The sequence below is a fragment of the Rhizobium sp. BK512 genome (genome assembly GCF_014194915.1).
Lineage (GTDB): Bacteria > Pseudomonadota > Alphaproteobacteria > Rhizobiales > Rhizobiaceae > Rhizobium.
Window position 1 is genome coordinate 1 of sequence record NZ_JACIAS010000016.1, and the last position, 53,861, is coordinate 53,861.

The following is a 53,861-nucleotide window of genomic DNA, read 5'->3' on the forward strand; positions in this document are numbered from 1 at the left end:
CCGAGGCTGAAGAACGATACTATGCCATGCTGGACGCACCAGCATTGGCCGCATAACTTAAACCAAACGGTCTCCGGTAAAGCCGGCGCGGTTCAATGCCCGGATAATTCCCCGGTAAAAGCTTATCGATGCGGGACTGCCTGTGGCCGTTGATGATGGCGGTGAGCGTGGCGGTGAAATAGGTGAGCGGATCAACGGCGTCCCGCTTCAGTGCCGCAAGACAGGGGCTCGATCCCTCCTGGTGGAAAAAACGAGGCTTTCTTGTATCGCGAGGAATGGCCGCAGATCCGGCGTCCCCACATGCCCCGTCATGTGGGGTGGGCGTGGCCAGCGGAAGAAAACGAGCTGGCCGTTTGCGGGAAGACGATCGAGCCGAGCTTACGAGGCGGTTTTTGGTCAGACAAGCCGCATCGAGACCGCGGTGGGTTGCTTGGGGAAGGGTCGGACAAGGGCTCTAAGGGCGGGCGTGGATCCGGACGGTGTTTTCGGAACATCCCTGCTATCGCTCCCCGAAGGCCTGTCCTAACGCTGGAGTGATCTACGACATTGGAATTCAGAGCGTGGCGGATGAGATCGGTTGGGTTGAGGGAAGATCCGACCGTTCCGGCGGCTAGGTACGGTTGACTGCCGCCAGCCTGCGGCTCGCCGCCGCTTGCTTGACGATGCCGGCGATCTTTTTCAGGAAGGCCGGGCTGAAGCTGCCAAGCGGCCTGCCCGTTTCGAAGTCGAAAGCCTTGTCGAGCTCGACGCGGTTGTATTCGTCGAGAATGATCCAGCGGGGAAAATCAAGGCCGGCGCGGCGGCATTCGATCTCGCGGATCGGCAGGAACAGGCGACCCTCAGGCGGAACCTGCGAGGTAATGGCGAACAGGAAAACGGCGCCCGGGACGGCGGGTGTTCGCACGACGACGCAGACCGGACGAGCCTTGCGGCCGCTCTCCTCGCCGGCATCCGCCTGTCGCTTCCAGAGGTAATGGAAGCGGACGACGTCGCCTGCATTAAACATGATCGTCCTCAAGCAACGCCTCGAGGCCGGTCATCAGCTCCGCATGGACCGCGTCGGGAGCATCGTCGAGGCCATAGGCCACCGTATGCGAGCCGCCGAGAAGCCTTCGGTACTGTTCCGCCGTCAGGATGACGAGCTTTTCCTTGCCACGCTTGGTGAGCGCCACCGGCTCGATCAAGGCCGCCTCCAGGATCTCTCCCGAGGCCCGGTTCATATCGGAAAAAGAAAACTGTTTCATAGGCACCTCCAGGCGGTTACGTAAATACGTATTCTATGCGGTTCGCGCAAGCCGGCTGCTCGCTGCAACCAGACAGCTATCATCAGTGAGCTAGAAGAGCGGATCGAGGGATGTTCTTAGCACACAGCGCAGCCGGCAAGGGTAAGAAAGTATTCGTCGCCCCTGCGGGAAATCGATCAAGGCGCAGGCGCTCTTTTGTCAGACCTGTCTCATCGATGTGGCCATAAGACCGTTCCCTGCTCATTCCATCCAGCAGCAGAGATCAGCAACGCAATGCGTCCCATAATGGGCTCAGCACCCGTCCCCATTAGAGTTCGCGAATGCATCGTGAGAAAATCGCGATATGCGTGCTATGGCAAGCTATACGATCCTGGCCGTTGCCGGACACGAGAGCGGATGCGCTGGCATGGCTAACGGTGAACACGCCGGATCTCGCAGTCGTCGATCCGAGGGTGAACGACGGCCTGTGCACGGACGTCGTCGAGGCTCTCGCGCAGATGAAAGTTCCCCTCGTGGTGTATTCCGGGGCCGACGTCGACGAGAGTGCGATTGCGGCCGAAGCCTTCTCCGACCGGCTTACCCTTCTCGCGTAGTTTCTTGGCCGGCGCTTCAGCGGCTTCCTTTATCACGAAAAAAGGCGACGGCAGGCCCCACCGCGCATGCACGAGCTGCTTGCGCCCGTCGGCTGTGTTGCGGACGATCGGCCCCATCTGGTCAGGGTTCATCTGATAGGTCGGCATCAGGTTGATGAGGCTCTCGGCATCCTGCGCCCATTTGCGGTCCCAGTCTTTATCTTCCATGCAATACAGATTGCACATCGAGAACCTGCCTCCCAAAAGCTCTGGAAAATTCAGGTTCGCGCTTGGATTTGTCAAGCTAAAGAGCGCTTTTCAAGGCTGCGCTTGACTCATCACGAAATGGGAACATAATAAGAACATCACCGCTTGAAGATGAAGGATGACGGCTATGAGCAATCTGCCGAGCGATACCTCGCGCGAGGTGTACGAAGATCCAACCGGAACATATTGGACGCCACCGGAACCCTTGACGATTGATCAGATTCACCCTGACATTCGATCGGTCCTTGTTACGTCTCTGGGCCGGAGAGGTCCGGCTATGCTGGTCATGGCCGAAGGGCAAGAGAAGTTCGAATTCTACGCTGCCGGAACCGTCGACATGGCGTCTTGTGTTCCCATCGGCGGGTTCACCATCGCAATCGACAGAGAAAACAATCGCGCGTGTGGGACCTGCCATTGCAATGGCGAGCTTGGTTTAACCGAACCGATGAAGTTTGCGTTCAGGGGTGACATCGACCTCGCCTTCGCGGACTTCTATTGCCTTGCCAGGGATGAAGGTTACGTCTGGTAAGCAAGATTTCGTCGGTTATGACGGGAAAGAGTTTGTGGGCCGCATCCAGGTCGACCAAACCACGTCAGGCAAAGAAAACCAGTGGCGCTGGAACGGCGGCTTTGCCTCGTGGATACGCCGGCGCATCATGCCGCAGCAGGGGTGGGAGGCGACGGCTAGAGAGGCATTGCGCAAAGTCGAAGAGCACTACGACAAGCTGAGAGAGATGCACGGCCTATGAAGGCTGCTACTAGACAATCACGCTCTGATCTTGCAACAAGCACCAACCGTTGAACTATCGAGGGTTGCGGCCGCATGGGTATGGGCCCCTCATTAAATGCAGTGCCGGATGCAAATGGTCGGGAATGGAACTTTATGTCCCGATCTGCGTTTCACGCGCGGATCGCGCGGCGAACCTTTCTTGTGATGATCCCTTCTAAGCCCTGGGGTTCGTTTGCGCGGTCCACCAACCAGCATCTTGGAGTGGCTGAACAAATCGCGTCGACCAGAAAACAGTAAGTATATAGCCGATACGGAATAGATTCCTAAACTTGTACTGTCGCTTATTTAGCTAGTAATGATGAATTACCACACCAGCAAGCAATATTACGGTGGAATCAAAATTTTGATCCCACTTGAAATGCGGTAGACGTGTCTCTAGCTCTATTGCGTTCTGGTCAATGGACTAGCAGGAACATCATGCCAATTATTGAATCAGATCGAATATTGTTCGAACGGGTTTGGGCTGCAGGCGCAAAAATGGTGAAAGAAAATCGCATCTCTGCGCTGATTGACGTGGCTATTAATACCCCCACATTAGAACAGTACCAGGACGCTCACGGCCAGCGGATGACCGACATGATCAAGGTCGTTCAGCTCGGGATCGCGCAACTTCGCTGCGGCGCGGGCCTTGCCCAATCCAATGACGCGCAGACGCCTTCCCGCGGTTTCGCCAACAGTCGGAACTAATGTAGTGCTTCATCCCGGCTGCTCAATTAATTTTCAGCCAGTGGCGGATGGCAGATACCGTACCATCACCGATATAGGCAACGATTCCGCCGACTGTCAGGCCGGCGAGCGCGATCAGGCCTGAAATGCCCACGCCGAGTGTTTCATTCGCTTCCACTCTTCAAGCGCCGGCTGGAGGGAGGCATGATTCCTATCAACGGTTTCCTCGAGTGCTTTGATCTCCTCCCGGATCTGGGCGTCTACACCGCCGCTGATGGCAACGGTTGTGTCGAGATGGCCGATCTGTTTGGCTTGACTGTCTAGCCTGGCGTGAATGACCGCTCTGCTTTCGTGAGCGTTGTGCTTCTCCTCCTGAAAATCCTCCCGTATCCGTTTCACCCCCTCCTCAACGCGGCCGAGGGCGCGAAGGATATCGTCATTCGAAGTCATCAGCCGTTTACCCTCTCAATGCCATTCGACCGGACGACGCCGGCATGCGGATAATAAAAAGCCGCCCAAACGGACGGCCGGGAACTTTTGCCATAGATATCGGTTGAAGCGCTGGACCGCGTGGTAATCTGTCTCCAACAGTGTGCCTTCGTGGGCCTCGCCGCGCGGTCCGCTTTCCTGTTGTGCCAACTAGCCCGCTTCGGCGGGCTATTTTTCGCCCCCCGTATGCGGGGGTTCGACCTACTGCCTATGGCGTGCTGAACTCCTGGCTATCAGGAGGGCCAGCTATGCTCAGCTCATTTCATACTGCGGTTCAGATCGATTACGGGCGGTGGGCGGTTACGTTGCCAATTCGGAATTCTTTCCGCGTCTCGGGTCATGTCTAGTGCCGAATTCATCGAGATGATTACGGCCGAGGCCCAACTCGGTGGCGTCGACGTAAATTCATTCGTCGAGAGGGAACAAACCGATCATGTGTAAGTCATTATATTGGGATCGCGTGGCGGCATATCCTGCCCTTCCCTCTGTTAGCCCTGAGGCCGCGTGATCCCACCTAAACCCGATTCGCCCCTCGCCCTCACGGGGCGCCCCGCTAGCTAACCTAGCGGAAGCGGCCCGTGTTGGGGGAATAGTGGACGATGTCGCCCTCCGCTGTGACGATGACATGCGCCGGCGCGTAGCGCTCCAGGATCCGCGTGTCGGCCGCCCGCTTCAATGCATTGGCGGCGTCTCTCGAGGACCCGCTTCTTGCATCGGAAAATATCGTCGACCGATCATGACCCATCAGGCTTGGCAGGCGGGGCATCTGAGATGGAGCCTCGCGCGCCTGGAAAATCCTGAGTTTCTTGTCGATCGGCGTGAAGAGGTCGCCATGAGTGCCGATGCTCTCTGAACTTCCGAGAAAAAGATATCCCCCCGGTATTAGAGAATAATGGAAGGTTGGGACGACCTGCTCTAGACCTTTGGACTGATCGATACCTGGTCCATGTATTCCCGCATCAGGATTGCGAGCGAAAACACTTCTTCGCCCGTAGCGCATCCCGGCACCCAAACGCGGACCGCCTCATTGGCGCCCTTTCCCTCGAAAAGCTTCGGAATGACGATGTCGGCCAGCATCGCGAAGGCGTCGGCGTCTCGGAAAAAATTGGTGACGTTGATCAGGAGGTCCCGGAACAAACTGATGACTTTTATTCGCCACCGATATCGACGAGCCTGCTCTCGCCGTTGCCCGGCAGGCGCGATACCCCGAACATCTTCGTCGGCATCCTTTCTGAGGTGTTCGATGTAAGCGGTCATCGACGTCAGTTGCAGGACCTGCATGCGCCGTCGTACCCGCCGGAAAAATGTCTTCGTCTTGTAGCCGGCAAAGTCATGGCTGGTGTGGCTCGACAGGATAGCACAAATCTGAACCCGCGTCTCGTCGAGGACAGCATCCTCGCGGTTGTGGCTGTCGCGCGTGATACGTTCAAGCGCGTCGAAGGTTTTGGCAAAGGCAACCAGCCTCTTCCCCATCTCCTCGACCGGAAGAGTGATGTCGATCATGCCGCTCGCGATCGCGCTCTGTGGCATATCCGGATATTTCGGGCCTGATCCATCGGCGCCTTGTGCCAGCGTCAAGCCGCCTGCTTCCTTGATTGCTTTAGCGCCCAACGTGCCGTCACCATCGCCGCCCGACAGCACGATGCCGACGGCACATTCTCCCTGTTGCTCGGCAAGCGAAGCAAAAAACAGATCGATTGGCTTACGCTCCCGATGAATTAAATCGAGTTCCTGAACCTTCAGCGACCGGCTGCCGAAGCGCCCAGACCGACGATCGGAAACTTTGAAGCGTCGGTCATGGAAGTCATCCTTTTCGTCAAAAGCAATAGCTAACACCATATTCACCGCACATGGTAGCAGAGAGTAAGCTGAATTTAGTAACCGAACACCCGTGGCAGCGCCTAATCACGCGGGCAAAAGTTGAAGGTCTTGAAGGTGTGCGAACTTTGGGCCCCACGGGACGAACCGATTTCAACTCGTTGCGAGAGTCTCTGGCCATTCCTGCGCGCCATGTAGGAGGCGCAAAATATGAATTATGGTTTCCGTAACGGCATATGCAGGGATGTAAGGCGTACCGTAAATGGCGAGTTCGCGTGTACCGGCAATTCTGCCCACACGGCCCGCTGGCAGGAAAATCGAGCAAGCGACGTGATGCTGCAACTATCCGCTCGTCGATTAAAACGGCGGCGGCAGGATTATCAGCCTCAATGTAAGTGAAGATGGCGTCGCGATCCGATTACGCAAACGCAGACCAAGTAAGCTTCACGGCTTGATCGCACCAGCTTCAAGCCGGGCCACCGCTCGACGCTCGGCAAAATGCGCCTCAACCTCGTTATCGGGCACATCCACCCGAGTATCGTTGAGCGCTTCAAGCACTTTGGTGCGAAACCAAGCGTCATGCGCTTCGCTGCCCGAAAGAGTTCTAGGGGAGCGCTCCCTCGTTAGCAGTCCGGGTAAGTAAGATTCGAACCGCGTCAGATACTGTTAAGCCCATGCTTTCGAGAACAGCGGAAGCACGATCCCGAACTTCGGCATCTATACGGGTTTGCACAAGCGCATTTGGGGCCATCGTCATCTCCAATTCCTGCGGCATGGTAATGCATTGAATGACGAATTCCATAACCCTGTCATGGTTTATAACCGAGCGCTGTCCATCGCTTTGAATGGATTCGAACCGTCGGCCCTGCTTCTCAGAGTCCTACAAACCTCCGACGCCGCTAATTCCGGTCGACGTCGAAGCGTCCCGGCAGTGACGCTTAAGAGCCGGACCTCGTTTCAAGGCGTGACTGAAACAGCGAAGTTCCCATCTCGGACAACTGGTGGTAATAATTGCCACCAATCCTGATGGAGGTTATCAATGCCGAATGTTGAAAAGGTCAGTATTTCGATGACACCCCAACATGCCGAGTTGTTGCGAGATGCGGTGAGCAGTGGGGCTTATGCAAGCGGAAGCGAAGTTGTTCGCGAAGCTATGCGTGATTGGTCGGCCAAATGGATGCAAAAGCGTGCGGATATCACCAAGCTGCGTGCGATGTGGGAGGAAGGCAAAGCTAGTGGTCCTCCTGTCGAAGTGGATTTTGATGCAGTGCTGGATGAAGCACGCCAGGAAATAGCACCTGCCTCTCCTCATGCCGGTTAAGCTTCTGTGGACACCACAGGCGCGCGCCGACGTTAAGAACATCTACATTCATATTGGCAAAGAGCAGCCACGGAGCGCGGAGAAGTACTTCGCCAATTTTCGTCGCAAGGTGGAGTTGCTCATTGAGCACCCGCGGTTAGGCGAGCGTCACCAGGAAGTATTCCGAACAGCCCGGATGTTGGTCGAAGCGCCTTGAAAGGACCTTTGCCCTCGGCAAGGTTTGCGATACCTCGCTCCAAAGCCGAGACGTAGCGGCGTACCTGGGCGGCACTCCATTGCGCACGTGTGTAGCGGATTACCGAACGTAGATCCGATTCCGCCGTCGCGGTAAGAATGTAGGCCGTCAAGCACGACCCTCGGCAATCTCCTCGTCAAGGATCTCACCTACGGTTTTGGTCGACAGTTTTCCGGCGAGCCCCTCATTGACGCGCGTGTTCATCAACGTCTTCAACTCCTCCCAGGCTCGCTCTCCATCTATGTCACCGGGGAAGAGGCGCTCAAGTGCATACTGCTTGATTGTCTTGCCCTGCAAAGCGGCCAGCGCCTTGAGGCTTTGATGTTGTTGGTCCGTTATGTCGATCGTCAATCGGCTCATCTAACGTGCTCCTGGATTGAGAAAACCCACATTAACACATATGTGGGTAGGTGGCCACCGCCGCGATACTCTGATCCGATGCCACTTGGAGGGATCTGCTATTTCGAAGAAGACGCCGATCTGCCCTATCGACCTCTGCTGGAGCAGAACCCCAGAACGGTCACTCGACGTGTGCGTGCAGTTGAAGGGACTCGAACCGCCGACCCCGTGATTGACTAGCTTTCATCGGCACTAAATTTTCCAGATTTGCGCGGCTTCGGCTCATCGTCTTGAATATCGTCGTCTCAAAAGGAGAGATATCTTAACCGGCATTCGCCAATCTAGGCTTATCGAAATTTGTGGACGCAGAGCATAGTCAGGAAACAAACAGCAATCGTTGATTTGGAAGAAACACTTGCATTGAGGGTTCCTTCGCCACTCACAAACCTGTGAATGGAGGAATAGCCATGACTGAACCCGTCTCGACGGTCGCTCACCCGCTGATGAAGAAGCTGGCCGAAAACGGGGACTTTCCGGACAAGTCTGCGATCGTGGTGGCGAACTTGGAGAAGAATTTTGAAGTGACGTTGTCGCTCATGTGAACTTCGCGCTACCCGGCCCATGATAACGCGAACACGGGAGATACCGTTCCAGGAGCCGCCTAGTGTAGAGCTGCTGACGTTGGGGCATTCACGCGGGTCGATCACCGTCCGACGTAGGTTCCAATCAGCATGGTCGAGAGGTCTACGAGCGAACAATGCCCATCTTTGAAGAAGTCGATCAGGCGAAACTCCGGGAATATCTGGGAGAGAAAAAGCTCCAGCCCACCGTCGCCAAGACGTTCCGGCTCGATCAAGCGCCGGATGCTGTCCGCTATCTGATCGAGGGGCGCCCCTTCGGGTGTGTAGTGATGACGGGTTGAGGCAGTCGTCCCGTGTCAGCGAAGCCGGAGCATTGCTCTGCATTGAGAGCTGGCCCGGAACGTCAGTTCGATGTCGGCGCCGATGCCCCAGAATTTCGTCCGGTCACACTCGAGCAGATACTTGCCCGCGGGTAGAAGAAGAGTTGCCGACTGAAATGTTGGAAACTTACGCGGAAGGGGTCAGACCAATCTCGGTTCCGCTGTCGACAACGATCCATAAGGTGCGAACCATGTCGGCGCTCGCCAGCAGGCCCATCCGGATCTCTTCCTGTGACGCCTCTTCGATGGTCGAAACCAGCAAGGTCAGTCGGTTGATGGCGTCGCGATCGGTCCCGTCCACGGGAATCCCGATCGTATCGCGGAGATCGCGGACAGTCATGATCGCACGTGAAAGCAGACGCCCGGTCTCGGTCGGGCTTAGGCGTCGCACGTGGTTGGCCGCACGAATGAGTTCCGAAACGAATGCTGGGACACTGCTCATGGAGACAACGAAGCTGATTCAGTCCGCGAACGCAATCTGCGATACCGACAATCTCGTTCGGCTCAATCGATTACGGCGGTTGTTCCCTGACGCCCGGCGCCGCATCGCGCTGATCCGGGTCCTCCAGATCACTCTTTACGAGGAATGAGTCGGCGTGCTCTCTCGCGGCTTCCCGAAGCGCTGCTAGGTTTGGAACATCATCGCCGCTGAGCTCGTCCATCCCATGGATGATCTCGTGCTCCGCCTGCAGCCAATGCTCATCGTGCCGACCTTCGGGACGCCCCTCCGCCTCCCAGATCTCATTTGCACGATCGCGTATGCGGTCCGTTGATTCCTGCGTCCGATCTTCCCATCCAGCGCCGTCTTCAGAGGAATTTCCCGTCGTGTGTCGTTCGCGGAATTCTCGGGTTGCTTCGCCATCTTCGCGCTCCTTTTGAAGTCGATCGAAAACGTCACAATGCACCCGATGTTCCGGCGGCGGCGTTGCTTTTAAGTTCTCCCTGGGCAGCTTCGTACCAAGGTTATCACTTCCGCAGGTAGCTCTTCTTGCCGTCGTCGGTCATGCAGTACCGACCTCCTCTGGGGCCCGTGCAATATGCCCCGGATCGGCAGGAGCATTCGCCATCCAATGTGGGCGCCATGTCCGATGAGGCGTTCCCCATCAGTCCGACGGCTCCTCCCATGTACGCCGTGCATGAGCGCTTGCTCGCCGAAACGGATCCGTCATTGCAAATAAACGTCTCGCCCTGACAACCCGCGATGCCGCCTTTGCTACCGCTGCACGGCGTGTTGGCTGTCTCAACAACGGTCGCGATCATCGAAAGGAACGCCAGGGCAGCTATAAAAGCTACCCGTCCCCAACCAACCGCCAGGATTGTCTTGATTGTCGGAAAGCCTCTCATCGCGCTGGCAGTCATCCCACCCCACGAGCCGATTGGAATTGCCATCACACACATGCCACGCCATCTGATAGCAGTACTCGTTGCGATGCCCATAACACCAGCCGAAATGATCGAGCGGTGCACCAATCTCCTCACGACGTGCGCAAGATTGTTCGATAGTCGCTGCATCCGAGCCGGCCCGGCACTCGCCGTTTTCGGTTTGCGGTTGACTGATCACTCGATCGGCGAGAGAGCCCCTATCCGTTGCGAGCACACTGCCGCTTTCTGATTCAATTTTTCCCTTTGCCCGATTCGACACCCACGAAAACTCCGACATGCCCGCGGACTCGGATCCCGGCTTGACGCTGTAGATCCTTTCCGGCCAACGCTGCGCGAACGTCGCCTTGTCCTTCAGGACGCCCTCGCGATCGACCACTTTGCCGTAAAAGGTCACCTGATCCTCATATGCATTCCGCATGGTGCTTCACTGCCCATGGACATGCCGACGACTATCGCCGAAGCCCATACCGCGGCGGCGCGCCAGAGCGCCCATTTCCGATTCGATGACACCGTTCCTCGATCACTCACAGCACACTTTCCGCACGTGGGTATTGCCGATAGGCACCATCAATAAGGACATGACCTTTAAGAGCTGTGGAAAATATCCTTGGCTCCTGTTCGGCGTAGACGTCCTTAAGAGTAAGTTCCGGCCGCCCGCGGTGCGAACAAATCAACACCAGGCCTATATGCTTTGGGCAGCAACGATCGGTCCCGCGAAATCGGCGAACACGCGTGCCTTTACATTGCCAGCCTGCCGGTGGCGAACACCGCCCAAAGATCAATCCTCGGAAGTTCAGTCTTCCAGGACGCGCTGCACCCTGCGATCAACCAGTTCCAGCGCATCCAGTCGAAGGCGACCGGGAGGTCCATATGAAACAGGACGGGTGTGCGAACCCGCGGACATGAATTTACGGACGGATAGCGCAGCGGTTCCATCGGCGCCGCATGTTCATTCAGGCATTTTGCAGACGGTGCTCTCCAACCTCCAAGAATAGCTTCAGAGCTTAGCTTGTTCGACGGAGCTAAAACGCAGTGCTCTGCCGTCTGCCGCGACGATTGCATCCATCTCCTCTGCGAGCGCATCGCGATCATCGACACCGCGCAAGAGACGGCCAGCCAGAGTATCGAAACGTCCGGCAGCGATGTCGGCAATCAAGAGTGCAGCCCGTGACGGTTCGATGTTGACACCCTCCTCAAAGAGCTTCTGGATCCCGGGCAGGTAGGTTTTCCCGGCCTCCGACGATAGCTGCAACTCGGTCATCGCAGTGCGAACAAGACCGGGATCGACGGCGAAAGCGCGCACGTCGTTGCCAATGGTAGTGTCGTTCAGACACTCCGTGAAACGCATGATGGCGGATTTGCTGGACGCGTAGCCAGAGCCGTGAGGAAAGCTGTTGCCCGTTCCGCCACCAACGAGGTTTACGATCCGGCCGCTGCCCCGCGCCAACATCATAGGGGCGGCCGTGCGGCAGGTGTTGAATGTGCCACGCAGATTGATCTCGACATCCCGCCACCAAACAAGGGGATCGCAGTCCCAAATAGGACCAAAGCCCTGAAATGAGCCGTGATTGTTGATAAGAATGTCGATCAGGCCCAATTCGCTCGCAACGCGAGCAAACGCACTTTCAACGGCAGCAAGGTCAATCAAGTCCGTCGCAATAGCGATCGCTTCACCGCCCGCTTCCTCAATGAGAGAGGCTGTTTCCTCAATCTCGGTGGTCGTTCGCGCCAACACCGCGACCTTTGCCCCTTCCCTAGCCTGCTGTAGAGCGATCTCTCGACCTATCCCTCTGCCGCCGCCAGTTACGACGGCGACCATGTTTGAAAGGCGGGCCATGCTTCCTCCTACGGTGTTTTAAAAATCAATCTGGATACACAAAATATGTGTGCCTCGGCGGCTGGCAATGACGGCGGCTCGACTTCGATCTCGCGGTAACGGCCAATTTCAATGCATCGTACCAGAACCGCTCGACGACGCGTTGGCGCATGAACTTTGTCGCTTTCCTTTTGGGATAGGACGGAAACCCTTACGCTACGTCTTCTGCGACGCTCAATCGCCGGTCGACCTGGAAGTCCAGTCAGATCCTGCGCCCATGCCAACTCGGAAGAACACCAGATCTGCGAATGGGGCTTCAGCTCCCGACGCTGATTGACAGTTCGCAGTCTGATCCCAATTTGCTTGGCATCTTCATCCTCTACCGTCGCATAGATCGGCGACCCGCAATCGCAATGGAAGAACTGCAGCCGCCGGCGACCATTGTCGGCGGTCTTAACATAAATTGGGCTCACCTGACGTGATATGGAACCGGCTACGTTGTGTGCTGACGGTCACCCTATGGGCGACGCCAGTCAATCTCTGGCAATCGGTACAATGGCAGATCGCGACGTGTTGCGGATCGACCTCGGCTTCATATGTGTTTTTTCCGTATTGGCGTGCGCCATCTTCCGCGACAGTATAAGTCGACTGATGCGGACAAGACCTTACCTGCTGGCCGCGCTCTCGCGGCTCGCAGGCGCACTAGCCGGCCTTGTGCTGATCTCCATCGCCGCCGAAAGGTGTGACGACGCCCTTGGATGGGATCCTGGTGTGCGACAAAACCTCGGATCATGCCTGGGAAGATGGCGGTGGTTTCGAGCGTCAGGACTTCTTCTACACGGCGAAGACGACGTGTGCACTTGTCACCGACGAACAGCGGAATGTTCGTATCCCTTAACTTGGTACGGAACCATCAGCCAGCATCCTGGTTTGTAGTCTGTTCGCACAAAACATCCCGCACGCCCGCGTGGGAGCGAATAGGGTTCTAAGCACCCTCATGAAAACCCTCGCGTGCCCTCGCGGGGGTTTTTCTTCAAATCAAAACGGGGTTGCTCAGCTTCCCAAGCAACCCCGTCAACGAGCGTGTGCTTCCGCTTCACGCCCCTCGGTCCCCGCCGTATGGGCTGAATTCATCAAATTCCGATTAGAGAACAAACCCCAAGCCCCGAAAATATCCGCGTTCCGAGTTTACAGAAGCCGAATCCGGTAAACGCTATGATCGCCCGAGCCCAGCAGTGATCGAGCGCAAACCATCGCGAACGATTTACGACTGGCGGCATTATCTTGCGGTCTTCCAACGCAAGCCTGGTGCCCTGCGCAAGGGCGCACCCTTCCTGGAATTGCCGTCCGCCTTTCGCAAATTGCAGGACCAGATGCCTCGCCGCTCCGGAGGTGATCGGGAGATGGTCGATATCCTTGCTCTCGTCCTTCATCACGACGAGCAGGTCGTCCTGCGCGCTGTGGAGCCGCGGCGCGATCTCCTGCGCGGCCAGCAGCAGCCTGGCATTTTCGCGCCCGCCGCAGGCTAGAACGAAGATCGCGAAGCCGAGAGCTAAAACCCGCTGTTTCCGGGGCCGCAGCCCCTCTCCGATGAGAAGCGTTGCTTGCTGACACCCCTAATTTCAGCAGGAGAAGAGGCCTTTTGTTTCCTGTTGCGGGTCTCTTCTCCACCTCTCTGCCTTCACAAAAAGGCCAGTAGGTCTCAGCTCGCAATCCCCCTCTTGTCGACAGATCGTCCACGACCTATCTCGTCTCACCGGTTTGGACTTGTTCAAATGAGGATGGATGAGCCAGGCTGTGGTGGATATTGTACGTGTACCTATCTTGGCAGGTTTTGATTTCCGCGGGGCTTCTTGCTGTTGAGGCATAAACTGAAGGCATCCGATAGTCTGTGTAACGCTCCGTCAGCGCGGATGCAGCGCGAGGATCAGAAGCAAGCCTACCAATGATCAGCCCTCGCAGGCATCGCGCATCGGCCAGCGTCAGTCGGAAACAGCGCTGGCCGAGAAGCCTCAACTGAGGCTACATCCAACCCACTAGTTTAAAGAGGGCTGCCCACAACAGCAGAGATACCGTCGCACTTAACCCTAGCGGTTGATCTCTTTGTCATTATACAACCAGAATTTGCAACGATAGACCCCCGTGTGATGGAGTCAGCGAGGAGTCTTCCTCTCATACACCGCACCATTTACGTGCAAATCACAATCTGGTACCGCTACTTGAGGTTGAGTTTTAGGGCGCGGGGTTCTATTGAGCATCGGGCAGCCTGTTCGGAGAGAAACGGCAATTTTAGAACATCGACGATCTGATACAGGAGGCGGCCGCCAACAATGGCGAGCTTTCTGGCATCGCGTTCGCAGATGACAGGTTCGTCAAAGAGGCAGAAGCGCTGGGCCTGATGGTCAATGCATGACACTATCCATCTGACGCCTCTTCACGAATGAAAGCGGGATTGTCGCTGATTATTCGCCGACCTTCGGCCACATCCATGGCTCTCCACGCTATTGCTGCTTTCGCTGCAAGGCTCTTCGGAAAAAGCAGCACGAACTCGTGATGGGCCGGCGCGGCGGCGGGCGGGCGCTTGACGATTTAGTCGCGCGTTGCGATTTTGGTTAGACCTGCTTTCACAATCGCGGAAAAGAGAAAACTGCATCGGTAAAGACATGACTTGGACTTCCTTCGAATGTCGGAAGCTACAGAAGCTCAAGTACGACGATCAGAACCAAAGCCTGGAAATCATTTATCGTGAAGGGGACCATGCCCGCGCAGACGGTATTACCCTCCGAAGATACGAGGAACTGATTTCAGCGGCGGTAGAAGATCGAGATATCTATTTTGCCAACCTTATAGAGCCGCATGTCGTATGGCGTCGAGCCGCCGCTCGTCCGCCAAAGATACCTCCCAAATTCATTGCGCTGATGTTGGTCGTGATCTGCTCATGCTGGCTTCTCTTTTGGTTCGCGGACCACCTGCTGTTCGCAGATCGACGAAGATGACGACGGAACGGCGGAACATGTGTCGGCACACGGGTGGTCCGTGCGCGTCAGACGGCTGCCGAACGCGGGCGAGGATCATACCTCGATCTCGTCGATGGCCGCGCTGTCCTGCACGTCTCGCAGTCCTTTCTAGGACGCGTGCCGGAGCTTGTGGTCGTAGGTCCAGGCACGGTTTTGAGCTTATTAGCGGGCGAGCAGTCGATTCACCGAATCTTCGTTCTCTAGCACGTTCGAAGGATTTCCAGCCCCTGCTGAACCGGACGAGGGCGTTCCTGCCGGCGATCGCACATTTTTTGGCGGTCTAGTTGAACCGGACCGGCTTTCGGCAGCATGCCACCAGGAACTCAGAAGCACCGCCCGCCCTGACATGCTTCCGCAAGCGCCCGCGACAACTGCGCCTGACTGAACGGCTTCGAGAGTCGGACGACACCACCCGGAATGCCGACGCCATCCGGAAGCTCCGCGTACCCTGTGGCGAGAATTACTGGAAGTGTCGGGTAACGCGAGTGGAGTTCCTGACAGAGCCGCGCTCCTGTCATATTCGGCATCGCATGGTCCGTGATGACTACGTCCGGCAGGACGCCGGTCTGGAGTGCGGCCAGAGCTTCCTCGCCCGACGATGCCTGCATGGTCTCCATTCCCAAGTCTTCCAAGAGGAGTACCGTATTCATGAGAACGAGCGCGTCATCGTCGACGGCGAGAACGGTCAGAGCCGTGGGAGCGGGGTCCAGTGGCGCTTCCAGCACCGGCGGCGCGGCGACCTCCACTTCGCCCTTGTCGGCAACTGGGAGCCACAGTTCGGCAGTCGTTCCCTCGCCGACGACGGACTTCAGAACCAGTTCGCCGCCGGACTGCGCCATCAGGCCGTGCACCATCGGGAGACCGAGACCGGTTCCTTTCCCGACGCCCTTCGTCGTGAAGAACGGGGTAGCCGCCTTCGCCAGCGTCTCGGCATCCATCCCTTCCCCTTGATCGCGGACGGAAAGACAGACGTATTCGCCGGGCGGCAGCGCCGAGAGGCTACCCGAGGCAACGGTTTCCAGCTCGGCGGCGATCGTGATCTCTCCGCCGCCCGGCATGGCGTCGCGGGCGTTGACCACGAGGTTGAGAAGCGCGCTCTCAAATTGATTGGAGTCGGTACGAATCTTCGGAAGGTCCGCCGCGAAGTTCGTGCTGATCAGGACTTCGGGGCCGATCGTTCTGCGCATGAGCTCAGTCATTCCATGAACGAGGTCGCCGACGTCCACGGAGCCTAGCTGGAGTTCCTGACGTCGCGAGAAGGCAAGCAGCCGTTGGGTGAGCGTGGCTCCGCGCTGGGCGCCCTGAATGGCGTTGTCGATGAGGTCTTTGACGTCCTCCCGAATGGCCCGCTTCCTGGCAATCTGAAGGCTTCCGAGGATGGCTGTCAGGAGGTTGTTGAAATCGTGGGCTAGGCCACCGGTCAACTGACCCACCGCCTCCATTTTCTGCGCCTGGAAGATCGCCTCCTGCGCGGCCCGTTTTTCGCTGATGTCGCGCGTGATCTTAGCAAAGCCGACAAGCTCGCCTTCGGCGTTCCGGATCGGATCGATGATGACATTCGCCCAGAACCAGCTGCCGTCCTTCCTGACACGCCAACCTTCACGTTCGAAGCGTCCCTCCTCTTCGGCTACCCGAAGGGCAAGCTGAGGGAGGCCGTCGTTGCGGTCTTCATCGGTATAAAAGGTGGCGAAGTGCCGACCGACGATTTCCTCTTCGATGTAGCCCTTCAACCGTTCGGCACCGGGGTTCCAGCTTGTGACAAAGCCGGCGGGGTCTAGCATATAGATCGCGTAGTCAGTTATCGCTTCGACCAGCATACGGTAGCGCTGCTCAATCCTGACGTCATGGTCGTTCATGGTGCTTCCCCCCATCCCGAGCTGCAGTACTCGCCGTATTTAGATTAAAGTCCTTGGTATCAAACTCACCCCGGACTAAGGTCTGATAACGCTATCAGTTCGTGGACTTCTCTTCCGTTATCATGCAGTTGTCACAAATCGCAACCTTAAGGATCGATGGCTGTCTTGAGCACGAGACTATCTGAAATCGGCGTCGCCGTAGGCGCACGCGTCAGAGCCCGCTGGAAGCTTCTGGGCATGTCACAGACGACCTTGGCCGAGAAGGTTGGCGTTACATTCCAACAGCTTCGGAAGTACGAGAATGCACCAACCGCATGTGGCGTAGCCTCTATTATTGAACCGCTGGCAGTGTGGCTGTTGCTTTCCTGTCACATGATTTTCATTTTCGTCACAGAGGGGCGGGCGAAAGCTCCACCGCCGCATTGATGTCAAACCGTTTCGACGTAGATTGCCAGTACCGATTACATCGGGTTTTATCAGCGGGGTGTTTCTTCCACGATACGCGCCCGGACTTAGGAGATCAGTTTTCCATGAATATTCGTATGATGTTGCTTGGTTCCGCAGCTGCCCTCGTGGCTGCACCGGCATTCGCAGCAGACGCAATCGTCGCTGCCGAGCCGGAACCGGTTGAGTACGTTCGCGTCTGCGACGCTTACGGCACCGGCTACTTCTACATCCCGGGCACGGAAACCTGCCTGAAGATCGAAGGCTACATTCGTTTCCAGGTTAACGTTGGCCCGAACGCTGGCGGCACCTCTGCCACCAACGATTCGAGCTGGGATGCTGTAACCCGTGGTCAAGTACAGTTCACTGCCAAGAGCGACACCGAATACGGCCCGCTCACCGGCGTTATCGTTCTCCAGGCCAATGCCGACAACGCAACGGACCAGGAAACGATCCTTGACTCCGCTTACCTCGACGTCGCGGGCTTCCGCGCTGGTCTCTTCTACTCCTGGTGGGACGATGGTCTTTCCGGCGAAACGGACGATATCGGTTCTCCGGTTACCCTGCACAACTCGATCCGTTATCAGTACGAAACCGGTTCCTTCTACGCTGGCCTCAGCGTCGACGAACTGGAAGACGGCGTCTTCAAGGCTGACGAAGCTCCGAACAATGTCGGCGTTGCCTTCGGCATCGGCGGCACCGCTGGCGCCTTCAGCTACCAGGTTACCGGCGGCTGGGACTTCGACAACGAAGACGGCGCTATCCGCGCAATGGGTACGGTTGAAGTTGGTCCAGGCACGCTCGGCCTCGCTGGCGTCTACTCCAGCGGCCCGAACTCCTACTACGCGAATGCTGAATGGGCAGTTGCTGCCGAATACGCCATCAAGGCAACCGACAAGCTGAAGATCACGCCTGGTGTTCAGTACTACGGCAACTATTTGGGCTCCATTGGCTCAGATGCTGTGGTTCCGGATGACTTCGACGGTCTCGGCGATGCCTGGAAGGCCGGTCTGACGGTTGACTACCAGATCGTTGACAACTTCTACGCCAAGGCTTCCGTCCAGTACCTGGATCCGGAAGATGGCGACGACGTAACCACCGGTTACTTCCGTCTGCAGCGCTCGTTCTAATCTGAACATTGAAGACCCCAGGATCGCATCCTGGGGTCTTTCATCACAGGCTTCTGCTTTGGTGACCTCCAATTCAGAAGAAGGAGGTCGGTTCGGTTCCCTGCCGGATCGGCCTCACCCATCGATACAGAAGTCCACTCCTGTAGATGGCAATGGCTCGCCCTCATTCGAGGGCGAGCTTTGTTTGTGGCCAACGGAAGGAGATTGGGCGATGTCATCTGGTTCGTGGGTAGAAAAAGTTCGGAAGAACGCTGCCAAATATGGCGAGCTTGTTGCCGGCATCGATCCCTCACCTTCGGAGATTCCGTCTTTTTTTGACCCAGACGACCCTGCATGGATCAGCCGCTTTGCCGATTTTGTTCTGGACACGATCGAGGGACAAATTGGGTTTGTGAAATTTCAGAGCGCCTACTTCGAAGCATGCGGCCTTGCCGGCCTCACCGCCCTTTCGCTCGGCATGAAGCGCGCAAAGGCAGCCGGTATCGGTGTGATCCTCGACGCTAAGCGAGGCGACATCGGAGCCACCGCTGCCGCCTATGCTCGCGCCTACCTGACACCTGTCTCAGAGGGCGGATCTGGCGATTTTGAGGCCGATTGCCTGACCGTAAATCCGCTAATGGGCCCCGATACCCTCGAACCATTTGCCGAATGTGCCATACGTTACGGGAAAGGCCTGTTCGTCCTCTGCCGCACGTCCAATCCCGGTGCCGGATGGCTACAGGATCGAATGACCGGAAACCGGCCGATTTCGGATCATGTTGCCGAACTCATCGGAGGGATCGGTCGGCGGGATGACGAGGCCCTCAGTCCAATCGGCGCAGTCATCGGAGCGACTGTTCCACATGAGGGGCGACGACTGCGAATGCTCATGCCTCATACGATCATTCTCGCACCCGGCTTGGGAGCGCAAGGTGGCGACGCAAGCAGCATCGATGCACTTCGGGGCAAGCAATTGGGCGATCTTTTGGTACCGGTGTCGCGCGGGCTTGCAAGTGTCGTTGACCGCGAAATCTCGCCCGCAGACTACCGCGAACTTATCTTGAACCGGATTACTGGATTTAAGGATGCCATCGCTCATCGTCCCGCCGCCCCTGCGGCGGCGAACTGGTAAGCCCTTTTGTGTCCTGCCTAGCCAGGAAAGGGGAAACCGCAGAGCAGCTATTGGCTTTGGCCCAAATCGCAACCGATCTCGCCAAACGATCATTGCCAAGACAATTTCAAAAAGGGGCACCCGAGCCGGCTCGAGCGATTTCAGCGGCACTGTGACCGTACTCACTAGATCGCGAGGCATGCTGTGATTCAGACGAAAGTCAACTCGCTGGTTCCGACGCAAAGCGTCTACGAGGAAAGGCGGATGGGATGGGTGGGGCTCGACCTATCCGGCGGAGATTCAAGTTTCGCGAGTCCTCGGCCTGTTCCTCAATACGAATTCCGAAAGCAAGGGAACCAGTCTTGGGCCGTCCATGATCTCAAGCTTCATCGAGCAGTCGGGCAGGCATGTTAATCCCGGTCGGCGTGACACTGCAAATTCGTGATTAAGGCTCTATCCGGACCTCCGTTTCGGCATCGAACAGGTTGATGCTCTGCGGATCGACGCCAAACCGGATCTGGTCGCCTCTTCGGCCCTTAAAACGCGGTTCGGCTCTTGCAACGATCGTATGCTTGCCAACCGTCACGGTAACCATCGTGTCTGGACCGGTTGGCTCCGCGACGTCGATCACGCCCTTGATCGCCGCGTCATCATTTCCGACAATCTTGAGTTCTTCCGGCCTTATTCCGAGAAAGCATTCGCGTGAAGAACCCGCTGTTGCTTGCTTCCGAAGCACCCGTGTGAATGACCACCCCCTCGCTTTCGAAGCGGGTGGCCGTACCATCGGCAATCAGTCTACCCGTGATGAAGTTCATCGCTGGTGAACCGATAAAGCCAGCGACGAACATGTCTGCGGGCCGTTCATAGATCGTTCGGGGCTCGGCAAGCTGTTGAACATGCCCGCCCTTCATCACGGCAACCTTGGTGGCCAAGGTCATTGCCTCAACTTGCCGCTGCACAAGCTCCTGGGAAGCCGCCGCGACCGGGTACGCGCCTATGCCAGCGGCCTCGATTTCCACCTGAGCGACGGCGCCTTCTGCGCGCTGTTTTCGCATGCGGCAAGCCTTGGCTATGAGGCGTTCAAGATCAAGGTCGGCCACTCCGACTTCCGGCGCGACATGCGTCGCCTCGATCTCTTGAGGGAGGTCGTTCCAGCTGGGTCGCAGATCATGATTGATCCGAACGAAGCCTGGAATTCCAAGGAAGCGCTCGTCAAGCTCACGGCGATCCGCGATGCCGGTCACGAACTTCTGTGGGTTGAGGATCCAATCCTGCGGCATGACTTCGAGGGCCTTCGCACGCTCCGTCATGCCGTTAACTGGACGCAGATCAACAGCGGCGAATATCTGGACGCTACCGGCAAGCGGCTGCTGATGAAGAATTTTGGCACCGACCTGCTCAATGTCCATGGCCAGGTCACCGACGTCATGCGGATCGGCTGGCTCGCCGCCGAGCTTGGCATTCCGGTCAGTTTGGGGAACACCTTCCTTGAGATTGGCGTTCATATGGCCGTCGCGCTTCCGGAGGTCGAATGGCTGGAATACTCGTTCCAGAATTTCGATCATCTCGTGGAACAGCCGATCGAGATCTCCAAAGGTATCGCCTATGCCCCGGACCGTCCCGGGCATGGTCTCGTGCTAAGCGAAGACGCCCGCAAGGAGTGGTCTCGCCCGCGCCGCCTTGAGCGATCGCAACTGGGACCAGCACCAATCAATCCGCGCCTTCCGGGATAGAGTACAATGCGACTAGTCAGGTTCCTTAGGCGACCATCCCGAACACTTTTGCTAAACAGCCTTGCTCGCGTGAAGGCGCATTATTGTGGCGCAGGCACGTAGTCTGCTGCGCATGCTGCCCATTTCGGCGCACCTATTTCATTTCGTTGAATGAGACCACGCGCTCAACTTGTTTCCATCCGGGTCGCGAAGATATGCCACAAAGGCCCCACTTGGATGCTCCGCAGGTGGACTCTCAATCGCCGTGCCACCGTGGGCGGTACCAGCGGCGTGCCATGCGAGAACATGGTCGCGACTGGCAGCAGCGATACCGATCGTTCCACTATTGGCTGCGGTCGCTGGTTTGCCGTCGATCGGTGTTGTGATCATGAGCGGCCGCCATCACGGATGTCGATCAGGCGGCCTCTGGCATCCATCTTACCGGGCTTGCCTCCCAATGCAGCCAGTCCTTCCGGATATGTAATGGCTTGATGCCGATCGGCACAGAAGTTGTTGAAGAAAGCCCCGTCGACAATGTCACAGTTACCGCAGCGCATCGCCGTAATGGCTTTCCGATCCGACGGTGACTTATAGCACTCGATCCCGAGCCTTGGAGGATCGTATTGCGGATATCCGCAAAAAGCGAATGCAAGCATTGCGAAAGCATCTGCCTTGCCCGTCTCGTCGGGACAACATTAGACGCGGCTTTGACTGCCCTCGCGACGACGGCAGAGTGGTCGAAGCAAGCGGGAGCCTGCACTACGTAGTCTTTATCTGTTCGGAGTACTTCGGATTGGCCATTAAACTGCAAAGGCTCCAACAAGGCCCGGTTATAGGAGGCAACCCTTGGAAGACGCAGAGATCGAACGACGTGCCAAACTACTGTGGAACAAAGAAAACCCTGGGCGGCCCTGGTTTCCGATCGCGCAGCGGGGCGAACTGGGCAGGGATCTCTCCACTGGCCCTACAGAAGACGATCGTGAACGGTATCGTGAACGGGTTCGCAACGGCGAATAAGTCGCCCGACCTGGGCTTTCATGTTCCACACGCATGCCCATGCTGGCCTCAAATATCGTCGGGCGGGCGCTTTGGCGCGTCGACGAGCGCGCAGACATTGGCGGCATCTGCCCCATAGCGACGGACGACCGACGGACTCTTCGGCATCGTGTCCCCTCCCCCAAATCAAATGCTGGGCTGCCCTCACGCCTGAACTTCCGAGCGCCGAATAACTCCCGCTGGATGATGCGGCGACCGGCTCGACCATTGGGTACGTGTGTTGACAAAGCGCCGATCGATCCAATCGTAGAGGAGCATGATCCGCGTTAACGAGGCGGACAGTCTCGTCGATAAACGTCGTCCGCCCCCACTCAAACAGATCGAATCCCGGCTCAGACCCGGTGTCTCTAAGCATGTCGCCGCGATGCATTGGCCGCGTCAGAGCGTCTTGCCTTTCGCGAAATCGTGGGCGAATTTTTTCATGCCGAGGGCCTTTAATAAGTGGGATCTATCTTGCCCTCGGAACATCGCTTGGCATTCAACTCGGAGGCAAAATGGCTATGTGGCTTGCATTGACAACTACAGCGAACACAAATGTCGTTATCAACATCAATCGTGTTGACGGCATCTGGGAGCAAAAAGACGGCTCGTCTCGCCTTGTCGTAAACGGCGAGGATCTTTTTGTGAAGGATGCCTACAAAAAAATCGTCGCGGCCATTCAGACCGCGCAGACGCTTATCCACGCGTAGCGTCACATCTTACCGAGCAATTGACGGCGTGATGATGTTGGCGAGCGTGATCCGATCGAGGTGGGGAGATCTAGCAACATAGGCGTCGGGTCTTGCTGAGGTCGTGTCCATCGTCCGGTAGCTCGATGACGTTCTGGCCCGCAGTAAAGCTCACATCTAGTCTCACCGCCATCCACCGCAAATTGGATCGCGCTGTTTTTACGACGAAGGGTCTTGTCGATCTGACGATCACAATCGCGAAGGCGTTTAACCGCCACGGCGCGCGCTTCCGTCTTCCGGTCGGGGCCAAGCCCCCGATCGCATCAGCAGCTCACCGCGCAGGGCCTACCTTGCCGGTCGCCGCGGGTCTGGCGGTCTGCGCCTCGACCATGGCGAGGTAGGCGCCGGTCAGCATGACGAAGATACCAATGACGTCGGAAACGGTAACCTGTTCGGAAAAGAACAGCGCGCCGAGCACGACGGCAATCACGGGAGAGACGAAGGCGTAGCTGCCCGCACGGGAAGCCCCAATGTCCCGCAACAGCCGCATATATGTCGTATACCCGACCAGCGAGCCAAAGATCACAAGGAAGAACCAAGCCGTCCACGCGCGCGTGCCCCAGTTTCCTGAAACAGCAGCCGCGGCACCCGGTTCGAATATCAGTGCAGCGACCATCAGCGCGATGCCACCGACCAGCGTCGTGACACCGGCAACGAAAACCGCCGGATAGGATCGCAGCAACGGTCGCGCCAGCACCGAGCCGTAGCGATAAGTAAACGCCGCCGACGCGACCGCCAGCCCGCCCCATAGGCTCGCACCATCGAAGGCCTCTGGTTTCGAACCGCTTCCGCCTGCCGTCGACGGCCAGAATAGAACCACCAAACCAGATACCCCGAGCGTGATTGCCAAGATCCGCCTGACCTCGAGCCTTTCCTCCCGCAACAGCAGGGCGAAACACAAGAGAGCGATGGGCGTCAGCGACATCTCCAGAACCGCGGCCGTGCCGTTGTCAATATACTGCATCCCCCAAAACAGGGGTCCGTAGCACAGAGTGATCATCAATATGCTGACGGCGATGAAGCGGATACTATCTTCAATCTTCAAGCCGGAAATCTCGCCCCTCATCCAGCCATAAACAAGCAGCAACAGCCCTGCTGCGGTGAAGCGCGTTGCTGCGAAGAGCAACGGTGGAACGGCCTCGATGCCCGCCTTGCTTGCGATCCACGTGCTGCCCCAGATGACGCAGAGCATCACAAAGCGTAGCTGATTCTTGTTCAAACGAGAGGACATAGGCTTTCCAAATTGTGTAACGGGCAAATATACTATAGACCGTTACAACTTACTCTTGCCCAAATCGTTCCACGATCCGATACTCCTCTGATGACAATACGAAAAGCCATCGGCGAGATCAGCCTGCTCGGCGGCCACCCCGCACTCGACTTCGTCAACACGGTCGATAGCCGTGGCGAGCGATGGGATCCGGAGTTCTTGAACAGCTACAGTGACCTAATCATCTGGGCTAGGCGCCTCCACGTCATTGATGACGAAGAGCAACGCACCCTGCTTTCGCTGGCGGCGAAGGCACCTTCTGAAGCGGAGAGGGAGTTGATCCGTGCCAGGCAGCTGCGAGAGATCCTGCATCGGATTTTTTTGACGGAAGCTAACGACGAGGCGGTCAGCGAAAGGGACCTCGGGCTGCTTAACGATGTTGCAAGGCGCGCGCAGGCGAAACGAAGACTGGTCATTGTCGATGCCACGATCGAATGGCGTCACTCCCCTGCAGACCATCTGGATGCCGTTGCAACTCGGGTCTGCTGGCTTGCCGTGGACTTGCTGACATCGCGACGGGATCGCCGACCGATCCGGGCGTGCGAAGGTCGCAACTGCGGTTGGCTTTTCCTCGACCACTCGCGCAATGGTCATCGGCGCTGGTGTTCTGACAGCACATGTGGATCACATACCAGAGTGCGGAAGTTCCGCGCCCTGCGTGCCAAGTAAATGACGCGGCCACGGATTGTGAGGTTCACGCGCAATAGGAGACAGAGCCATGTCGGCAGCTGCAACCACTTTCTCACAAGCTCGCGGGAGAAGGACTATTGATCCTCACGGACGACGACCTGGATCATGTTGCGCTCGACGCTGTGAAAACCATCGGTTCGAGGCGTTCGTTCCGGCCGACGAAACTGTTCGAAACCCCCTTGCATGAACCGGAGTATCCACACATGGAGCCTCCGGCAAACGCGGGGGTTCATTTCGCTTTGCCGGCACTGTTGTTGCGACGGAGGATGTCCTCCTGCAGAAAAGCAACGAACGCCCGCAATGCTGCCGATTGGTGCCGACGGCTTGGAAAATCGATGTAGACCGCTTCCATCGGGGAAGACCATTCCGGTAGAACCTGCGACAAGGCCTCGGTCTCGAGCAAATTAGATACACACGAGACCGGCGCGCTGAGGATCCCACGGCCTCGCACGGTCAGGTCGAGTTGAGAAGCGAGATCGTGAACGACCGTTGCTGCCCTGGGTGCAATCTGAATTGTTTCGCCTCCACAGCGCAGGCTCCAAGGTATGATCTGTCCGGTGAGTTGACTACGACACATCAGAGCTTGATGATCACACAGGTCACGCGGCTGTCTTGGAAATGCATGTCTTCGAAGATAGGCGGGCGCGGCGACTAGAATTGCATCGGACTTGGGTGCGACCATCACCGCTATCATATCCTTTTCGATATTGTTGCCATAGCGCAAACCGGCGAGCGTCTCCAGCATGATGCGCTCCACCGCACTGGTTGCTGCCTCATCTGCAAAATAACCGTTTACGCGAGCATCCTGTAGCATATGACGAAGATGCGGTCCGACCTCCTGAATGGATTGTCTGGCGCGATTGATCTCTCCACGTGAAAATACGGTCAGCAACTGGGCCTCGAAGCTCGCCGAAACCTCCCGGGTCGGAGCTCCTACGACATCTATGCCTTTCGTAATGTCGATGACCACGCTTCTGACATGGCTGCCAGCAAGCCTTCTGACATCATCTCCCTTCGAGACCAAGAAAGGCCTGAAGCGGGCTCCGAAAAGGGCCCACCTCGTATCGGCCGCTGGCCGTGCGCATTCAGGAACTGTCCCGCCTTCAAGCCGTCCATCGCTCCCGCGAATAAGTAGCCCTGACCGAGCTTGCAACCAGATGTTCCAAGCCGGTGTGCTTGATCTTCATCCTCGATACCTTCCGCCACCACGCGAATGCCAAGCTCGGCTGCGATCGAAAGCACCCCCCTGACAATCACCATCCCGGCGTCACCCAGTCTCGTTCGGTCGATGAAGGATTTGTCGATCTTGATGATGTCGACAGGGACGGTCAGCAGATGGGTCAGGGAGGCGTAACCGGTCCCGAAATCATCAAGTGCGACTTTCAGGCCCTCGGATCGCAGGGCGTTGATTTGATCCGCCACCACGTGGTCTCGCTTTCCGAGATAAACGGATTCCGTCACCTCCAGAATCAAGTGATCAAGAGGGACACCCGCCTCTTCGAAGATCCGGCATATCTTCTCTCGTAGTCCTCCCTTGCGGAAGTCGGCGGCTGAGAGGTTGACACCGACATGCTGTAGAGGAAGCGACTCGTCGAGCCATGCGCGCATATCCGCGGCAACCTTGCTCAACATCCGGTCTGTCAGCGCCGATGCGACATGGGCGTCTTTGGTCGCCTCATGAAAATGAGCGGCCGCGATGACGTCGCCGGACGGGGTCCTCATCCGGCACAAGGCCTCCAGGCCGACGGCCTCTCGCGTGTCGAGCCGCACGATCGGTTGATAGTAGGTCTCGATGCGGTTTTCCGACAGCGCAAGGCTAACGTCCCTTACTGCGCGGAAGCGGCGCGTCAACGCTGTTCCGAGACCTGAATGGAACGCGATAAATTGTCCGCGGGCATGCTCTTTGGCGTGGTAAAGCGCGATATCGGCATTTTGCCGGACCTGCTCGGGATCCACGCCACCTGTCGCCAAGGCACCGCCGAGTGTCACGGCCGGAAAGACGACGTGGCCCGCGCACTCCGAGGGAGGTTCAAGTACGCTCAGGAACTCAGCAGCTTTACGCTGCAGATCGAGTTCCCCTTCACCGACAAGGATGACAGCGAATTCGTCGCCACCGAGCCGATAGGTCTGTTCCCTTCCTGCGGCTGCAGCGATCCGTTCTGCCACGACGCGGATCAGAGCATCGCCGGCGGCGTGACCAAAGGTATCGTTGGCCAGCTTCAGATTGTCGACGTCGGCTACAAGGATTCCCCAGCCGTTATTAGGAGGCAGCGGCGAGGTTCGAAGAGCAAGATCGAAGGCAGTTCTGTTCCGCAGCCCCGTAAGTCCGTCCGTATAGGTCAGACGCTGACGCTCCGCCACCCGTTCCTCACGCTCGATTGCAATGGAGCAGAGATGCACACAAGCGTCCACGATCGTTTGCTCAAGCTTGCTTGGGCCACGGTTCTCCCGGTAGTAGAAGGCGAATGTGCCGACGACGCGGTCGCCGCTCTTGATAGGGCTTGACCAACAAGCCTTCAGGCCGAGCGCGAGGGCGAGTGCCCTGTGATCGGTCCACCTGGGATCGGTTTTTATGTCGGTGACGACGACCGCCGATCCAAGGTAGGCGGCGGCCCCGCAAGACCCCGACGAGAGTCCGACTTTGAGGTTATCGACCGCGTCCGAATACGATTTTGGGAGAGACGGAGCCGCAAGTGTCGACAAGCTAGCGCCATTTGATCTGAGGACAGTGACTGTGATGCCGGGAATCGCGGCTTCGACCTTTGTACACAGCACCGAAAGCGTGGTCGGCAGCGGTTCGCCTTTGGCAATCATTTCAAGAATGGCATTCTGCAATTCTAGGATCATCATGGGGCATCTCGAAAATGTAGCCCTCCTTAACAGCTGCAATTTCAGATCAAGTTACCGTATCGATTAAATGTCGATCGATACTGTTGAATGTAGCCTCGAGCGGCTCCTCGCCCCGCGCCTCGATGACGTCCACGTTCGGAGTTCTGACCGCTCGGCATTGTGGGGTCACCCCGCCTGGAACCGACGCACCGAGTACCGAGACTGCGACAGGGGCCGCTCTGCGTGGCAGCCTGCGTCATCCCATGGGTTTGTAGCTGGTAGGTACAGCCAGATCCTCATATTATGCCGCGGCAACCATTCTCCGGGTCGTGTCTATGATTATGGAGTGATCATTGGACTTGCCAAAAACCTCCCATCCACCCGCAACATCTCATCCGTCATGTGACCCGACGTGACACTGACTGGCGCCCATCAATCCCTCACCGCAGCTGCGAGTTTCAGGCCGTCGATGCTGCCGGGCAGGTCGATGTCCGTGAACATGATGCGAATATGAGAATGGGCATTCAAAAAATCGACGGCTTCATCAGCATTGCCCGCTTCAACAACATCGAAGCCTTGTTCCTCAAGCGACATGGCGATATCCATGCGTACAATGACTTCATCTTCAACCACGAGGTTTGATAGTAATCTGCGGCGTCACGATCCTTTCCCGCTCCACACAAGACATTGGCTCTTCGCAACAAATCGCGTGACGCGCGTACAGGCAGTTCGATCCAGTAATCAGCCAACATGTCGGGGGTGATAAGTCTTGTCACGTCCGAGCATCTGCCGGAGTCATCCGTGAAAGCAGGCCTGCCGCCTGGCAACGAAATCCCGCAGGTGCATAAGTCATTTCAGGCGTTGAGCCGAAAAGCGATCCGAGAGCCGAGCGGATGTATCGCGTGCCGTAGCCTTGCCGCGTCGGCTCGCGCACGCTCGGCCCCCCGGTTTCGACCCAGCTCATAAAAAAACGGCCGCCTGTCTCGGTTTCGTGGACGGTCCACGTGAGGTCGACGGTCCCGGCGGGCTGAGAGAGCGCACCATACTTGATCGCGTTGGTGATCAGTTCGTGCAGACAAAGAGCGATCGTTGTCGCGGCATCGCGAGTGACGACAAGTTCCGGGCCACGCGCTACGATCCGGCTGGTTCCACCGCTTATATATGGCGAGACCGTTAGCTCGACGACGGCCGAAAACGAAACCTCTTCCCCGCCTGCCGCGAAAACTGCTGAGTGCACGTCGGCTAAAGCCTGCAGGCGGCTTGAAAAGTCGGCTGAGAGGTCTTCCACGGTCGCGGCACCACGTTTGGTCATCTGGAAGATCGAGGTCACGCTGGCGAGAATGTTCTTGACGCGGTGATTGAGTTCCAGGCGAATCTCCCGCTCACGTTCGATATTATCGCGAACCTGACGCTGCCGAAGCCGTACCAAAAGGTTTGATTGGATGGCGTTGACCAGCTCCAGCGGCGCGATCGGGCGGGTGTGGAACAAGAGCCGGGCGCCCGGCCATTCGCGCTCGAGGTGACTGCGGATCCGCGAAACCGATGCTGCCCGTTCGAGCAGGACAATAATCGGGACCTCCGACCAATCAGGTTGTTCGACGAGGTGATTGCCAATCCGGTCTATGACGCCCGCGTTCAGAGCCTCGTGCGTGATGGCGATGATGCCCGGTGATTGGCCGAGAAGGAGATCCAGGTCGTCGTCAAGTTTGGCGGCTTTGACAGCAACCCTCTGCTCGCGAAGAAACGCAGCGATGTAGTCGGAATCCTTGCGAAAGGGAGCAAGGACCAGCACCCAGTCCAGTTCGCTTTCGGGATCATGGGTCATTTAGGATCAGGGAGAGGGTTATAGGGAACAACCGTGACGCTCCCACTCTGGATCAGCAGTTCCTGGACATTCAGGTCGTGGGGTCCGTGACGCTTTTTGACAACGGTGATGTTGCGGCGGAGACGCCCCTCATGCTCGACGATCCGCAGAAGCAGGACGGTATCGCCAAGGAAACTCACGTCAACATCGATGCCGACATTTTGGCCAATCAATCCATGCTGAGCGACGATCAGCATAGTGAGAACACCGGAGCGGGCCAGATATTTGAGAAGAGACTGGATGTCTCGGACAGCTTTTTCGCGGTGGGGAAGCGAATTGAGATAGCCCGTCAAGCTGTCGATCACCACGACCCGCACTTTGTTCTGGGTAACCGCGTCCTGGACGATCTGGCCAAATTCCCCGGGAGAGATCTCATTGGGGTTGAAGTCGCGCAGGATGAGCTTGCCGTCCTTATGGAACTGTCGCAGCTCCATGCCCAGCCCCTCGGACCGGCGGAAGAACGTTTCCAGACGTTCTTCGAAGAGGAACAGCGCAACACTCTCCCCACGTTCAAGCGTTGCGGTCGCATAAAGCGACGACATCGTCGACTTTCCGGTGCCGGACTGACCAATGACCAAAGTCGTGGTTCCGGCCTCTTGACCACCACCAAACATGTCGTCGAGTTCGGCGACACCGGATTTGATGAGTTGTGGCTTTGATCCTTCCGAATCCGTGCTCGGCATGATCCGCGGAAAAACGACGACCCCCTCGCCTTCGCGAATTGCCATGTCGTGGTACCCGTCAGCGACCGGTACCCCGCGCATTTTTGAAACCTCGACGCGGCGGCGGACGCCACCATATTCCTCGAGGGATTTGTCGAAGCGGATTACGCCGTGGGCAAGCCCCTCGACTTCCTCGCCGCTGCGGTCATTGGCCGAGTTCTGGGTGTCGAGGAGAAGCGCGACGACGTCCTGTTTGGCCAGGAACGATTTAAAGCCGATCAACTCGCGGCGGAACCTCGGCGAATCGCCCGTGATCAGCCGGATCTCGAGAAGCGAGTCATAGACAAGCCGGCGAGGCTTGTGCTCCTCGATTGCGGCTTCGATAGCCTTCCGCGTTTCATCGAGCCTCAGATCCGCCGTCAGAAAGATACTCTGATCGTCCGCTTCGTTAACCGCCCCAGATGTTGATAGTTCTTCAATGCGGATACCGTCCAGCGTCCAGCCGTGGGACAAAGCAATGGCTTCAAGCTCAGCGGCAGACTGGGAAAGTGTCACGTAGATGCAGCTTTCGCCGGCTTCCACACCAGCACGCAAGAATTGCAGTGCGGCCGTAGTTTTGCCCGAGCCGGGCGCACCCTGGAGCATATAGAGGTTCGATGCGGGCAAGCCGCCACGCAGGACCTCGTTCAGACCCTCGATTCCGGTGCTGACAATGGACGGCATTTTTCCTTTTGGCATCTCGGTCTTCCGTTGCAATGATGGGTGCGTGTCGATGTCGATGGCGCGCATCGTCCTTGGAAGAAGCCGCGCAGTTGTTATATTTTGCTTTTCCAAAACATCAATGACATCACTCTGAAAGCTGCGCTACGAGATGAACCAATTGCGATTTAGGGGGTGTTAGGTTGCGCTCTGATCGGCCGCCACAGAATCCTTGAGGGAATGCGGGGACCTGACCGGTGCTGTTGCTATTTTGTGCAAAATTCCACCATGGGTGGCTGGCGGCGACTGCTTGTGATTACGCCATTTATATACTGAACCCGACGGCTATGTCAGCATTTCCCGGTTTGAAGCGAGGATTGGCATCGCCGGGAGAACGCCCCCCGCCCGCGCGGCACCTCCTTGGAGATTAAGCGTACCTTTTTCGCCTACGATCTCAAATCGAAACGGCGCTTCGGGAGTGCGCCCCCCTGCGACCTCTATGCATACGGAAACGCCTTTAACCGTGGCGCCTTGAAACAGGAGATGGTCATACGTTGTCCGCCGGTGGATTTCCTTCTGCTCCCCGAGCGCGATTGAAGGATACTGGCGCGACACCATGCTGTTGGAGGCAACGGGCTCGCCCAGAAGGTTGAATGCCAGATCGAGCGCATGGGCGCCCTGTATGGTGATGAGGTTGGCGAAGTTTTGCGGGTCCTCGAGATAAACGTATGGGTCAGGAACCTCTAGTCCAAAGCCGGCGGTCGATGAATAGATGTTTGCGCTCAGCAGGCGGCCGATGGCGCCGTCTTCGAGCAGCTCGCGGGCGCGTTTGACCGTCGGGCTGCCTCGTAATTGCAAACCGATCGCCGTGTGAACGTTGGCGGCGTCTGCAGCCATGCAAAGCTCTTCCGTTGACGCTGTCCGACCAAGCCTTATCGGCTCCGGTGTGAGCGTCGGCAGCGGGGCGGACGCCGTCGGCGAGAACCCGAACGAACGGGTCAGCACCGGTCGCCTTCTTGGCGTCCTCGACGAGAATGTCGAATCGAGCATCGATATAGGCGTCTGCTTTATCGCCCACGGCGGCATCGCCGAGCTTGGCGGCGACGACAGCCTTGCAGATCGCGGCGTCGGAGAGACCAGTGGTCTTGACGTCCTTGGCGATGACCGCAGCGGCTGCGATGAGATCGCCACGCTGCTGGACACGCTTGTCGAGATCGGCGTCGGAAAGCACCTTGGCCTTCAGGCTGTCGATTTCGGCATCCTTCTTGGCGAGCTCGCTGTCTTTTGCAGCGATTACGGCGACGTGCGCGGCGTCTGCCGTGCCCAGCTTGGAGTGGGCATCCGCAAGCAGCTGCTGCAGCGTTGCGATAACCGTGGCACCCTGATCGGTTACTTCAACCGGGATGGCATCGACGGTAACCGTCTTCAGGGGCATGATCGTTTCCTTTGTCGGGTTGTGATCAGGGGTGACGGGGCTGATGCCCCAATTCGCACCGTCACCGATGCGAGCCTTTGAACCAGCCCGGGCGCGATCGACGACGGCCAGGTAGTTGATTTTGATATTGGTCTGCTGTGCGTCGAACTGCTGGCCGTCCGGCGTGACACCGTCGCCCCATACGAGCTCGCAGACATAGCCGGCGGAGAGCCCGCGCTTGCCACCCTCGACGCCTTTGATTGCCGCTGCGTCCTTAAGGATGAGCGGGAGATAGACCCACTCCCCGTCGCTTGGCGGCGGTGCTGACCTCGCCGACGGCCAGATCCTTCCAGTTCTCCGCGGTGACCGCGGCCTTCGGGTGATCCATGGTCACGGGCGCGCGTGAGTGAAGCTCTGCAGGCTGGCGTCAGTCAAGACCGATTCCGGCGGACGATAGACACGCACGACGGACAATTCCGGCTTGCCGACCTCATCACCCGTATAGAGCTGGATGCCGGTCCGAACTGCCTTCGCTTCGGCGGCAAGGTAGCCGTCGTCGGTCCGCCGCGTTCCCGCGATGGTGACAGATCAGTAAAGTTCATGGCTTCGCTCCCCGCTCTGTCTAGAGCGGTTAGGTGGGCGTTCAGATTTCAGGCGGGGAACCCATATCCGGACCAAATTGATGGCCGAGGGAACCTTCTGCTTCGTCGGAAGTAGGGTGTACGGGACGTTCGATGGACTCCAGACCTGCGTTCGAGCGTTCCTGTTTCCAAGTCCCTTAAATTAGCCCGCTTCGGCGGGCTCTTTTTCGATCGCATAATGGCCCTTATTGCAGGCCGACCTTCGGTCACGAAGCCGAGAAAACGCCTTTAAATTGCATTATATTCATGATACACCTCTGATATCGACCGAATTTGTGCACTTCACCAAGTGCAAGTTCGGAAGAGCAATCACGGCCCGTAGTCGCGCCTGCGTGATTGGTCGGTACCCGACTGCAGGAGGGCGTCACCCCTCGTCCTCCTGCTCCTCTCAGCGCGGCGCTTAGCGCTGGCCGAAAGCTTGACTGTCACGCAAATTTACAAAACCTCCGGTAGACTTCCAAAAGCTGGCCAGTAGACTTCCGCGCGCGCTGATGCTGCACTATCAGCGGGAGAAGGGCTCTTTATTCCTAACTCAGAGACCCTTCTCCGTTTTTCTCCAAACGCACAATCGGCGCTAGCTCGTCTCCACCTTTTTCCTACGGTCACTTCCCCTTGTCGATAGATCGTCACCGACCTATCTGATCGAACCCGTTCTGACTTGTTCAAGTGAGGATGGATGAGCCATGCTGTGGTGGATCTTGTACATTTACCTCTCCTTGCAGGTTTTTATTGCTGCAGGGATTTTGCTCTTGCTGGTGAGGGCCAAACTCAAGGCATCAGAAAGTGTGGGCAACGCTCGGTCAGCGCCGATGCAGCGCGAGGATCAGCAGCAAGCCTACCAGTGATCAGTGCTCGATTTCGGCGCCCGGCCACGGGAGATGACGTTACTTGCACGACTTTTTCTTCCAAGGACGCTGGAAAAACTCTGATCTTTTCTTAAGTCTCACTCTGCTGAAGTGCCCTCAGCTTTCAGCTGGAGAGCAGTTGCTCGCGAAGCTGCTCTCCTGAAACCCGCCGTGACCTCCGGCGGGTTTCGCATTTCAAACCGCCAACTGCCACGCCGCGCGCGGGCTCGCGATCTTCCGAATGACCGACGCCCCGATCGTGGCAACGCCAGTCCCGCCCGAATTGCACAGGTGCCTCAAGATCAGCAGGGTTATCGACGGATGTTCGTCATCGTTAGCCCCGTCGGCAGCCAGAGTTTCGAGCCGCAGACGAGCGATCTTCCACGCCCGCCGATGTAGTTGTCCCGTCGTCCAGCCGCCGCCGGTTACGGTGACCGTGTTGCCGATCTGGACTGGTCCGCGAATTGAACCATCCAGGTAATCCCAGCCTGCCCAGTCGTTGAGCTCGACCGGGATCTGGATCACGAGCCAGTCGCCGGCGACGAGGCCGAGCGTTGCGAGACTGAGGTTGGCCGGCAGCCGGTGCGTCACGGTATGAACGGCGGCCGCGTCGTTGACAGGTGTGATCGTGATGACCTGCTTCTCGTTGCCGGCCGCCATCACTTCTTGCTGGCGACATAGGTCGAGGTGCCGGTGCCGCGCACCAGGCGCATGCCGGTGGCAACATCGCCGGTGACGTTGGTCTTGGCGCCAGCAATTCCGGGCGTGCCCTTCGGCGGGAAGATGTTGTAGGCGGCAAGCAGGTCGAGCGACCTCGTCTCACCTGCAGAAACCATCCCCTGCAAGATGGGAAGGAGAATATCGGAGCGCTTCGCCATCAAATCGGGCTTCGGGTGAAGCCCGTCGACGAACATTGACGCGGCGATGCCGGAAGCCGGGCCATCGAGGGCAAGTGTGTTGCAGAGCACGACGCCATTACGGCCGGCTTGGGCGAGAATCCACCTATTGATGACATCAAGGATGCCAGGCCAGGCTGGATCGTCAACGCCTGGCTGATCGTCGAGCGTGCTGGTCCGGCTCAGTGTCTGCAGGATCACGTAGACCCCAGCATCAACGATGCGCTGCACCTGCGTATCGAAGTCGGCAATGATCGCCGCCAAGCTACGACCGCGGACGATATCGTTATAGCCGATATCGACATAGACGATGTCCGGCTTCTGGCTCAGAGAGTAGGCCGTCCGCGCGAGCGTGCCCGGGAACTGCGCCTCAAGCCCGGGGACAGGAAAGAGGCAGTCGCCTGACTTGCCGGCCATTGCCCCGAGAAGGCCGCGAATGAGCCAGGCGCGAAAAACGGACTGTTCAGCTCGGCGAACATGTCGAGGTTGAAGCGGCCATCAGCTGCCTTGATCCAAGAAAGGACGGTGCGTTGGTTCTCGTAGAAGCCGGTATGGACGTTGGTCGCCGTCTGGCCGGCCGTATAGGTCTGCGCTGCTCCGAGGCCGATGAAGCTATGGCCGAGGCCCATGACTTTGGAGCCGTCGCGAGCGGCAGGGTCCGCAAGGGCACGATGCCCCGTTGCTAAATTGCTTGATGGACAATTCCTGGACATACTCGACTATTAGTTGTCGAGTAAGATCAGCATACTCGTCACCAAGGGGGAACTCATGGCACTCTACAAAGACGGAAATCTGGTGCGTAAGGCTGACGCCGGGTTAGGAGCCTTCGACAAAGAGTGGAAGCCGGGCGAAACTCCAGATCATGCTGGGATATAAGTTGATCCTTGACCAGAACGTCAAGATTGAAGCCCTGTCACTGTAAGTCCGGCGCCTAACGCAGGCGGTTGAGACTACCGAGGTCGTTATGGTCGACCACCAGCGCCTTACGAGCGCCGAGATCGAGCATCGTGTCAAAACTCCACTACCCCGCGGGCCACACAACGACAATTGATAGGCTGACCTGGCGGAAGACCTTCTTCGGCTCCCGTCGGCTCTCCCCATTTGTACGTGTTGCCGTCCAGCTTCTTGTGCAGCGGCCGAACACGCTCATCGTGCGCCGTCAATCAGACGTATGAAGTAACGCCGGCCTGCTGCTGCCTGATCTTGTTCAGATCCGAATTGAACTTGCCCGTCTGGTCCCGAGCGATGAGCCGAGCCCGCCGATCGGTGATCCCGAACTGTGCTTGAAGCGACTTCCGGAGCGTCGTCACCGAATTGCCGGCGATGCCGTTGGTATAGACCGTCTGCTCTATCCGCTTCACGATGTCGTCGGATAGGCTCTGGATCAGCGATGTGTTGCGGGCGACTGCCGCCTGCAGGTAATCGGCCAGATCCTCGTCCCGCACGACCGCAGAGAGGTTGATGCCAAGTGCCCGTTTGGCCTTTGCCATGAACGCTTCGGTGTGCCAGTGTCGGCCAGTGTCTTTGCCGTCTTAGCATTCATCTTGCCGATCTCGGCCTGCTCCTTCTCGGTCATCTGCTTGAGCGGGGACACGATGATGAGACGATGAGCCGGACGATCAACAGCAGACGCTCCATTCGTAGAAGACTTCGGCCGGCCGCCAGTTCAGCCAGGACGCGCTCTTTCGTGATGGCGAGCTTGTCGATCGCCTTTTCAGTGGCTTTCCGGTCTACCGTCTGCTCCCACTCCAAAAGCTCGGCGACGCGTTGTCTGATGTTGTCTTTATGCTGTAGGCGGGACGCATTTCCCCGGTCAGGTTTGAAGCCGGCCTCCGCATATGCGTCATCTGCTGTCTTGCCTTTGAAGAGAGCCTGAGCAAATTTCTCATGCCGCGGATTCTTTAGAACTGGCATGCATCACCAATTGGAGGAAAAGTGAAGAACATAGTTGAGGGCTTCAAAGAGCAGGTATGGCGCATCGTCGAAATGAATGGCGCCGAGATAATTTCTGAAGAGTTCATCCCGCTATCTAACGCGACTGAAGCCCAAATCATTGCAAGGATCGAGAGAATGGCCAAGAGGCACTTGTCGGAGCGAGAAATCGCTGAGTCACCGTCTCTCTACAAGGCCGATCGCGATGAAGGCAAAGGCGATCGCCTTATCTACATGGCGGGAGAAAACCCGTACATCATCGCCAGCCTATGGCGCGCTGACGAGCTCTCCTAAAGCACCCGCCATATCTCCTCACCCGGAGGCTGACAAGATTGGCATGCCGTGAGGAAAGCGGCAGGCATGCAGGCGACGGCTATGCCGAACAGGACAGCAATCACGGTGCGTCTCATATCGCTCTCCAAATAGCCGGCATTCTCTCACGCAATGCTCGGTAATGCGCCGTTTGCTCAACCAGAAAGAATCGATGGCTAAGGGTCAAGCTAGAAGCAATTATAAAAGGTACGAGGCCGCCCCTGCCGCAGCGCCGGCTACTCAGGGGCCAAGGCCGTGGAGTTCAGTAAGCACAAGAAACCAGAGCTATTTCATCCTCCCCGATCTGCTCGTCGGGGAGGCTTAAGCCTCACACGCAGACGCGCTCCCGAGCGATGGTGGGCTCGACGGAGCCGGAGGGTAATCCGCGCTTCGGCTCCTGCCGTTTTGGCGGTTCTTCCCTATGGACATTGTGGGCCGCATCGAGGTCGACCAAACCAGGTCAGGTAACGAAAATCAGTGGCGCTGGAACGGCGGCTTTGCCTCGTGAATACGCAGGCGCATCATGCCGCAGCAGGGCTGGGAGGCGACGGCGAGAGAGGCGTTGCGCAATGCCGAAGAGCGCTCCGACAAGCTTAAAGAGATGCAAGGCTTGGAACGCATCGTGAGCAACGGGGTAATTCATCGGCGCCAGCGCGCACGTGATGTCGAGCACCTATGCTCCGTCCCGGGCTGCGGGAAATGGGGAGGCTTTGGTTTTTCCGCCGGCAAGGCCGTGGAGACGCGCTGGTGGTGCTCGCGCACTATCCGCACTGGGAATCGGGCCAGAAGCGGCAGAGAATGTTCAGGCGGTTTGAGGTGCACTTTTGGACTATGGTGGCCCTTCTGGCAGGATACGGCTTGTACGGACTGGGCAAGCTGATTGTGGTGTGTTGGGTCAATTGATCTTCAGCCAATGATGGCAATTTCGGGAATTGGAACTTTCAGCGTGGTTCTGCGTTTCACGCGCAAATCGCGGAGTGGGGGTTCGTTTGCGCGGTCCACCCACGCGCTTTTTGAGTGGCCGATCAATTAATCTTCAGCCAGTGGCGAATAGCAGAGACGGTGCCATCACCAGTATAGGCAACGATACCGCCGATCGTCAGGCCGGCGAAGGCTTGTTTCATCACAGTTCGTGGCCCGCCTCGGGTTTCTAGTCGATCAGTGTGGAACATCTTAACGTGCCCCCAATAAATTAGGCCATTTGGAACTGAAATTTTCCACTTATGCTCCCTGATGGGAAGAAGAGGAGAATTCGATGAAGCTCTCGAAGTTTTCGGAAGCGCAGATCGCGTTTGTGTGAAGCAGGCAGAGGATGGGACGCCGATCGGTGAGGTCTGCCGCAAGGCAGGAATTTCGGACGCGACCTTTTACAACTGGCGCAAAAAATACGCCGCCTGATGCCCTCGGAGATGAAGCGTCTTCGCCAGCTCACAGGAGCTGATAGTCCTGATGGTCTGCCAGCAGCGACTGAGCGATTTGCTCAGTGCGATTGCGTTCACGGATCAAGCCTCGTCCCTGGCCAATAATCATGCGGAACATGCTGATCGTGACGGCGTCTTCGGCTATAGGCAGAGCTACCGATGAGCAGGCTGTCTCGAAGATATCATTGATTCATCGTGCTTTTGAGACTTTGCGGCCAACGAGCGACCACGCTTCCGCAACAAACGCCTCGCGTCCGAGCGAAGTGATGCTAACGGGTGTCGGGAAGCGTTCGATCAACGCCAAAACCAGTCCGACCGGCTATTGCCAGCATGGGCGAGCTCGGGAAAATAGAGTGCCAGGTGGTTCAGGATCCGGTGCCAGGTCTCACGACAGAATGTTGCCTACCGCTCGTCGGCCCTTGTCTCGGGGGCCTCGCTCTCGTTCGCTCTTCGATCTGCGAGCAATAAGTCTAAAGCCTGATGTTCCGGACCAAACGGCCGTTGGTTCAAGAATGAACTCACGGGGATAATCGTTTCGTGCCCGCCCGACGATGAGTTCCCACGATGAACGACGACTTCTCTATTGGTGGCAGGATTGATGCCGAGAAACCATCGATCGCCATTCGTGCTTGAAGCAAATTCTTTCAGATTTTCCAAGTTAGCGCTCCTTCTAAAGGGGAAGTAGCGCGAGGACCCGAAATTGCGAGTTGCCTCAAAGTCGCAGGTGCCGGCGGAGGAACTTAGGTATCCGTCCCATGTTGTAGATCCAATGAACAACAGTGATCAGAAAGCCCTTCCGGACCATTTCTACCGGTAGCCCGAGGACGCCCAAATGCGATACTATGTCCGTGCGATACATACGGACGATACGCGCAACCGGCTGACTGACAGTAGAACCGAAGCCACAGCCATGGAGGAAGAACTTCAGAACCACACACGCCCCGGAGACAACTACTTCATCAAAATGTCTCCGGCGTAGAATGTTGTTGAAGCAAGGGTTAACGCCGACTGTATGCGCTCAGTCCCCCTGATGCTCAACTGACTGGAGCATATCGAAGGCCTTGTTGATCGGGATAGACATCGAGCCTGAAGCGTACAATTGGAGTAATTGAAATGAGCAAACACTTTAGCGCTAAGGAGACTTTCGCAATTTGCGGCGAGAGCGACGATGGCTACGGTTGTACTGGACAACTTTTCTACCGAGGAAAAGACCTTTCCCACCACGCGAGATGCCGTTGATTACCTGAAGGCGTCGGCCCCCGATCTCGCTAAAAATGTTATTGCATATCCAAGCTTTCGGACACGATGTATCTTTCGAACGTGAGGATATTGCGAAGCTTATTCAGGAACTTGGCGACGTGGACCAGCATTTCTTCCATCGGGCCGAGTTGGGTCGTCGATCTCCACTTCCGGCGCCCCACCCCGGGGGATAGTTGGGTGACAACATGGATCGCCGGAGTGTGATATAGTTTTCTGCCTCCCATGAATACTCAGATTTTCATGGACTCTGACCACCCGTTATTCAATTCTGGTATCACAAACAAGGGAGTACGGAGATGGCATTTGTTAAGCTGACGTGGACGACTACCAAAGCTCCGATTCATATCAACGTCGATCATGTCGCCGCTGTGTACCAAGATGGAGAAGGAACGGGAACAATCCTTGCGCTAGCTATTCCTCAGGGCAACGGCGTCGTGACGAGAGCCGTGAGCGAATCTGTTGAGGACGTGATCGGCCGGTTTAATACCGTGCAGTTTCTCACGCGATAGGAAAAGGGCGACGGGCTCGCCGGGTTGGGATCTTAATTCCGGCCCTCGTGCCAGGCCCTGTTCTGTAAATGACGTGGAAAATATCCTAGAAGTTGAAACGACGCTTGCCGGCTCACCGCGTGCATGACCAGTTTCTTATGCAACTAGTTCGGAGACCATCATGGCAGCCCTCTATTTGATAAGTTACGACCTTCGCAAGGTTCGAAACTATAATCAGCTTCTAAATACCTTGCGCGATTGGGGTTGCATCTCACCGCTTGAATCAGTCTGGGTCGGACATATGAATGGTGCCGCAACGACCATTCGAGATCTGCTTGCGCAACACATGGACGCCGACGATGGGCTCCTCGTAGTCCAGATCCAATCACCCGGACAGTGGGCAACAATGCAGGTTAAAAATAACGCTGCTGATTGGTTCCGCAAACATGTGGCCGCGTGATTTGGTCCCGATCCAGAACAAGGAAACCGCCGTGATCACCTTGGCCCAAACGCAACGACCGCGCCCTCCGCAAGCCGCGTAAATTTATGTGCCACGGTCCTTCTATTATTTTCTAAAAGGGGAGCGTCCATTCTCCTCTCACTGCGAACGAAGACCCCCGGACGGTGACGACCCCTTGGCTCCAGACATTCGAACGCCCCAGGGGTGGCGATCGACGATCGCACCAGATTTCCAGCACCTCCGTTGGTGCTGTGCCTGCCCTCGAAACTATCTCATAGCCAAGCTGTGGATGCCTTCGAACAAGCTCCATCTCCTCTGCGATCAGTTCGCCGGTCTTAGTCAGGCTGTCGTCGGGGAGCGTCATCTTGCCTAGATCATGCACCTGGCGCCGACGAGCCCAAGAAGGCGGATATCGGCTTCGCTGTGGCCGAGCCTACCACCAAATGCGACCATCAGAGCGCTGACCGCCAGCGAGTGAAGAAAGGTGACCCGTCCTTTGCCTTTAGTTTGGCAACTGCGATCAGGTCGACAGAGCGGTAGATATTCTGATGCCCTTCGAAACAAAAACTTGCCACAGCCTAGGATAAACAACTTCGGGATTCTCGAGGCAGTTTTGCCTCGCAGCTCGCCATCACGCCTCTTGCAGGATAGTTGGCGCAGGCTATTTTACAGCACCTGGAACATGATGTGCCCTCGCGCCATTTCATCTCTCCAGGTGCATAAAAGGCAATATGGCAACGAGCCGCGTGCCGGCGTCGCGGGCATTTTGCTTGATGCTATCTTCGCGGCAAAGGGAAAGCCTGGGCTAATTCCGGCCCGCCCGCCAAAGGCAAGGCTGGGGGAAGCACGGACCACTCCTGCCCTGGAGATCGTTTCCGGAAAGGCCAGTCAGCCGCTCGAATTCGATATTGCCGTAAACCAGGCGTTCATTGCGGCCCAGTTCAGAGACCGTGACCGCGAAGGGCACATGATCGAGGAACTGGCGAAATCGATCAGTCCAGCGCTTCCGCCAGGTGCGGGAGGTCGGAGAGGGTCGCCGGAGTGGTATCGTCTGGGGTGGTCATCGAACTTCCATGGTTTGGCAACGGGGAGTCCATATCATGGCAATCGACGCATCCACCAGAACATTTGGCCGAAGGAGGACGCCACCATCTGCATGATTTTGGCCGCTTGACAGTATCGATTATTGTCGGCCTGCGCAGTCTGCGCGCCACCAACACACGTCTTGACTTGATTAAACCCGCGACCTGACAATATTAAGCCAAGATCAGAATTGCGGCTCAAGGTCGCGCGCAAGCCGATCGCTTGCCAGACCAGGAGCATTCTATGTCAGTCGTTAATCGGAACAACGTCAAGGTCATCGGCAATGGCTCGCAAACGATGTTGTTCGCGCACGGTTTCGGTTGCGACCAGAATATGTGGCGGTACGTCGCGCCGAGATTTGCGGACCGTTTTCGGGTGGTGACTTTTGACCATGTCGGCGCCGGAGGCTCCGATCTGTCTGCCTACGATTTTAAAAAATATAGCAGCCTGGATGGATATGCAGCCGACATCGTCGAGATCGGAAAGGAGCTCGGGATCGAAAATGGCATATTCGTCGGTCATTCCGTTAGCGCCATGATGGGCGTGCTCGCTTCTGCAGAGGCGCCGACGATGTTTTCCAGGCTTCTGCTCGTCGGCCCGTCGCCCAGATATATCGACGATCTCGATTACCATGGCGGGTTCAGCCGGCAACAAGTCGATGAACTGCTGGAATTTCTTGACAGCAACCATATGGGCTGGTCGCACGCAATGGCGCCCGTAATCATGGGCAACACCGACCGGCCCGAACTCTCGGAGGAATTGACCAACAGTTTCTGCCAGACCGACCCGGAAATTGCCAAGCATTTCGCGCGCGCGACGTTCATGGCCGACAATCGGGCGGACCTCGACAACGTGAGGGTTCCGTCATTGATCCTTCAATGTGCGGAGGACGTGATCGCTCCGGTCTCGGTCGGCCATTATCTTCACGCCAAGATCGCCGGCAGCACTCTCGTTCTGATGAGGGCGACGGGCCATTGTCCGAACCTCAGTCACCCCCAAGAGACCGTTGCCGCCATCGAGACATTCGTGGCCGCCGCCTGATGAACTCCAGCTTGGACATTCCCCAAAATGTAGACGACCTGCTGGATCTATTCGAGAATGCGCCCTGCGGCTACATCTCGGCTGGATCGGACGGGCGCATCATCCTTGCCAACAAAACGCTATGCTCCTGGCTTGGCATGTCCGGCGGCAAGATCGTCGGCCGCAAGTTCATCGACTTCCTGACCATGCCTGGGAAAATCTTTTTCGAGACGCATTTTGCACCGCTGCTGACGATGCAGGGTGCTTTCAACGAAGTCGCGCTCGACATGGTGAAGGCGGATGGCACCCGTCTGCCGGTCCTCGTTAATGCGGTCGCGAGGCTGGCCGAAGACGGCGCGGTCAAATTCGTCCGGATTACTATCTTCAACGCCACCGACCGGCGCCGTTATGAAAAAGAACTCCTCGAAGCGCGCGCGGCGGCCGAGCGTTCGGCCGCCGCGCTGAAAGATCTCAATACTACGCTGGAAGAGCGCATCGCCATCGCCGTTCAGGAAAAAAGCGCTGCGGAGAGTGCTCTACACCAGGCGCAAAAGATCGAAGCACTCGGTCATCTCACCGGCGGCGTTGCGCATGATTTCAACAACATGCTTGCCGTGGTCATAGGCGGCCTGAATATGGCGCAACGCCGGCTCGCACGCGGCGCGCTCGACGACCTCCCGAAACTCCTCGAGGCGGCATTGGACGGAGCGCATCGTGCCGCCACCCTGACCCAGAGGTTGCTCGCCTTCTCACGGCAACAACCTTTGTCGCCGCAATCCGTCGATGCCAACAAGCTGGTCGCGAATATGGCCGAAATTCTAGCCTCGACACTCGGCGAGCCCATTCAGAAAGAGACGGTACTGGCGGCTGGACTGTGGCGAACCAAGGCCGACCCGAACCAGCTCGAAAACGCGGTTCTCAACCTCGCCGTCAACGCCCGAGACGCCATGCCGGACGGCGGCAAGCTGACGATCGAGACAGCAAACGCGCATATCGACGAAGCATATGCGGCAGAGCATGATATCCGCCCTGGGCAGTATGTAATGATCTCCGTCACTGACACAGGGTGCGGTATGGCGCCTGAGATTATAAAAAAGGCGATCGACCCATTCTTTACGACAAAGCCGGTCGGCAAGGGAACAGGGCTGGGCCTCAGTCAGGTCTTCGGCTTCGCAAGACAGTCCGGTGGGCACATGAAGATCTATTCAGAGGTTTGCCTCGGCACCACAATGAAGATCTATTTGCCGCGGGATTACGGACCGACCGAGACGGCGCAGCTGCGGAAAGACGAAAGCGTGCCGCGAGGCTCCGCGACCGAACTCGTTCTCTTGGTGGAGGATGACGCCAGTGTCCGCGAAGTGCATACCAAGATGCTGGAGGAGCTGGGATACCCCGTCGTGGCGGTCGACGGTCCTGTTGCAGCCCTGAAACTCATCGACGAGCGTCCGGACGTGAAGCTCCTGTTCACGGACATTGTCATGGCACCGATGAACGGCCGAAAACTGGCGGACGAGATCTGGAGCAAGCGTCCAGGACTGCCAGTCGTGTTCACGACCGGGTATAGCCGCAATGCGGTCATCCACAATGGCGTGCTTGACGAGGGTGTTATTTTTCTGCAGAAGCCGGCAGCGCTTGGAGACTTGGCGCGCAAGGTACGTATGGCTCTCGACCATAGACCAAGATAAGGTCGTGACACCATCCGCCACGCCAGCGTTTTCGCGATGAAAAAGCTACAGAGTTGTCGAAGCCGCTCGCAGTGGCGGGGCTGAATCTGGGACCTCTAGTCCATGCTTCAGCGGCCGCCATCGAATGATCGCCGCACCCGATCGCCGCACTTGGCGCACACCGTGCCGCCTTCGAGCAGCGACGTTACTGCACGCCAAGACTGGCGAGTGTTACGCCCTGGATCTGTACGTGGAAATGCGCTTTGCGTGTCTGGCCGGAGCTTCCAAGGTTTTCCAACCAGATGCTGGGTTATCAGCGCAGGCCCGTAGGCCTGATCCACGAGATCGGCCTGCCCGCCCATCGGGCCATGCCCGATGCCTATGTCACGGCCCATCATCTGCGTGACGAGCTAAACGCCGCTTCGTTGGATAAGCTCCTGTTTTGGAGTTCTGAGCCGGGCATATTACCGGGGGTTCGGGCAGGTCCTGATCGCGGCAAAAGCTGGGAACGCCTCTCTATGGAGACACTCACTGCCTTCACAGGGGACCGCGACGCGGACATTGGCTTTAGCGCCGATACGGAGCGTCTGCGGCGAGGAGAAACGCAAGCACCGACAATGTCCGTTCGCCCAGCAGACGCTTTTGTGACTGATTTGACTTTACTAGATGAGTCGGGACCGCCGATTTGAAGACACGCCATCCCATGATCCTGACCGCCCGAATTGCCGAGCATGATCTTATCCCGTCCGATCTGCTACGTCAGAAACATTTTTCCCCAAGACCGGAATTTCCTGGGGGCTCATCGGACGATGTTTCACCGGCTGCCGGGCGAATAGGTTGGAAGGATCGTCGAAAGCCTTCAATTTGTTAAGAAGGAGACGCGCACGATCTTAGCCCGCGCTAGCGGCGTCCGTCATCTCGGAGCCGGCGTGGCATTCACAATCGAAAGCACGGAGCTGAACTCGATCAGGGATGGCCTACGCAGGGATTTCCTCCACTGGTTTGGGTCGCAGGACATGCAGACGTGGCGGCCGCACATCACGATCCAAAACAAGGTCTCCGTCGCCGAAGCGAGCAAGCTTCATCGCGAACTCGCCGGCAATTTCCATCCCCACGACATCGACATTGTGGGGCTCGATCTATGGAGATATCTTGACGGTCCTTGGACTAGCGAAGCCACAATGCCATTCGCTCATTGGTTCACGGTAACCTTCAGAGCCGGTTTATGGCTCGCATCCAATCGAGAAAATTCTGGCTGGGTACGATTTTGGATTTGCTTGGCCTCTCGTCACGGACCCAAGGCAAAACGCAAGCGTGCCGCGGGAGGAGGTGCGGCAAGCTTCTCGAAGATAACCCAACAGCGATTGCGGAGAGGAGTGCCGCTATTCCCTCAGATGTCCCCATGGAGAAGTGGAGCGTCTGACATCGGTAGCGGTGGACAGGCTCGCTTCTGGCTGAGTCGCACGACGCCTGCACATCAAGCCAAATCGCAGCCTCGCAACGCATCCGCCCAACCCCCGCTGATATCGATCAGAAACAGCGGCCACCTTGGCGGGCCTCTGCCAGCGCCCGCGACAACTGTTTCTGGCTGAACGGTTTCTACAGCCTTACGACCCCACTAATGTCGCCGGCGCCCTCTGGTAGTTCCGCATAGCCCGTCGCAAGCACGACCGGGAGCGTGGGAAACCTCGCGTGGATTTCCTCACAGAGGCGCGCACCGGTCATCTTCGGCATCGCATGGTCGGTGACTACCACATCGGGAAGCTGCCTCGAGCCCAAGATAGCGAGAGCCTCCTCGCCGGACGAGGCCTCGATTGTTTCCATTCCCAGATCCTCCAGCAACAGCACCGTGTTCATGCGCGATCCTCGTCCGTGTAAAAGGTTGAGAAGTCGCGCCCGACGATTTCCTGTTCCGTATATCCCTTCAGCCGTTCGGCGCCAGGTTCCAGCTTGTCACGAAGCCGCCCCGGTCGAGCATGTAGATCGCATAGTCAGTGATCGCTTCGATCAGAAGTCGGAAGCGCTGCTCGCTCTTCACATCATTCTCGTCCATGCCTTCTCCCGCCGGTACCGCCCATATTTTCCTTCCGACTTTTAATCGCTCTCGATGGCAAGACAACCTAAAAGCGCTGCGAGGCCTCATACCCTGGAGTTAGATCTATGTCGCCGGTTGCTCATGGGGATAGGGCCGAAGCAGTTGGGCAATTCGGCACGAACCGATCACGAACGCTCATCGATGGCAAAACTGCCCTGCCGCCATGCTCAGCGAGGACCCGCGCGGCGCACTTTCTTCCTACCCATATTCTCGAAGTTAGTGCTGCAGGTGTCGGCGGGTCCTGTTGGAAGTCTTGAAGGGATACGAACAACCGACCCCGCATTCCGCAATCGTTCTGTCGACGGGATACAAAACCGCGCGCGCCTGCAGTTTTTAGGTTTCAAGGGTACGAAGTCGACGCATATCGCTGGCGAGGCCACGCTTGCCTTGAGCGAGGGTGCCCGCGCCCGGGCAATAACACGTTGCCGGAATTGCATCATCCGACGGCGGACTTATTAGAGTGGAGATAAGGCGTATATTTCATCACCAAATGGTGCTATTTATAAGATCAACTCAGGAAACCAAACGATGCGATCGACTATCAATCTCGACGATACCCTTATAGAAAGGGCTAGGTCCCTAACCGGCACGAAAGAAACCGCCACTTTGGTCCGCCAAGCGTTGGAAACGCTTGTTCGTGTGGAGTCGGGAAAACGCCTCATCGCGCTCGGCGGAACTATGCCGGATGCGGAGGCAGCCCCACGCCGCCGGAGCGCAGCTGCCAAGTGATACTTGCCGACACTTCCATCTGGATCGATCATTTCCGGCATGCCGATGCAGAGCTGCGTAAGATTATTGAAGACGATCGTCTTTTATGCCATTCAGCCGTAATCGGAGAGCTCGCACTTGGCAGCTTTCGGGAGCGCACTGGCGTGATAGCTTTCCTGGCGGCCCAGCGCGAAGCGTTCGTCGCCACTCACGAAGAAGTCATGATGATGATTGATCGCCACGCCATTTTCAGCATGGGCATTGGCTACACAGATGCCCACTTGCTGGCCTCAGTTCTCCTCGATAAACGAGCGGCCCTATGGACCAGAGACAAGCGACTGCGGGCAGCGGCCAAAAAGGCGGGGGCCTCGCTGCACACCCCTGACAACGCGCGAAACTAAATGCTGTATCGAAGCGCGGCACACCGCGTGACACCAACGATATCCCAGCCACCCTCGTAACGCGGATCTCGCAAATGCTCGATATTCGGCTAATAGCGCCGCGCCGGCCGTTCCGACCCCGGAGAATTCGTTGAAGTTCGGCTAGAGATGGATGGCCAGCGCCTTCAGATCGACCGTCGATGCGGGATCTGCATCCGCCTCCGCCGCGAGCCGCGGGATCTCTATCCGTAGGTCATCCTTTTCCATCAGGGTTGCATCCCTTTCGTAAGGAGTTTCGGACGAGCTCGCTCAAGCCATCTCCTTGTTCCGGATTTCCGCCACCGCCTTGTCCGTCTTTTCAGGGTGAAGACCCATCGAGCGCACACAGCATCCGTCTTTGTGAACTGCAGATCGCAGTATTCGACGACCTCGATGCGATTGCCCCAGGGGTCGAGGAAGTCCAGGAAAGGGCCGTCGAGTATCGTGGCCTTGGCGGCAAGCGCAAGTTCGCCTACCCGTCCGCGGCAGTCGACGACCAGCCCGAAATGTCGGCTCGTGTCCGGCGGTTGATGGCGACCTTTCACCAGCGCGAGAAACCGGTCTCCCATGTCGATGAAGGCCATGACCGGCGGCCCGGGATCGTCCTTCTCCATGCCTCGAGGCGATGGGAAGTGCAAGGACGTAGGCAAAGAGCAGTGCTGCGACATGCGGAAGAAACCGCATCTCGATCTGATACTCCGCCAGCCATCCGGTCATGTGACCACCCTCCCCTTGATCCCGTTGCAGGGAAATGGCGCCCGATGGATTGCCGGCAAGTGCGCGATATCAGACCGATGGCACGGCAGCATCGCGGTGGACCAGACCGCGATCCTTCAGCGCCTGCCAGAACGAGTTGGGGATCTTGGTCTGCAGGGAATTCCAGTCCTCGCGGATCTGCCGGTCGCTGCCGGCGCCAACCACGAGGGCGACGGCGACGTCCGGGGCGGCGGAGAACTGGATGGCGGCGGTTCGAAGATCGACGCCGAATTGTTCGGCGACTTCCCGCAGCTTGCGGCGCTTCTCGATGACTTGCGGCGGAATCTCGTAGTTGTCCACCCCGTAGTTGTAGCGCGGGCTGCCGCCGATAAAGCCGGCGTTGAGGCTCGAACCCATGACCAGCCCGACGCCTTTCTCCCCCACCTTCGGGAAGAGCTTTTCGACTGTAGCCTCGTGATCGATCAGCGAATATTGGCGGGCGCACAGACACACGTCCGGATCAGCGTCCTCTATCACTTTGAGGATCGCCATCGGCGTGTTCACGCCGACGCCCCACCCCTTGATGATGCCCTCTTCCCGCATCTTCGTGAGTTCGAGAAAGGCGCCTTTGCGGGCGATCTCGTACTGCTCCTCCCACGGGGTCGGAAAGAATGCGAAGTCGGGCGACAGATCGTGGACGAAGGCGATGTCGATGCTGTCGACGCCCAGGCGCTGGAGGCTGTCCTCGATCGAACGACGGACGCCATCTGCGGTGTAGTCGATGACGAGGTCGTTCGGAGAATCCGACAGCGGGTACATCTTCTCGTGGCCGTTGTCCTTCGACGCCTTCAGGAGCTTTCCGACCTTCGTGGACAGCAGGTAGTCGGATCGCTTCTGATTGTGAAGGAAATGCCCGAAGCGCCGTTCGGCAAGCCCAAGGCCATACCAGGGCGCGACATCGTAATATCGCACGCCGACGCTCCATGCCGCTTCGAGTGCGGCCTCGGCCTGCCTGTCGGAGATCTTGTTGAACTCGTTGCCGAGCGAGACGCCGCCCATGCCGAACTTGAACTCAGGCTTGAAGATATCGCGGACGCGGCTGTTCAATGGCATGATGGAATTCCTCTGATGCTTTGCAAACTATTCGGTTGGGAACCTAGGCTAGCGGTAGGCTACTTCTCGCCGGGGTACTGGCTGGACTTCAGGAGCTTTGCCAGATGAATGGTGTTTCGGGCGAGCATCTCGACCATCGTCGTGACCTCCTCGGGAACTTTTTTCAGATCCACGAAGTTCGTGCTCCCCATCGCTTCACCCACCCAGTAGGCGACGGCATTAGCCGGGATCGTAAAGCCGACGTCGTTTAGCGCCTGGTACATCTCGGCCGACACATGATGGGCACCGTCCTCGTTGCCGACGACGGCAACCGCCGCGACCTTGCCGTAGGAGACCATCCGGCCTTCGTCATCAGTCTCCTCGAGGAACGCGTCCATGCGCTCGAGGACGCGCTTGGAAATGCTGTCTGGCTGCCCCATCCAGATCGGAGTGCCGAATATGACGATGTCGGCTGCAAGCACCTTTTTGCGGAGTGCCGGCCATGCGTCGCCGGTCCCTTCGTCGGACGTGACGCCCGGCAGGATGTCATAATCGGCAAGCCGGATAGTCTCTGTCTCAACGCCGGACTTTGCCATCTCCGCAGCAATGAGGTCGAGCATGCGTCCGGTTGAAGACGGCTCCTTGTTCTCGCTGCGCTTCAAGGTCGCGTTGAACGCCAGGGCTTTCAGGGTCATAGGTCATCCTCTTGATAATTTGGATGGCAAACCCCTGCTGGCATTCGAAGTTCCATCGTTTCCTTCCGTCTCATTCGAAAGAGGACGGGCGGCCAAAGTCCTGGCGGGCCGCCGTTACGAAATGGTGGCGGTACGGCTATCAAATGAACGTCAGCAATCCACGAACCGGGGACGAAAGTGCCAAACTGAACCGTAAAGTTTTTTCAATGAAGACAAAGGCTTCGGTTTCATCACACCAGAGAACGGCGGACAGGACATCTTCGTTCATATTTCCGCAGTCCAAGGTGGCGCGCTGCGCGATGGGCAGAACGTCTCCTACGAGCTCGGCCAGGATCGGGAGACCGGCAAGTCGAAGGCCGAAAACGTCCGAGCGATCTGACCCTTTCCAAAGCCTAAAATGCCTGCCCACCCGTCTGTGACAACAGCCGTTCCTCGCATCTCCCGCAACAGTCGTCGTCCATCAAGGCACGGCGCCACGGTAATCGCACGGGCCGGGCCCGTATACTCGGCCCAAGATCTTCTGTTCAGCGGCAGGATTTCCATTGTGTCGCCGTCGAAGAGCGTTCTCTGCAGGAGGCCGTCCATTGTCGTAGTTCCGGCAGCCTCCCGAGCGGCGCGCTTGCCTGCGGGATGTGCGCCCTCCTCGGACATGCATGGATCCGACCCAGGGTGACCGGAACATTAGCCTCCTCCCTTCGTTGGTCTGCCACACGAACTCGGAGGAGCTCTCGTGACCAATCTCTATAACGACGGCGCGCCCGTCATCACAGGCAATCGCGCCAAGAGCACGTTAACGGCCTTTTTCGATTCCAGAAGCGACGCCGAGGCGGCGATCGACAAGCTGAAGAGCGCAGGCGTTGTCGACGTCCGCTTGATGCCCGGCTACGAGGCCGACGGCGAAGGATTGACGACAGCATCGGAAGGCTCAGGCTTCTGGGCAGGGCTCGCAGACTGGTTCTTCCCGGACGATGACCGCGACGTGTATGCCGAAGGTCTTCGGCGCGGAGGTTTCCTAGTCTCCGCCTCCGTCGACCAGGGCAATTACGACACAGCCCACGATATTCTCGACGACGAAGGTTCCATCGACATGGATGAGCGGGCCGATCTCTGGCGCGAAGAAGGCTGGACGGCCGGACGCGACCGATCGGCGGTCGCGACGAAGGATGGCGTATTTCAGGCGGACGCCGCTGCCGGTGCTGCGACGGGCGTCGGTCGGTATGCCCGCAGTACCGAGGCGACGTCGCCTCGCGTCCGCGCCTATGAGCTGACGGAGGAACTGCCCGACGACGTCGTCGATGACGCACTTCCGACAGGTCATCAGCGCGATGTTTCTGAAGGCGGCCGACCTGCAGGCGACAGGAGGCCTCAGGACCAGTCGATCGACGACCTTCGGCGGGGTCAGATTCTGCCTGGAAACCGCTGAGGGTCGGCTCTCCAACGAAACGTTCACTGGTTCGGAAAATGGTTCCATGGCGACGCAGGCGCAAACGCGCTTCTCCTCAATGGCGGGGCGGCGTCTCGAACCGATAGGACCAGCCTGCCGTCGGGAGTCAAAATCGTGACGATCTCAGGGATCTTCCGTTACAAACGGCCCGGTTTCGTTCAGGAACTTTGTAAACCGGGTATCGTTTTCCTTACTTCATCGAAACAACAGGAGATGTTCCATGCCACAAGGTGACAAATCCGCTTATACCGACAAGCAGAAGCGCAAGGCCGAACACATCGAGGAAAGCTACGAAGATCGCGGCGTCTCGGAAAAGGAAGCCGAGCGCCGTGCATGGGCTACCGTCAACAAGGAAAGCGGCGGTGGCAAAAAATCCGGTTCCGGCCGCGGGCATAAGGAAAACCACGCTTCCTCCGAAAAGGGCGGACACAAGGGTGGGGCGGCCGCCGCGTCACGCACGAAGGAGGAGCGTTCTGCATCAGCCAAAAAAGCTGCGGCAACCCGCAAACGCAACGAACACCACGCTCATCACTGAGGACCCGGCGCCGCTCAAAAGGGGCGCCGTTCTCTTTGGTGGAGGAACAGTCGTGCCAAAAGAGAAATCCAAGCAGAAATGGTCCCAGGATGTGACCGACAACAGTGACGCAATGGACCTGAAGCAAGGCGTGTTCAAGCAGCGCAGCGCCAAGAAGATTGCGGATTCCCTGAAAAAATCGTCCGAACAGAGCGACCGCCGCAAGGCAAGTCCTTTCCAGTCCGCCATGTCGATGCTCAGTTGTTACATCAATCGCGCCGGCAAGCATCTGTCTAAATCAAGATTGGCCACGCTCGATCGGGCCAAGGATGAATTGCGCAAGGATTTCGGCAGGGAGCCGAAACGCTAGAACGACGCTTGGAGTGCTCAGCGTCGCCATCCCAGACAACCAATAAGACATCGTCGTGTCCGTTTTTTGAGAGGAACCTCATCATGCAAGCTGTCCGTATTCATCGTTTCGGCGGGCCGGAAGTGATCGCAATCGAGGAAATCGACGGGCCGGCACCTGCCGCGAACGAAGTGCTCATCAAAGTCTTCGCCGCAAGCGTCAATCCTGTCGATGCCAAGATGCGGGAAGGCAAGTATCCGGTGGTGACCGAAAGAGATCTTCCCTATGTGCTTGGCCGGGACGTCAGCGGTAGGATCGAAGCCAAAGGCGACGACGTTTTCAGTGTCCAGGTTGGCGATGAGGTCTTTGCATTCCTGTCGCCAGAACACGGAGGATACGCGGAGTTCGTCCTAGCCCGCGCAGACGAGGTGGCCGCCAAGCCGCGTTCACTGGACGCGATCGCTGCAGCCGCCGTGCCGCTCGCGGGTATCACCGCCTGGCAGGGGCTCTTCGATCATGGCGGTCTCCAGCCCGGCCAGCGCGTCCTTATTCATGGCGGTGCCGGCGGTGTCGGTCATTTCGCCATTCAGTTCGCCAAGGCGAAAGGTGCCTGGGTCGCAACCACAGTGTCTTCGGATGATACGGAATTCGTACGCGATCTCGGAGCGGACCAGGTCATCGACTATAAAGCCGAAAAGTTCGAAAACCGCGCTGAGCCTGTGGATCTTGTTTTCGATCTTATCGGCGGCGAGACGCAGGAGCGCAGCTTCAGCGTCGTCAAGCCTGGCGGAGCGTTGATTTCAACGCTTCAGGAACCGGACAAACGGAAGGCCAAAAGACTGAATATCCGCGTTAGTCGCTATACGGCCCAGCCAAGCGGCGCCGAACTGCAGGAGATCGCCGCCCTGATCGACCAAGGCAAAGTGAAGGTCGTTGTCGACGCCACCTTCGGACTTCGCCAAGTGGCGGAGGCGCAGGCCGCGCTCGAGGAAAAGCATATCCGCGGAAAAGTGGTTCTGAAGGTCGTCGAGCAGCCGCAGACAGCCCCGATCGACGAAGAGGCACGCAGGCTGCGGGCCTATCAGATCTGGGAGAATGAAGGACGCCCGGAGGGCGAGGACCTTGCGCATTGGTATAAAGCAGGTGATGTCGACGCATCGGCAACGGCAGAACGCGCTGACTATCAGCAGTATGTTCCGGGCGCAACGCCCGCGGGATCGTTGGTCATTAAATTCTACCATTCGGGCGACCAGGTCCGGGGGTATGTACGCAAGATCGCGGACCCGGGCACGGGTGACACGATCTTCCCCGGTGAAGAGATGGAACCTGAGGCAGCCTTCAAACTGGCCGACTCCCACAATTACGACCATAAGCCCATTTTCATCGAGCTTGTCGAGGGCATCGAATGGGACGCAGCCTGGGGCCGTTTGGAATAAGCGACAGCAAAGATTGGAGATCTAAATGA

General features: G+C 57.7%; 56 protein-coding genes and 16 pseudogenes. 32 read left to right on the plus strand and 40 right to left on the minus strand.

What is annotated here, in order from left to right; all coding sequences use genetic code 11:
* Positions 1-19 precede the first annotated feature (19 nt).
* From FHX06_RS35890 to FHX06_RS34695, 4 genes and pseudogenes are all read right to left on the minus strand, one after another.
* Positions 20-208 (minus strand): annotated as a pseudogene (locus FHX06_RS35890) (transposase domain-containing protein); the annotation flags it as partial.
* 402 nt (positions 209-610) lie between these two features.
* Positions 611-1,006: a hypothetical protein gene (locus tag FHX06_RS34685; RefSeq protein WP_183882572.1), complete on the minus strand. Its 396-nt coding sequence runs from the start codon at positions 1,004-1,006 to the stop codon at positions 611-613.
* Positions 999-1,244 (minus strand): type II toxin-antitoxin system prevent-host-death family antitoxin, encoded by a 246-nt coding sequence (locus FHX06_RS34690; RefSeq protein ID WP_183882574.1) that lies wholly within the window; start codon positions 1,242-1,244, stop codon positions 999-1,001. The genes FHX06_RS34685 and FHX06_RS34690 overlap by 8 nt, the downstream gene beginning before the upstream one ends.
* Positions 1,245-1,813: 569 nt before the next feature.
* Positions 1,814-2,062 (minus strand): annotated as a pseudogene (locus FHX06_RS34695) (SOS response-associated peptidase); the annotation flags it as partial.
* A 148-nt stretch (positions 2,063-2,210) separates the two neighbouring features.
* On the opposite strand from FHX06_RS34695, the gene FHX06_RS34700 reads away from it, so the two are divergent.
* The 3 genes from FHX06_RS34700 (at position 2,211) to FHX06_RS34710 (ending at position 3,560) form a co-directional block, all read left to right on the plus strand.
* Positions 2,211-2,612 (plus strand): hypothetical protein, encoded by a 402-nt coding sequence (locus FHX06_RS34700; RefSeq protein WP_183882576.1) that lies wholly within the window; start codon positions 2,211-2,213, stop codon positions 2,610-2,612.
* A 34-nt stretch (positions 2,613-2,646) separates the two neighbouring features.
* Positions 2,647-2,832 (plus strand): hypothetical protein, encoded by a 186-nt coding sequence (locus FHX06_RS34705; RefSeq protein WP_246715799.1) that lies wholly within the window; start codon positions 2,647-2,649, stop codon positions 2,830-2,832.
* A gap of 458 nt (positions 2,833-3,290) precedes the next feature.
* On the plus strand, positions 3,291-3,560 hold the full coding sequence (locus FHX06_RS34710; protein WP_183882580.1) for a hypothetical protein: 270 nt from the start codon (positions 3,291-3,293) through the stop codon (positions 3,558-3,560).
* A 22-nt stretch (positions 3,561-3,582) separates the two neighbouring features.
* Here the strand turns inward: FHX06_RS34710 and FHX06_RS34715 are convergent.
* The 5 genes and pseudogenes from FHX06_RS34715 to FHX06_RS34730 all read right to left on the minus strand — a co-directional run bounded on the left by FHX06_RS34715 (position 3,583) and on the right by FHX06_RS34730 (position 6,597).
* A pseudogene (locus FHX06_RS34715) lies at positions 3,583-3,989 on the minus strand (DUF1515 domain-containing protein).
* A 601-nt stretch (positions 3,990-4,590) separates the two neighbouring features.
* Positions 4,591-4,794 carry a hypothetical protein gene (locus FHX06_RS34720; protein WP_183882582.1) on the minus strand — a complete coding sequence of 68 codons (204 nt, stop codon included), beginning with the start codon at positions 4,792-4,794 and terminating at the stop codon, positions 4,591-4,593.
* Positions 4,795-4,943: 149 nt separating this feature from the next.
* Positions 4,944-5,867 (minus strand): chemotaxis protein CheB, encoded by a 924-nt coding sequence (locus tag FHX06_RS34725; protein WP_183882584.1) that lies wholly within the window; start codon positions 5,865-5,867, stop codon positions 4,944-4,946.
* Positions 5,868-5,999: 132 nt separating this feature from the next.
* Positions 6,000-6,249, minus strand: a pseudogene (locus tag FHX06_RS35895) (type II toxin-antitoxin system RelE/ParE family toxin).
* Between the two features lie 41 nt (positions 6,250-6,290).
* Positions 6,291-6,597 (minus strand): annotated as a pseudogene (locus tag FHX06_RS34730) (type II toxin-antitoxin system RelB/DinJ family antitoxin).
* A gap of 288 nt (positions 6,598-6,885) precedes the next feature.
* Here FHX06_RS34730 and FHX06_RS34735 point away from each other — a divergent pair.
* Both FHX06_RS34735 and FHX06_RS34740 read left to right on the plus strand, forming a co-directional pair.
* Positions 6,886-7,167, plus strand: coding sequence for a type II toxin-antitoxin system ParD family antitoxin (locus FHX06_RS34735; RefSeq protein WP_113207689.1), 282 nt, complete (start codon positions 6,886-6,888; stop codon positions 7,165-7,167).
* Positions 7,157-7,363 carry a type II toxin-antitoxin system RelE/ParE family toxin gene (locus tag FHX06_RS34740; RefSeq protein ID WP_183882586.1) on the plus strand — a complete coding sequence of 69 codons (207 nt, stop codon included), beginning with the start codon at positions 7,157-7,159 and terminating at the stop codon, positions 7,361-7,363. Before FHX06_RS34735 ends, FHX06_RS34740 begins: the two co-directional genes overlap by 11 nt.
* Here the strand turns inward: FHX06_RS34740 and FHX06_RS34745 are convergent.
* Together FHX06_RS34745 and FHX06_RS34750 are read right to left on the minus strand one after the other, a co-directional pair.
* Positions 7,359-7,514, minus strand: a pseudogene (locus tag FHX06_RS34745) (type II toxin-antitoxin system RelE/ParE family toxin); the annotation flags it as partial. The gene FHX06_RS34740 and the pseudogene FHX06_RS34745 overlap by 5 nt on opposite strands.
* Positions 7,511-7,762, minus strand: coding sequence for an antitoxin (locus tag FHX06_RS34750; RefSeq protein WP_183882588.1), 252 nt, complete (start codon positions 7,760-7,762; stop codon positions 7,511-7,513). The pseudogene FHX06_RS34745 and the gene FHX06_RS34750, both read right to left, overlap by 4 nt.
* A 446-nt stretch (positions 7,763-8,208) precedes the next feature.
* On the opposite strand from FHX06_RS34750, the gene FHX06_RS36140 reads away from it, so the two are divergent.
* Both FHX06_RS36140 and FHX06_RS34755 read left to right on the plus strand, forming a co-directional pair.
* Positions 8,209-8,343, plus strand: coding sequence for a hypothetical protein (locus tag FHX06_RS36140; protein WP_281413483.1), 135 nt, complete (start codon positions 8,209-8,211; stop codon positions 8,341-8,343).
* 155 nt (positions 8,344-8,498) lie between these two features.
* Positions 8,499-8,663 (plus strand): zinc-binding dehydrogenase, encoded by a 165-nt coding sequence (locus tag FHX06_RS34755; RefSeq protein ID WP_183882590.1) that lies wholly within the window; start codon positions 8,499-8,501, stop codon positions 8,661-8,663.
* 166 nt (positions 8,664-8,829) lie between these two features.
* On the opposite strand, the gene FHX06_RS34760 is transcribed toward FHX06_RS34755, so the two are convergent.
* Positions 8,830-9,144, minus strand: coding sequence for a hypothetical protein (locus tag FHX06_RS34760; RefSeq protein WP_183882592.1), 315 nt, complete (start codon positions 9,142-9,144; stop codon positions 8,830-8,832).
* Here FHX06_RS34760 and FHX06_RS36375 point away from each other — a divergent pair.
* Complete coding sequence (locus FHX06_RS36375) at positions 9,143-9,292, plus strand: hypothetical protein (RefSeq protein WP_409564458.1); 150 nt, start codon at positions 9,143-9,145, stop codon at positions 9,290-9,292. The two genes, FHX06_RS34760 and FHX06_RS36375, sit on opposite strands and share 2 nt — an antisense overlap.
* A 129-nt stretch (positions 9,293-9,421) precedes the next feature.
* On the opposite strand, the pseudogene FHX06_RS36380 reads toward FHX06_RS36375, so the two are convergent.
* From FHX06_RS36380 to FHX06_RS34780, 4 genes and pseudogenes are all read right to left on the minus strand, one after another.
* A pseudogene (locus tag FHX06_RS36380) lies at positions 9,422-9,607 on the minus strand (hypothetical protein); the annotation flags it as partial.
* A 335-nt stretch (positions 9,608-9,942) separates the two neighbouring features.
* Positions 9,943-10,479 carry a hypothetical protein gene (locus FHX06_RS34770; protein WP_183882596.1) on the minus strand — a complete coding sequence of 179 codons (537 nt, stop codon included), beginning with the start codon at positions 10,477-10,479 and terminating at the stop codon, positions 9,943-9,945.
* 603 nt (positions 10,480-11,082) lie between these two features.
* Positions 11,083-11,922, minus strand: coding sequence for an SDR family NAD(P)-dependent oxidoreductase (locus FHX06_RS34775; protein WP_183882598.1), 840 nt, complete (start codon positions 11,920-11,922; stop codon positions 11,083-11,085).
* 221 nt (positions 11,923-12,143) lie between these two features.
* Positions 12,144-12,465, minus strand: a pseudogene (locus tag FHX06_RS34780) (GFA family protein); the annotation flags it as partial.
* Between the two features lie 686 nt (positions 12,466-13,151).
* On the opposite strand from FHX06_RS34780, the pseudogene FHX06_RS34785 reads away from it, so the two are divergent.
* Positions 13,152-13,367: pseudogene (locus FHX06_RS34785) on the plus strand (IS21 family transposase); the annotation flags it as partial.
* A 1,197-nt stretch (positions 13,368-14,564) separates the two neighbouring features.
* Positions 14,565-14,897: a hypothetical protein gene (locus FHX06_RS34790; RefSeq protein WP_183882600.1), complete on the plus strand. Its 333-nt coding sequence runs from the start codon at positions 14,565-14,567 to the stop codon at positions 14,895-14,897.
* Between the two features lie 344 nt (positions 14,898-15,241).
* Here the strand turns inward: FHX06_RS34790 and FHX06_RS34795 are convergent, their stop codons facing one another.
* Positions 15,242-16,774 (minus strand): PAS domain-containing hybrid sensor histidine kinase/response regulator, encoded by a 1,533-nt coding sequence (locus tag FHX06_RS34795; RefSeq protein ID WP_246715800.1) that lies wholly within the window; start codon positions 16,772-16,774, stop codon positions 15,242-15,244.
* 237 nt (positions 16,775-17,011) lie between these two features.
* Here FHX06_RS34795 and FHX06_RS36385 point away from each other — a divergent pair, with 237 nt between their 5' ends.
* The 3 genes from FHX06_RS36385 (at position 17,012) to pyrF (ending at position 19,459) form a co-directional block, all read left to right on the plus strand.
* Complete coding sequence (locus FHX06_RS36385; RefSeq protein WP_246715802.1) at positions 17,012-17,200, plus strand: helix-turn-helix domain-containing protein; 189 nt, start codon at positions 17,012-17,014, stop codon at positions 17,198-17,200.
* 104 nt (positions 17,201-17,304) lie between these two features.
* Positions 17,305-18,348, plus strand: a complete 1,044-nt coding sequence (locus tag FHX06_RS34805; RefSeq protein ID WP_183882606.1) for a porin — start codon at positions 17,305-17,307, stop codon at positions 18,346-18,348.
* A gap of 211 nt (positions 18,349-18,559) precedes the next feature.
* Positions 18,560-19,459 (plus strand): orotidine-5'-phosphate decarboxylase, encoded by a 900-nt coding sequence (gene pyrF, locus FHX06_RS34810; protein WP_183882608.1) that lies wholly within the window; start codon positions 18,560-18,562, stop codon positions 19,457-19,459.
* A gap of 424 nt (positions 19,460-19,883) precedes the next feature.
* On the opposite strand, the gene FHX06_RS36265 is transcribed toward pyrF, so the two are convergent.
* Positions 19,884-20,069, minus strand: a complete 186-nt coding sequence (locus FHX06_RS36265) for a TOBE domain-containing protein (protein ID WP_312866629.1) — start codon at positions 20,067-20,069, stop codon at positions 19,884-19,886.
* 19 nt (positions 20,070-20,088) lie between these two features.
* Positions 20,089-20,370, minus strand: coding sequence for a hypothetical protein (locus FHX06_RS36270; protein WP_312866630.1), 282 nt, complete (start codon positions 20,368-20,370; stop codon positions 20,089-20,091).
* A 186-nt stretch (positions 20,371-20,556) separates the two neighbouring features.
* On the opposite strand from FHX06_RS36270, the gene FHX06_RS35910 reads away from it, so the two are divergent.
* The gene (locus FHX06_RS35910; protein ID WP_246715804.1) at positions 20,557-21,171 is read left to right on the plus strand and encodes an enolase C-terminal domain-like protein; all 615 of its coding nucleotides are present in this window, start codon (positions 20,557-20,559) and stop codon (positions 21,169-21,171) included.
* Positions 21,172-21,309: 138 nt separating this feature from the next.
* Here the strand turns inward: FHX06_RS35910 and FHX06_RS34820 are convergent.
* Positions 21,310-21,707: pseudogene (locus FHX06_RS34820) on the minus strand (VOC family protein).
* Positions 21,708-22,700: 993 nt separating this feature from the next.
* On the opposite strand from FHX06_RS34820, the gene FHX06_RS34835 reads away from it, so the two are divergent.
* The gene (locus FHX06_RS34835; RefSeq protein ID WP_183882612.1) at positions 22,701-22,895 is read left to right on the plus strand and encodes a hypothetical protein; all 195 of its coding nucleotides are present in this window, start codon (positions 22,701-22,703) and stop codon (positions 22,893-22,895) included.
* A 310-nt stretch (positions 22,896-23,205) separates the two neighbouring features.
* Here FHX06_RS34835 and FHX06_RS34840 read toward each other — a convergent pair whose 3' ends face one another.
* Positions 23,206-24,165, minus strand: coding sequence for a DMT family transporter (locus FHX06_RS34840; RefSeq protein ID WP_183882614.1), 960 nt, complete (start codon positions 24,163-24,165; stop codon positions 23,206-23,208).
* A gap of 90 nt (positions 24,166-24,255) precedes the next feature.
* On the opposite strand from FHX06_RS34840, the gene FHX06_RS34845 reads away from it, so the two are divergent.
* Positions 24,256-24,873, plus strand: coding sequence for a CGNR zinc finger domain-containing protein (locus FHX06_RS34845; RefSeq protein WP_183882616.1), 618 nt, complete (start codon positions 24,256-24,258; stop codon positions 24,871-24,873).
* A 250-nt stretch (positions 24,874-25,123) separates the two neighbouring features.
* Here FHX06_RS34845 and FHX06_RS36275 read toward each other — a convergent pair whose 3' ends face one another.
* The 7 genes and pseudogenes from FHX06_RS36275 to FHX06_RS36390 all read right to left on the minus strand — a co-directional run.
* Complete coding sequence (locus FHX06_RS36275; protein WP_183882618.1) at positions 25,124-25,864, minus strand: LysR substrate-binding domain-containing protein; 741 nt, start codon at positions 25,862-25,864, stop codon at positions 25,124-25,126.
* Complete coding sequence (locus FHX06_RS34855) at positions 25,837-27,741, minus strand: EAL domain-containing protein (protein WP_246715815.1); 1,905 nt, start codon at positions 27,739-27,741, stop codon at positions 25,837-25,839. Before FHX06_RS34855 ends, FHX06_RS36275 begins: the two co-directional genes overlap by 28 nt.
* Positions 27,742-28,155: 414 nt before the next feature.
* Positions 28,156-28,329, minus strand: a complete 174-nt coding sequence (locus FHX06_RS35925) for a response regulator (RefSeq protein WP_246715805.1) — start codon at positions 28,327-28,329, stop codon at positions 28,156-28,158.
* A gap of 166 nt (positions 28,330-28,495) precedes the next feature.
* Positions 28,496-29,548, minus strand: coding sequence for a sensor histidine kinase (locus tag FHX06_RS34865; protein WP_183882621.1), 1,053 nt, complete (start codon positions 29,546-29,548; stop codon positions 28,496-28,498).
* Positions 29,545-30,987 (minus strand): ATPase domain-containing protein, encoded by a 1,443-nt coding sequence (locus FHX06_RS34870; RefSeq protein WP_183882677.1) that lies wholly within the window; start codon positions 30,985-30,987, stop codon positions 29,545-29,547. The genes FHX06_RS34865 and FHX06_RS34870 overlap by 4 nt, the downstream gene beginning before the upstream one ends.
* A gap of 306 nt (positions 30,988-31,293) precedes the next feature.
* Positions 31,294-31,845 carry a hypothetical protein gene (locus tag FHX06_RS35930; RefSeq protein WP_246715806.1) on the minus strand — a complete coding sequence of 184 codons (552 nt, stop codon included), beginning with the start codon at positions 31,843-31,845 and terminating at the stop codon, positions 31,294-31,296.
* 16 nt (positions 31,846-31,861) lie between these two features.
* Positions 31,862-32,964: pseudogene (locus FHX06_RS36390) on the minus strand (DUF2213 domain-containing protein); the annotation flags it as partial.
* A gap of 722 nt (positions 32,965-33,686) precedes the next feature.
* Here FHX06_RS36390 and FHX06_RS34880 point away from each other — a divergent pair.
* A complete protein-coding gene (locus FHX06_RS34880; protein ID WP_018116047.1) occupies positions 33,687-33,848 on the plus strand; it encodes a hypothetical protein in 162 nt (53 codons plus the stop codon).
* Between the two features lie 195 nt (positions 33,849-34,043).
* Here FHX06_RS34880 and FHX06_RS35935 read toward each other — a convergent pair whose 3' ends face one another.
* The 5 genes from FHX06_RS35935 to FHX06_RS34900 all read right to left on the minus strand — a co-directional run bounded on the left by FHX06_RS35935 (position 34,044) and on the right by FHX06_RS34900 (position 36,658).
* Positions 34,044-34,508, minus strand: coding sequence for a hypothetical protein (locus tag FHX06_RS35935; protein WP_246715808.1), 465 nt, complete (start codon positions 34,506-34,508; stop codon positions 34,044-34,046).
* On the minus strand, positions 34,508-35,161 hold the full coding sequence (locus FHX06_RS35940; protein WP_246715809.1) for an SGNH/GDSL hydrolase family protein: 654 nt from the start codon (positions 35,159-35,161) through the stop codon (positions 34,508-34,510). The genes FHX06_RS35935 and FHX06_RS35940 overlap by 1 nt, the downstream gene beginning before the upstream one ends.
* Positions 35,162-35,754: 593 nt before the next feature.
* Positions 35,755-35,907, minus strand: a complete 153-nt coding sequence (locus FHX06_RS36395) for a phage minor head protein (protein WP_112542231.1) — start codon at positions 35,905-35,907, stop codon at positions 35,755-35,757.
* Complete coding sequence (locus FHX06_RS34895) at positions 35,908-36,234, minus strand: hypothetical protein (protein ID WP_183882623.1); 327 nt, start codon at positions 36,232-36,234, stop codon at positions 35,908-35,910.
* Positions 36,235-36,316: 82 nt separating this feature from the next.
* A complete protein-coding gene (locus FHX06_RS34900; protein WP_246715810.1) occupies positions 36,317-36,658 on the minus strand; it encodes a hypothetical protein in 342 nt (113 codons plus the stop codon).
* Positions 36,659-36,679: 21 nt separating this feature from the next.
* On the opposite strand from FHX06_RS34900, the gene FHX06_RS34905 reads away from it, so the two are divergent.
* On the plus strand, positions 36,680-36,970 hold the full coding sequence (locus FHX06_RS34905) for a hypothetical protein (protein ID WP_183882625.1): 291 nt from the start codon (positions 36,680-36,682) through the stop codon (positions 36,968-36,970).
* 1,043 nt (positions 36,971-38,013) lie between these two features.
* Here FHX06_RS34905 and FHX06_RS35945 read toward each other — a convergent pair.
* Positions 38,014-38,103: pseudogene (locus tag FHX06_RS35945) on the minus strand (DUF1515 domain-containing protein); the annotation flags it as partial.
* A gap of 140 nt (positions 38,104-38,243) precedes the next feature.
* Here FHX06_RS35945 and FHX06_RS34910 point away from each other — a divergent pair.
* The 3 genes and pseudogenes from FHX06_RS34910 to FHX06_RS34920 all read left to right on the plus strand — a co-directional run.
* A pseudogene (locus tag FHX06_RS34910) lies at positions 38,244-38,418 on the plus strand (transposase); the annotation flags it as partial.
* A 1,547-nt stretch (positions 38,419-39,965) separates the two neighbouring features.
* On the plus strand, positions 39,966-40,178 hold the full coding sequence (locus tag FHX06_RS34915) for a hypothetical protein (RefSeq protein WP_018116039.1): 213 nt from the start codon (positions 39,966-39,968) through the stop codon (positions 40,176-40,178).
* A 160-nt stretch (positions 40,179-40,338) separates the two neighbouring features.
* Entirely contained in the window at positions 40,339-40,617 is a 279-nt protein-coding gene (locus tag FHX06_RS34920; RefSeq protein WP_183882627.1) for a hypothetical protein, read from the plus strand.
* An 847-nt stretch (positions 40,618-41,464) separates the two neighbouring features.
* Here FHX06_RS34920 and FHX06_RS34925 read toward each other — a convergent pair.
* Positions 41,465-41,681 (minus strand): annotated as a pseudogene (locus FHX06_RS34925) (histidine kinase); the annotation flags it as partial.
* A 262-nt stretch (positions 41,682-41,943) separates the two neighbouring features.
* Here FHX06_RS34925 and FHX06_RS34930 point away from each other — a divergent pair.
* The 4 genes from FHX06_RS34930 to FHX06_RS36400 all read left to right on the plus strand — a co-directional run bounded on the left by FHX06_RS34930 (position 41,944) and on the right by FHX06_RS36400 (position 45,976).
* Positions 41,944-42,741: an alpha/beta fold hydrolase gene (locus FHX06_RS34930; protein ID WP_183882679.1), complete on the plus strand. Its 798-nt coding sequence runs from the start codon at positions 41,944-41,946 to the stop codon at positions 42,739-42,741.
* Positions 42,741-44,405 (plus strand): PAS domain-containing hybrid sensor histidine kinase/response regulator, encoded by a 1,665-nt coding sequence (locus FHX06_RS34935; protein WP_183882629.1) that lies wholly within the window; start codon positions 42,741-42,743, stop codon positions 44,403-44,405. The genes FHX06_RS34930 and FHX06_RS34935 overlap by 1 nt, the downstream gene beginning before the upstream one ends.
* A gap of 242 nt (positions 44,406-44,647) precedes the next feature.
* On the plus strand, positions 44,648-45,073 hold the full coding sequence (locus FHX06_RS34940; RefSeq protein ID WP_183882632.1) for a hypothetical protein: 426 nt from the start codon (positions 44,648-44,650) through the stop codon (positions 45,071-45,073).
* Between the two features lie 240 nt (positions 45,074-45,313).
* Positions 45,314-45,976 (plus strand): 2'-5' RNA ligase family protein, encoded by a 663-nt coding sequence (locus FHX06_RS36400; protein WP_409564455.1) that lies wholly within the window; start codon positions 45,314-45,316, stop codon positions 45,974-45,976.
* Between the two features lie 7 nt (positions 45,977-45,983).
* On the opposite strand, the gene FHX06_RS34945 is transcribed toward FHX06_RS36400, so the two are convergent.
* Both FHX06_RS34945 and FHX06_RS36145 read right to left on the minus strand, forming a co-directional pair.
* Positions 45,984-46,241, minus strand: coding sequence for a response regulator (locus tag FHX06_RS34945; RefSeq protein ID WP_183882634.1), 258 nt, complete (start codon positions 46,239-46,241; stop codon positions 45,984-45,986).
* Positions 46,241-46,437 (minus strand): annotated as a pseudogene (locus FHX06_RS36145) (PAS domain S-box protein); the annotation flags it as partial. The pseudogene FHX06_RS36145 and the gene FHX06_RS34945, both read right to left, overlap by 1 nt.
* Before the next feature lie 570 nt (positions 46,438-47,007).
* On the opposite strand from FHX06_RS36145, the gene FHX06_RS34955 reads away from it, so the two are divergent.
* Positions 47,008-47,208: a type II toxin-antitoxin system VapB family antitoxin gene (locus FHX06_RS34955; RefSeq protein ID WP_088703492.1), complete on the plus strand. Its 201-nt coding sequence runs from the start codon at positions 47,008-47,010 to the stop codon at positions 47,206-47,208.
* Complete coding sequence (locus FHX06_RS34960; protein WP_183882636.1) at positions 47,205-47,588, plus strand: type II toxin-antitoxin system VapC family toxin; 384 nt, start codon at positions 47,205-47,207, stop codon at positions 47,586-47,588. The genes FHX06_RS34955 and FHX06_RS34960 overlap by 4 nt, the downstream gene beginning before the upstream one ends.
* Positions 47,589-47,833: 245 nt before the next feature.
* On the opposite strand, the gene FHX06_RS34965 is transcribed toward FHX06_RS34960, so the two are convergent.
* The 3 genes from FHX06_RS34965 to FHX06_RS34975 all read right to left on the minus strand — a co-directional run bounded on the left by FHX06_RS34965 (position 47,834) and on the right by FHX06_RS34975 (position 50,089).
* Positions 47,834-48,220: a VOC family protein gene (locus FHX06_RS34965; RefSeq protein WP_183882638.1), complete on the minus strand. Its 387-nt coding sequence runs from the start codon at positions 48,218-48,220 to the stop codon at positions 47,834-47,836.
* Between the two features lie 172 nt (positions 48,221-48,392).
* The gene (locus tag FHX06_RS34970) at positions 48,393-49,415 is read right to left on the minus strand and encodes an aldo/keto reductase (RefSeq protein WP_183882640.1); all 1,023 of its coding nucleotides are present in this window, start codon (positions 49,413-49,415) and stop codon (positions 48,393-48,395) included.
* Positions 49,416-49,474: 59 nt separating this feature from the next.
* A complete protein-coding gene (locus FHX06_RS34975; RefSeq protein ID WP_183882642.1) occupies positions 49,475-50,089 on the minus strand; it encodes a flavodoxin family protein in 615 nt (204 codons plus the stop codon).
* A gap of 199 nt (positions 50,090-50,288) precedes the next feature.
* Between FHX06_RS34975 and FHX06_RS34980 the strand changes: the two are divergent.
* The 5 genes and pseudogenes from FHX06_RS34980 to FHX06_RS35000 form a co-directional block, all read left to right on the plus strand.
* Positions 50,289-50,468: pseudogene (locus FHX06_RS34980) on the plus strand (cold-shock protein); the annotation flags it as partial.
* A 351-nt stretch (positions 50,469-50,819) separates the two neighbouring features.
* On the plus strand, positions 50,820-51,512 hold the full coding sequence (locus FHX06_RS34985) for a hypothetical protein (protein WP_183882645.1): 693 nt from the start codon (positions 50,820-50,822) through the stop codon (positions 51,510-51,512).
* Positions 51,513-51,753: 241 nt separating this feature from the next.
* Entirely contained in the window at positions 51,754-52,068 is a 315-nt protein-coding gene (locus tag FHX06_RS34990; protein ID WP_183882647.1) for a plasmid stabilization protein, read from the plus strand.
* Between the two features lie 52 nt (positions 52,069-52,120).
* Positions 52,121-52,417 carry a DUF3175 domain-containing protein gene (locus FHX06_RS35955; RefSeq protein ID WP_183882649.1) on the plus strand — a complete coding sequence of 99 codons (297 nt, stop codon included), beginning with the start codon at positions 52,121-52,123 and terminating at the stop codon, positions 52,415-52,417.
* Positions 52,418-52,500: 83 nt separating this feature from the next.
* Positions 52,501-53,832 carry a zinc-binding dehydrogenase gene (locus FHX06_RS35000; RefSeq protein ID WP_183882651.1) on the plus strand — a complete coding sequence of 444 codons (1,332 nt, stop codon included), beginning with the start codon at positions 52,501-52,503 and terminating at the stop codon, positions 53,830-53,832.
* Positions 53,833-53,861 lie beyond the last annotated feature (29 nt).

What these genes read in the sequence shown, in the direction of transcription:
- FHX06_RS34685 (WP_183882572.1), bottom strand. Translation starts at nt 1,006, where the DNA reads ATGTTTAATGCAGGCGACGTCGTCCGCTTCCATTACCTCTGGAAGCGA.
- FHX06_RS34690 (WP_183882574.1), bottom strand. Translation starts at nt 1,244, where the DNA reads ATGAAACAGTTTTCTTTTTCCGATATGAACCGGGCCTCGGGAGAGATC.
- FHX06_RS34700 (WP_183882576.1), top strand. Translation starts at nt 2,211, where the DNA reads ATGAGCAATCTGCCGAGCGATACCTCGCGCGAGGTGTACGAAGATCCA.
- FHX06_RS34710 (WP_183882580.1), top strand. Translation starts at nt 3,291, where the DNA reads ATGCCAATTATTGAATCAGATCGAATATTGTTCGAACGGGTTTGGGCT.
- FHX06_RS34720 (WP_183882582.1), bottom strand. Translation starts at nt 4,794, where the DNA reads ATGCCCCGCCTGCCAAGCCTGATGGGTCATGATCGGTCGACGATATTT.
- FHX06_RS34725 (WP_183882584.1), bottom strand. Translation starts at nt 5,867, where the DNA reads ATGGTGTTAGCTATTGCTTTTGACGAAAAGGATGACTTCCATGACCGA.
- FHX06_RS34735 (WP_113207689.1), top strand. Translation starts at nt 6,886, where the DNA reads ATGCCGAATGTTGAAAAGGTCAGTATTTCGATGACACCCCAACATGCC.
- FHX06_RS34740 (WP_183882586.1), top strand. Translation starts at nt 7,157, where the DNA reads ATGCCGGTTAAGCTTCTGTGGACACCACAGGCGCGCGCCGACGTTAAG.
- FHX06_RS34750 (WP_183882588.1), bottom strand. Translation starts at nt 7,762, where the DNA reads ATGAGCCGATTGACGATCGACATAACGGACCAACAACATCAAAGCCTC.
- FHX06_RS36140 (WP_281413483.1), top strand. Translation starts at nt 8,209, where the DNA reads ATGACTGAACCCGTCTCGACGGTCGCTCACCCGCTGATGAAGAAGCTG.
- FHX06_RS34755 (WP_183882590.1), top strand. Translation starts at nt 8,499, where the DNA reads ATGCCCATCTTTGAAGAAGTCGATCAGGCGAAACTCCGGGAATATCTG.
- FHX06_RS36375 (WP_409564458.1), top strand. Translation starts at nt 9,143, where the DNA reads ATGGAGACAACGAAGCTGATTCAGTCCGCGAACGCAATCTGCGATACC.
- FHX06_RS34760 (WP_183882592.1), bottom strand. Translation starts at nt 9,144, where the DNA reads ATGAGCAGTGTCCCAGCATTCGTTTCGGAACTCATTCGTGCGGCCAAC.
- FHX06_RS34775 (WP_183882598.1), bottom strand. Translation starts at nt 11,922, where the DNA reads ATGGCCCGCCTTTCAAACATGGTCGCCGTCGTAACTGGCGGCGGCAGA.
- FHX06_RS34790 (WP_183882600.1), top strand. Translation starts at nt 14,565, where the DNA reads ATGACTTGGACTTCCTTCGAATGTCGGAAGCTACAGAAGCTCAAGTAC.
- FHX06_RS34795 (WP_246715800.1), bottom strand. Translation starts at nt 16,774, where the DNA reads ATGAACGACCATGACGTCAGGATTGAGCAGCGCTACCGTATGCTGGTC.
- FHX06_RS36385 (WP_246715802.1), top strand. Translation starts at nt 17,012, where the DNA reads ATGTCACAGACGACCTTGGCCGAGAAGGTTGGCGTTACATTCCAACAG.
- FHX06_RS34805 (WP_183882606.1), top strand. Translation starts at nt 17,305, where the DNA reads ATGAATATTCGTATGATGTTGCTTGGTTCCGCAGCTGCCCTCGTGGCT.
- pyrF (WP_183882608.1), top strand. Translation starts at nt 18,560, where the DNA reads ATGTCATCTGGTTCGTGGGTAGAAAAAGTTCGGAAGAACGCTGCCAAA.
- FHX06_RS35910 (WP_246715804.1), top strand. Translation starts at nt 20,557, where the DNA reads ATGCGTCGCCTCGATCTCTTGAGGGAGGTCGTTCCAGCTGGGTCGCAG.
- FHX06_RS34835 (WP_183882612.1), top strand. Translation starts at nt 22,701, where the DNA reads ATGGCTATGTGGCTTGCATTGACAACTACAGCGAACACAAATGTCGTT.
- FHX06_RS34840 (WP_183882614.1), bottom strand. Translation starts at nt 24,165, where the DNA reads ATGTCCTCTCGTTTGAACAAGAATCAGCTACGCTTTGTGATGCTCTGC.
- FHX06_RS34845 (WP_183882616.1), top strand. Translation starts at nt 24,256, where the DNA reads ATGACAATACGAAAAGCCATCGGCGAGATCAGCCTGCTCGGCGGCCAC.
- FHX06_RS34855 (WP_246715815.1), bottom strand. Translation starts at nt 27,741, where the DNA reads ATGATCCTAGAATTGCAGAATGCCATTCTTGAAATGATTGCCAAAGGC.
- FHX06_RS35925 (WP_246715805.1), bottom strand. Translation starts at nt 28,329, where the DNA reads ATGGATATCGCCATGTCGCTTGAGGAACAAGGCTTCGATGTTGTTGAA.
- FHX06_RS34865 (WP_183882621.1), bottom strand. Translation starts at nt 29,548, where the DNA reads ATGACCCATGATCCCGAAAGCGAACTGGACTGGGTGCTGGTCCTTGCT.
- FHX06_RS34870 (WP_183882677.1), bottom strand. Translation starts at nt 30,987, where the DNA reads ATGCCAAAAGGAAAAATGCCGTCCATTGTCAGCACCGGAATCGAGGGT.
- FHX06_RS35930 (WP_246715806.1), bottom strand. Translation starts at nt 31,845, where the DNA reads ATGGCTGCAGACGCCGCCAACGTTCACACGGCGATCGGTTTGCAATTA.
- FHX06_RS34880 (WP_018116047.1), top strand. Translation starts at nt 33,687, where the DNA reads ATGCTGTGGTGGATCTTGTACATTTACCTCTCCTTGCAGGTTTTTATT.
- FHX06_RS35935 (WP_246715808.1), bottom strand. Translation starts at nt 34,508, where the DNA reads ATGGCGGCCGGCAACGAGAAGCAGGTCATCACGATCACACCTGTCAAC.
- FHX06_RS35940 (WP_246715809.1), bottom strand. Translation starts at nt 35,161, where the DNA reads ATGGCCGGCAAGTCAGGCGACTGCCTCTTTCCTGTCCCCGGGCTTGAG.
- FHX06_RS34895 (WP_183882623.1), bottom strand. Translation starts at nt 36,234, where the DNA reads ATGGCAAAGGCCAAACGGGCACTTGGCATCAACCTCTCTGCGGTCGTG.
- FHX06_RS34900 (WP_246715810.1), bottom strand. Translation starts at nt 36,658, where the DNA reads ATGCCAGTTCTAAAGAATCCGCGGCATGAGAAATTTGCTCAGGCTCTC.
- FHX06_RS34915 (WP_018116039.1), top strand. Translation starts at nt 39,966, where the DNA reads ATGGCATTTGTTAAGCTGACGTGGACGACTACCAAAGCTCCGATTCAT.
- FHX06_RS34920 (WP_183882627.1), top strand. Translation starts at nt 40,339, where the DNA reads ATGGCAGCCCTCTATTTGATAAGTTACGACCTTCGCAAGGTTCGAAAC.
- FHX06_RS34930 (WP_183882679.1), top strand. Translation starts at nt 41,944, where the DNA reads ATGTCAGTCGTTAATCGGAACAACGTCAAGGTCATCGGCAATGGCTCG.
- FHX06_RS34935 (WP_183882629.1), top strand. Translation starts at nt 42,741, where the DNA reads ATGAACTCCAGCTTGGACATTCCCCAAAATGTAGACGACCTGCTGGAT.
- FHX06_RS34945 (WP_183882634.1), bottom strand. Translation starts at nt 46,241, where the DNA reads ATGAACACGGTGCTGTTGCTGGAGGATCTGGGAATGGAAACAATCGAG.
- FHX06_RS34955 (WP_088703492.1), top strand. Translation starts at nt 47,008, where the DNA reads ATGCGATCGACTATCAATCTCGACGATACCCTTATAGAAAGGGCTAGG.
- FHX06_RS34965 (WP_183882638.1), bottom strand. Translation starts at nt 48,220, where the DNA reads ATGGAGAAGGACGATCCCGGGCCGCCGGTCATGGCCTTCATCGACATG.
- FHX06_RS34970 (WP_183882640.1), bottom strand. Translation starts at nt 49,415, where the DNA reads ATGCCATTGAACAGCCGCGTCCGCGATATCTTCAAGCCTGAGTTCAAG.
- FHX06_RS34975 (WP_183882642.1), bottom strand. Translation starts at nt 50,089, where the DNA reads ATGACCCTGAAAGCCCTGGCGTTCAACGCGACCTTGAAGCGCAGCGAG.
- FHX06_RS34990 (WP_183882647.1), top strand. Translation starts at nt 51,754, where the DNA reads ATGCCACAAGGTGACAAATCCGCTTATACCGACAAGCAGAAGCGCAAG.
- FHX06_RS35000 (WP_183882651.1), top strand. Translation starts at nt 52,501, where the DNA reads ATGCAAGCTGTCCGTATTCATCGTTTCGGCGGGCCGGAAGTGATCGCA.